General features: G+C 56.0%; 41 protein-coding genes, 3 pseudogenes and 1 riboswitch (1 of these 45 running past the window's edge). Of the genes and pseudogenes, 21 read left to right on the forward strand and 23 right to left on the reverse strand.

Features of this window, described 5'->3' with window-relative positions:
• The 6 genes and pseudogenes from H6F59_RS03545 to H6F59_RS03570 all read right to left on the reverse strand — a co-directional run.
• A pseudogene (locus tag H6F59_RS03545) lies at window positions 1-317 on the reverse strand (photosystem II q(b) protein); the annotation flags it as partial.
• Between the two features lie 206 nt (window positions 318-523).
• Window positions 524-871 (reverse strand): histidine triad nucleotide-binding protein, encoded by a 348-nt coding sequence (locus H6F59_RS03550; protein ID WP_190521546.1) that lies wholly within the window; start codon window positions 869-871, stop codon window positions 524-526.
• 93 nt (window positions 872-964) lie between these two features.
• Window positions 965-2,479: an FAD-dependent oxidoreductase gene (locus H6F59_RS03555; protein ID WP_190695224.1), complete on the reverse strand. Its 1,515-nt coding sequence runs from the start codon at window positions 2,477-2,479 to the stop codon at window positions 965-967.
• A 149-nt stretch (window positions 2,480-2,628) separates the two neighbouring features.
• Complete coding sequence (locus tag H6F59_RS03560) at window positions 2,629-3,075, reverse strand: MarR family winged helix-turn-helix transcriptional regulator (RefSeq protein ID WP_190695226.1); 447 nt, start codon at window positions 3,073-3,075, stop codon at window positions 2,629-2,631.
• A gap of 35 nt (window positions 3,076-3,110) precedes the next feature.
• On the reverse strand, window positions 3,111-4,601 hold the full coding sequence (locus H6F59_RS03565; RefSeq protein WP_190695228.1) for a carotenoid oxygenase family protein: 1,491 nt from the start codon (window positions 4,599-4,601) through the stop codon (window positions 3,111-3,113).
• 105 nt (window positions 4,602-4,706) lie between these two features.
• Entirely contained in the window at window positions 4,707-6,134 is a 1,428-nt protein-coding gene (locus H6F59_RS03570; RefSeq protein ID WP_190695231.1) for a folate/biopterin family MFS transporter, read from the reverse strand.
• 576 nt (window positions 6,135-6,710) lie between these two features.
• Here H6F59_RS03570 and H6F59_RS27535 point away from each other — a divergent pair.
• Together H6F59_RS27535 and H6F59_RS27540 are read left to right on the forward strand one after the other, a co-directional pair.
• A pseudogene (locus tag H6F59_RS27535) lies at window positions 6,711-7,517 on the forward strand (substrate-binding domain-containing protein); the annotation flags it as partial.
• 840 nt (window positions 7,518-8,357) lie between these two features.
• Window positions 8,358-9,521 (forward strand): annotated as a pseudogene (locus H6F59_RS27540) (DUF4912 domain-containing protein); the annotation flags it as partial.
• An 86-nt stretch (window positions 9,522-9,607) separates the two neighbouring features.
• Here H6F59_RS27540 and hydA read toward each other — a convergent pair.
• Both hydA and H6F59_RS03585 read right to left on the reverse strand, forming a co-directional pair.
• Window positions 9,608-11,023 carry a dihydropyrimidinase gene (gene hydA, locus H6F59_RS03580; protein WP_190695234.1) on the reverse strand — a complete coding sequence of 472 codons (1,416 nt, stop codon included), beginning with the start codon at window positions 11,021-11,023 and terminating at the stop codon, window positions 9,608-9,610.
• 216 nt (window positions 11,024-11,239) lie between these two features.
• A complete protein-coding gene (locus tag H6F59_RS03585; RefSeq protein ID WP_190695237.1) occupies window positions 11,240-11,485 on the reverse strand; it encodes a hypothetical protein in 246 nt (81 codons plus the stop codon).
• 282 nt (window positions 11,486-11,767) lie between these two features.
• A riboswitch (Glutamine riboswitch) is annotated at window positions 11,768-11,861 on the forward strand.
• Between the two features lie 31 nt (window positions 11,862-11,892).
• On the opposite strand from H6F59_RS03585, the gene H6F59_RS03590 reads away from it, so the two are divergent.
• Window positions 11,893-12,378: a DUF4278 domain-containing protein gene (locus H6F59_RS03590; protein WP_190695238.1), complete on the forward strand. Its 486-nt coding sequence runs from the start codon at window positions 11,893-11,895 to the stop codon at window positions 12,376-12,378.
• Here H6F59_RS03590 and H6F59_RS03595 read toward each other — a convergent pair.
• The 4 genes from H6F59_RS03595 to H6F59_RS03610 form a co-directional block, all read right to left on the reverse strand.
• The gene (locus H6F59_RS03595; protein WP_190697112.1) at window positions 12,375-13,136 is read right to left on the reverse strand and encodes a lipoate--protein ligase family protein; all 762 of its coding nucleotides are present in this window, start codon (window positions 13,134-13,136) and stop codon (window positions 12,375-12,377) included. The two genes, H6F59_RS03590 and H6F59_RS03595, sit on opposite strands and share 4 nt — an antisense overlap.
• Before the next feature lie 29 nt (window positions 13,137-13,165).
• The gene (gene lipA / locus H6F59_RS03600) at window positions 13,166-14,074 is read right to left on the reverse strand and encodes a lipoyl synthase (RefSeq protein ID WP_190695240.1); all 909 of its coding nucleotides are present in this window, start codon (window positions 14,072-14,074) and stop codon (window positions 13,166-13,168) included.
• Window positions 14,075-14,126: 52 nt separating this feature from the next.
• Entirely contained in the window at window positions 14,127-14,492 is a 366-nt protein-coding gene (folB, locus tag H6F59_RS03605; RefSeq protein WP_190695242.1) for a dihydroneopterin aldolase, read from the reverse strand.
• A 190-nt stretch (window positions 14,493-14,682) separates the two neighbouring features.
• Complete coding sequence (locus tag H6F59_RS03610) at window positions 14,683-15,858, reverse strand: RNA polymerase sigma factor, RpoD/SigA family (protein WP_190695244.1); 1,176 nt, start codon at window positions 15,856-15,858, stop codon at window positions 14,683-14,685.
• Between the two features lie 752 nt (window positions 15,859-16,610).
• On the opposite strand from H6F59_RS03610, the gene priA reads away from it, so the two are divergent.
• Window positions 16,611-19,241, forward strand: coding sequence for a primosomal protein N' (priA, locus tag H6F59_RS03615; RefSeq protein ID WP_190695246.1), 2,631 nt, complete (start codon window positions 16,611-16,613; stop codon window positions 19,239-19,241).
• 579 nt (window positions 19,242-19,820) lie between these two features.
• A complete protein-coding gene (locus H6F59_RS03620; RefSeq protein WP_190695248.1) occupies window positions 19,821-20,681 on the forward strand; it encodes a pantothenate kinase in 861 nt (286 codons plus the stop codon).
• On the opposite strand, the gene H6F59_RS03625 is transcribed toward H6F59_RS03620, so the two are convergent.
• Entirely contained in the window at window positions 20,676-21,569 is an 894-nt protein-coding gene (locus tag H6F59_RS03625) for a M48 family metallopeptidase (RefSeq protein WP_190695250.1), read from the reverse strand. The genes H6F59_RS03620 and H6F59_RS03625 overlap by 6 nt on opposite strands.
• 199 nt (window positions 21,570-21,768) lie before the next feature.
• On the opposite strand from H6F59_RS03625, the gene H6F59_RS03630 reads away from it, so the two are divergent.
• Complete coding sequence (locus tag H6F59_RS03630) at window positions 21,769-22,305, forward strand: DUF4330 domain-containing protein (RefSeq protein WP_190695253.1); 537 nt, start codon at window positions 21,769-21,771, stop codon at window positions 22,303-22,305.
• A 214-nt stretch (window positions 22,306-22,519) separates the two neighbouring features.
• Window positions 22,520-23,566, forward strand: coding sequence for a biotin synthase BioB (bioB, locus tag H6F59_RS03635; RefSeq protein WP_190695256.1), 1,047 nt, complete (start codon window positions 22,520-22,522; stop codon window positions 23,564-23,566).
• 292 nt (window positions 23,567-23,858) lie between these two features.
• On the opposite strand, the gene H6F59_RS03640 is transcribed toward bioB, so the two are convergent.
• A complete protein-coding gene (locus tag H6F59_RS03640) occupies window positions 23,859-24,461 on the reverse strand; it encodes a TetR/AcrR family transcriptional regulator (RefSeq protein WP_313887105.1) in 603 nt (200 codons plus the stop codon).
• Between the two features lie 219 nt (window positions 24,462-24,680).
• On the opposite strand from H6F59_RS03640, the gene H6F59_RS03645 reads away from it, so the two are divergent.
• The 3 genes from H6F59_RS03645 to H6F59_RS03655 all read left to right on the forward strand — a co-directional run bounded on the left by H6F59_RS03645 (window position 24,681) and on the right by H6F59_RS03655 (window position 28,023).
• Window positions 24,681-25,166 carry an ester cyclase gene (locus tag H6F59_RS03645; protein WP_242021255.1) on the forward strand — a complete coding sequence of 162 codons (486 nt, stop codon included), beginning with the start codon at window positions 24,681-24,683 and terminating at the stop codon, window positions 25,164-25,166.
• A gap of 127 nt (window positions 25,167-25,293) precedes the next feature.
• Window positions 25,294-25,455, forward strand: a complete 162-nt coding sequence (locus tag H6F59_RS03650) for a hypothetical protein (RefSeq protein ID WP_190695261.1) — start codon at window positions 25,294-25,296, stop codon at window positions 25,453-25,455.
• Between the two features lie 102 nt (window positions 25,456-25,557).
• Window positions 25,558-28,023 carry a serine/threonine-protein kinase gene (locus H6F59_RS03655; RefSeq protein WP_190695265.1) on the forward strand — a complete coding sequence of 822 codons (2,466 nt, stop codon included), beginning with the start codon at window positions 25,558-25,560 and terminating at the stop codon, window positions 28,021-28,023.
• Between the two features lie 10 nt (window positions 28,024-28,033).
• On the opposite strand, the gene H6F59_RS03660 is transcribed toward H6F59_RS03655, so the two are convergent.
• Both H6F59_RS03660 and H6F59_RS03665 read right to left on the reverse strand, forming a co-directional pair.
• On the reverse strand, window positions 28,034-29,533 hold the full coding sequence (locus H6F59_RS03660; RefSeq protein ID WP_242021256.1) for a pitrilysin family protein: 1,500 nt from the start codon (window positions 29,531-29,533) through the stop codon (window positions 28,034-28,036).
• Window positions 29,534-29,637: 104 nt separating this feature from the next.
• Entirely contained in the window at window positions 29,638-31,227 is a 1,590-nt protein-coding gene (locus H6F59_RS03665) for a pitrilysin family protein (protein ID WP_190695268.1), read from the reverse strand.
• A gap of 322 nt (window positions 31,228-31,549) precedes the next feature.
• On the opposite strand from H6F59_RS03665, the gene H6F59_RS03670 reads away from it, so the two are divergent.
• From H6F59_RS03670 to H6F59_RS03680, 3 genes are all read left to right on the forward strand, one after another.
• Window positions 31,550-32,347 (forward strand): MlaE family lipid ABC transporter permease subunit, encoded by a 798-nt coding sequence (locus tag H6F59_RS03670; RefSeq protein WP_190521585.1) that lies wholly within the window; start codon window positions 31,550-31,552, stop codon window positions 32,345-32,347.
• Window positions 32,348-32,429: 82 nt separating this feature from the next.
• Complete coding sequence (locus H6F59_RS03675) at window positions 32,430-32,816, forward strand: DUF3119 family protein (protein ID WP_190695271.1); 387 nt, start codon at window positions 32,430-32,432, stop codon at window positions 32,814-32,816.
• A 53-nt stretch (window positions 32,817-32,869) separates the two neighbouring features.
• On the forward strand, window positions 32,870-34,039 hold the full coding sequence (locus H6F59_RS03680; RefSeq protein ID WP_242021257.1) for a DUF3086 domain-containing protein: 1,170 nt from the start codon (window positions 32,870-32,872) through the stop codon (window positions 34,037-34,039).
• 68 nt (window positions 34,040-34,107) lie between these two features.
• Here H6F59_RS03680 and murF read toward each other — a convergent pair whose 3' ends face one another.
• Window positions 34,108-35,457 carry a UDP-N-acetylmuramoyl-tripeptide--D-alanyl-D-alanine ligase gene (murF, locus tag H6F59_RS03685; protein ID WP_190695274.1) on the reverse strand — a complete coding sequence of 450 codons (1,350 nt, stop codon included), beginning with the start codon at window positions 35,455-35,457 and terminating at the stop codon, window positions 34,108-34,110.
• A 559-nt stretch (window positions 35,458-36,016) separates the two neighbouring features.
• Here murF and H6F59_RS03690 point away from each other — a divergent pair.
• Together H6F59_RS03690 and H6F59_RS03695 are read left to right on the forward strand one after the other, a co-directional pair.
• Window positions 36,017-37,312 (forward strand): hypothetical protein, encoded by a 1,296-nt coding sequence (locus H6F59_RS03690; RefSeq protein ID WP_190695277.1) that lies wholly within the window; start codon window positions 36,017-36,019, stop codon window positions 37,310-37,312.
• A gap of 117 nt (window positions 37,313-37,429) precedes the next feature.
• The gene (locus tag H6F59_RS03695; RefSeq protein WP_190695280.1) at window positions 37,430-38,527 is read left to right on the forward strand and encodes a hypothetical protein; all 1,098 of its coding nucleotides are present in this window, start codon (window positions 37,430-37,432) and stop codon (window positions 38,525-38,527) included.
• An 81-nt stretch (window positions 38,528-38,608) separates the two neighbouring features.
• Here H6F59_RS03695 and H6F59_RS03700 read toward each other — a convergent pair whose 3' ends face one another.
• Window positions 38,609-39,067: a hypothetical protein gene (locus H6F59_RS03700; RefSeq protein ID WP_190695284.1), complete on the reverse strand. Its 459-nt coding sequence runs from the start codon at window positions 39,065-39,067 to the stop codon at window positions 38,609-38,611.
• Window positions 39,068-39,611: 544 nt separating this feature from the next.
• On the opposite strand from H6F59_RS03700, the gene H6F59_RS03705 reads away from it, so the two are divergent.
• A complete protein-coding gene (locus H6F59_RS03705; protein ID WP_190695288.1) occupies window positions 39,612-40,166 on the forward strand; it encodes a DoxX family protein in 555 nt (184 codons plus the stop codon).
• Window positions 40,167-40,500: 334 nt separating this feature from the next.
• Here H6F59_RS03705 and purB read toward each other — a convergent pair whose 3' ends face one another.
• From purB to H6F59_RS03720, 3 genes are all read right to left on the reverse strand, one after another.
• Window positions 40,501-41,796: an adenylosuccinate lyase gene (purB, locus tag H6F59_RS03710; protein WP_190521600.1), complete on the reverse strand. Its 1,296-nt coding sequence runs from the start codon at window positions 41,794-41,796 to the stop codon at window positions 40,501-40,503.
• 259 nt (window positions 41,797-42,055) lie between these two features.
• A complete protein-coding gene (locus tag H6F59_RS03715) occupies window positions 42,056-45,928 on the reverse strand; it encodes a hypothetical protein (protein WP_190695290.1) in 3,873 nt (1,290 codons plus the stop codon).
• A gap of 129 nt (window positions 45,929-46,057) precedes the next feature.
• Window positions 46,058-48,838 (reverse strand): UPF0182 family protein, encoded by a 2,781-nt coding sequence (locus H6F59_RS03720; RefSeq protein WP_190695293.1) that lies wholly within the window; start codon window positions 48,836-48,838, stop codon window positions 46,058-46,060.
• A gap of 348 nt (window positions 48,839-49,186) precedes the next feature.
• On the opposite strand from H6F59_RS03720, the gene H6F59_RS03725 reads away from it, so the two are divergent.
• From H6F59_RS03725 to rpsU, 5 genes are all read left to right on the forward strand, one after another.
• Window positions 49,187-52,546 (forward strand): tubulin-like doman-containing protein, encoded by a 3,360-nt coding sequence (locus H6F59_RS03725; protein ID WP_242021258.1) that lies wholly within the window; start codon window positions 49,187-49,189, stop codon window positions 52,544-52,546.
• Window positions 52,547-52,737: 191 nt separating this feature from the next.
• Window positions 52,738-54,300 carry an ABC transporter substrate-binding protein gene (locus H6F59_RS03730; RefSeq protein WP_190695296.1) on the forward strand — a complete coding sequence of 521 codons (1,563 nt, stop codon included), beginning with the start codon at window positions 52,738-52,740 and terminating at the stop codon, window positions 54,298-54,300.
• A gap of 477 nt (window positions 54,301-54,777) precedes the next feature.
• Complete coding sequence (locus tag H6F59_RS03735; RefSeq protein ID WP_190695298.1) at window positions 54,778-54,981, forward strand: hypothetical protein; 204 nt, start codon at window positions 54,778-54,780, stop codon at window positions 54,979-54,981.
• 170 nt (window positions 54,982-55,151) lie between these two features.
• Complete coding sequence (locus H6F59_RS03740) at window positions 55,152-55,454, forward strand: RNA-binding protein (protein ID WP_190521610.1); 303 nt, start codon at window positions 55,152-55,154, stop codon at window positions 55,452-55,454.
• Between the two features lie 146 nt (window positions 55,455-55,600).
• The gene (rpsU, locus tag H6F59_RS03745; protein ID WP_073608157.1) at window positions 55,601-55,789 is read left to right on the forward strand and encodes a 30S ribosomal protein S21; all 189 of its coding nucleotides are present in this window, start codon (window positions 55,601-55,603) and stop codon (window positions 55,787-55,789) included.
• Between the two features lie 4 nt (window positions 55,790-55,793).
• Here the strand turns inward: rpsU and bioF are convergent, their stop codons facing one another.
• Both bioF and H6F59_RS03755 read right to left on the reverse strand, forming a co-directional pair.
• Window positions 55,794-56,987 carry an 8-amino-7-oxononanoate synthase gene (bioF, locus tag H6F59_RS03750; RefSeq protein ID WP_190695301.1) on the reverse strand — a complete coding sequence of 398 codons (1,194 nt, stop codon included), beginning with the start codon at window positions 56,985-56,987 and terminating at the stop codon, window positions 55,794-55,796.
• 10 nt (window positions 56,988-56,997) lie between these two features.
• A protein-coding gene (locus H6F59_RS03755; protein WP_190695304.1) for a glutathione S-transferase family protein crosses the window boundary here: on the reverse strand, window positions 56,998-57,671 show its 3' portion. The gene runs 34 nt beyond the window's last position; only the last 674 of its 708 coding nucleotides appear in the window; the start codon falls outside the window, past its right edge; it ends in the stop codon at window positions 56,998-57,000.

Below are 57,671 nucleotides of genomic sequence, written 5' to 3' on the forward strand. Positions count from 1 at the left end.
AGCCACTCATCGAGGGAAGCGGCTTCCCAGATGGGGTAGAAGTGCAGGCCGATGGCGTTTGACGAGGGCACAACGGCACCGGAGATGATGTTGTTGCCGTACATCAGAGAACCGGCAACAGGCTCACGGATGCCGTCAATATCGACCGCAGGAGCGGCGATAAAGGCGATCACAAAGCAGATGGTGGCGGTGAGCAGTGTAGGGATCATCAACACGCCGAACCAGCCTACATACAGGCGATTCTCGGTGCTGGTAATCCACTGACAAAACTGCTCCCAAGCTCCCGCATTATCGCGGGCGCGAAGAGAAGTAGTCATAGTAAGAGTCCAGTGAATAACAACGAAAAATGGATGATGAATGCGCCACTAGAGATCCAAGCCCAGAAGTAAAAAATATCTGTGGGAAGCTAAGGCCCCACACTAGACCTGGCATAGTGACTCACTTCTATGCAGTGTAAAGTTTCTCTTTTCTACAGAAAACGCTGAGAAAAGAAAGTTTATTTCGTTGCACAAAAGTAAATGGCTTAGCCCGGTGGCCAATCTAAGCTACGTCCGCCAAGCAGGTGCAAGTGCAAATGGAAAACAGTTTGTCCGCCGTCGTCGCCGGTGTTGATCACCACCCGATAGCCGTTCTCAGTCAAACCTGCTTGGTCGGCCACCTGCTTAATGGTTAGCAATAAATGTCCCAACAGTTCTTTATCCTCAGAGGTTGCATCCGACAACTTGGGGATGGGCTTTTTGGGGATGACCAAAATGTGGGTAGGAGCTTGGGGCGTGATGTCAGTAAAGGCTAGGCAGAGATCATCCTCATAGACAATATTGGCCGGAATCTCTTTGCGGATGATTTTGCCAAAGATAGTGTCGCCACTCATGGGAAAAGCTGGGCTAAAAGACGCCGCTATTGTCGCACGGGCCTGGGAGTGGTGGGGCGTCGTCTCAGCAGGGTTGCAGGGGCGTCGCGCCGATTAATTACAAACTTTCTGCGCTAGCGGTTTGACAGTGGGGCTGTGGAGAATCTTACCGTCGTAGCTAAAGCGGGAGCCGTGGCAGGGGCAATCCCAGCTTTTCTCGGCCTGATTCCATGCGACGATGCAGCCCAGGTGGGGGCACACAGCAGAAACGGTGTGCAGCTGATCGTTGTCATCTCGGTAGGCGGCGACTTTGGCTCCTTTGTGGGTGACAAGTTTGCCTTCTCCATGGTTGACGCTATCAGTGGAATCAAACAGGCCTTTGAAGCGATCGCCCATCCAGTGCGACCCGACATCCAAATTTTGCTGAACTGAGGTCTTGGTGACCAAGGGCGTCGGGCGAGTAGCGTCGTATAGGTCTGCCCAGGGGTGTCTATGGCCCAAAATGCTGTCCGCTAGCACTATACCTGCGAGCACTGACTTGGTCATGCCCCAGAGGCTAAACCCGGTGGCGACGTAGGTATGCTGGTGGGCCAAGGTGAGCTTGCCGATGTAGGGCAGCTTGTCGAAGGATTTATAGTCTTGGCTCGACCAGCGATAGGCGGGTTCGACCCCAAAGTGGTTGCGCAGAAAGTCTTCTAAACGCTGGTAACGTTCGTCGGTGGCGTCGTCTTGACCGACTTTATGGCCCTCACCGCCGACCAGCAGCAGTAGCCCGCCATCGTCGGTAGGGGTAGTGCGAATAGAGCGGTAGCCTTCGCCGACACCAATGTACATGCCCTGGGGAGCGCGGCTGGCGTCGATGTGCCCCCCAACCAGATAAGACCGCTGGGGATAGCTCTTGGCAAAGAAAAGCCCAATATCCAGAATGGACGGGTTGGTGGCAACCACCACGTCTTGAGCGATGACCGTAGGCCCATTTTGGGTGCTCACTCGGCCAGGGCCATCGTCTTTAACGGTGTCTACTCGGGTTTGCTCAAAGACGTGGCTGCCGTTACCGGGTAGGGTAGCTGCGATCGCCAACATAAACTTGCGCGGATGAAACTGCGCCTGATCGGGCAGCATGATCGCTCCTGTGACCGACAGAGGCAGGTCTACGCTCTCGATAAAGGTAGCGGAGAGACCCACGCTCTGGGCCGCTTCTAATTCATCTTTGATCTGTTCGAGCCCAGCCTGATCGGTAGCGAAGGTGTAGTTGGCTTTGCGTTCAAAGTCGCAGTCAATGTTTTCGGCGGCGATTAACTCGGATAGGTGGGCGATCGCAGCCTGGTTCGACTCTGCGTAGAGCCGTGCTTTCTCGCTGCCGTGCTGGTCAATTAAATCTGCATAGATCAGCTGTTGTAGGGCAGATACTTTAGCGGTGGTGTGGCCCGAGGTGCCTTGTCCAATGCGATCGGCCTCAATCAATGCCACGGTCTTTCCGGCTTGCTTAAGCAGCTTGGCAGTCATCACCCCCGCTAGCCCAGCACCCACTATCGCCACATCTACCGTCACATCCTGACTCAGGGCTGGGTAGGTAGAAGGCAATGTCGAATCAATCCAGTAAGAAACATGCCTGCCGGTGCGAGTCATAGCAGAAAACCAGGATTGGGGAGATCACTAATCTTCCTAAACTTCGCTGTTGCCCCCCTCACTCCTAAGGCAAGGATCGGACTGCGCCTTTCAATAGACGATTCTCTCCTTTGGCCAAAGTGACCAAGAGCGTATGACGGTTCCCACCGCTAAAACGCTTGCCGCAGCTGCCCTAGTAGCACCCGCAACTGCTCCAGATTGGCCGCATCTAGATGGTCAAAGCGCTCTTTGAGGTGAGCAATATGGGCTGGAAACACGTCCTCAAAGACCTGGTTTCCCTCAGGCGTCAGCTGCACAATGACGCTGCGTCGATTATCTGCGGGAGTCGATCGCTGCACTAGCTGCTTCTGCACTAAGCGATCGACTACCCCGGTCAGAGTGCCCTTGGTGATCAGCGTTTTTTCACCAATGTCACCCATGGTCATGCCCTGGGTGTTACCTAGGGTGGCGATGACATCAAACTGGGCGGGGGTCAGATCAAACTGCCGCACATGGGCGTCAGAGTAGGCCGAAAAGGCCTGGTAGGCCCGTGCCAGCTCCCGTATCACTGCAATAAATGGCTCTTGTGCAGCTTTAGCAGGTGAAGCAGAGGCCATCGGCAGCAACTCGTACAGTTCTAGTTAGATTAATTCTAACCTTGAGCTTCCTCTAAGCTGCGGTCTGGGCCAAAGTATTGAGGCACAAAGTTGCCATGCAGGCCGTAGGGCACATGATGGGGCAGCTTGAGCCGGGCCACAGGGTCAGCGGTAATGTCGCGCCCATCTAAAATCACCAGGTCAGAGCAGCCGCGATCGGCGTTATACATCAGCACCAGCACCCAGCCATCATCCTCCTCTTGACTCTGCGGACGGGGCACAAACAGCGGCTCGCCCATAAACCCGCGTGGGGCAGCGCTCCATAGCTGAGTTTCACCCGTGTGGGTGTCGAGCTTGAGCAGGGCTTGCAGCGGCGCGTTGCCCTCAGACCCATGGGCTGTCCCTATAAATAGATGTCGGTAGGGTCGACCCAGAACGTCGGGGTGCAGGGTGGGAAATTCCACACAGCGAGAAACCAGCGTATCGACCTGGGTGGTACCTGCCGCTATATCCACCGTAAAGCGCCAGAGCTGCCCAGCCGGAACATGGTCAAAGTCAACCTCAAGGTAGTCGCTGCCGTCTAGGGACGGGAAATTTTCGTAGCAAACGGAGTCGATAATCACCTGGCCGTCTTGTTCAAAGGCGTTGGCGTGGTGAAACACGAAGCAGGGGTCAGTCTCAATCACCTGCATGGGGTCGCCATTGCGGGGCACCAGCAGAATCTTGGTGGGCTGCTTGGGGTTGAAGCTAATGCATTCTGCCGCCCCTTTGAACCCGAGCAAGAAGGGCACTGGCCCAAAGCTCACCGGGTTTTGGAAGAAGATGGCATAGTTGGGGGTAATGGCAAAATCGTGGATGAAGGCGAAGCCAGGAATGCTGTGGCTGTACTGACTAAGGGCATTGCCCTCAGTATCGAGTTCGTAAAGAGTAATGGTGCTGGAGAGGCCAGTTTTAACCGAGAAACCCACCAGCCGCTGGTCACCGTGGTGGCCAGGGTCAACTTTAGGATGGGCCGTGAAGGAACCACCGGGGGCAATCAGGCCATTTAGATAGTCCAACCCCAGGGTGTCGAGGGTGGAGGGATCTAATCTATAGGGTTCGGCGGCTTCCCACAGGGCCAGCAGCTTGTCGGCCCAGTAGACAATGTTGGTGTTGGCGATGTTTTTGAGCTTCAGGTCAAAGGCATTGGCCAAGGGACCGCCGGGCTTCTGGGTGCCAAAGACGCCTCTGTAAAGCGGTTTCTGGGCCTGCTGCTCGGCTACATAGCCTTCTGTACGTACAAAGCGGTTGCGAAAGTAGGCCCGTCCATTCTGCATGGCAATGCTGCTGATCATGCCGTCGCCGTCGAAGGGGTGCTTGACGCGGTGGCCGTTGACCTCGAGCAGGCCAGGGCCGTTGCGAAACAGAGTGCCCTCTAGATCGGCAGGGATGGTGCCCTCAATATCGTCAATCCAGTAGCTGTATTCATGGGGTTGGGAGCGATAACCACCGCCCCAGTCTTCGAGGGAGAAGGTGGCGGCGGTGGGACGGGGTTGGGTCGCAGTCATAGTGGGGTAGTTGAGGAGTAAGGGAGATGGGGAAGACAAGGAGGTAAGGGAGATAGAGCGAAAACCGTGGGGTGCATCCGCGAAGCGATGCGAAACCTCGATCGGTCACTCTCGATCGCCCACGGTTACTGGGTGTTCAGTTACATGGGTTGAGAATAAACTTGTTGAACCCATGGGCGTATCTGCCGGGGGGAGACTTTCGGCATGTTCTTCACTGCGATCGCTCACTCCCTGAGAAGAGGTGTTGGGCAGCAAAAACAGCAGGGGCAGGGGCAGCAACGTGGTGAGATTGGTGATCAGCACCAGTTCCCACAGGTTGTCGAAGTTGGTCTCGGTGACGCTAAGCCAGTGGGTCAGCACCGCGCCCAGCTCGTGGGAGAGTAGCCCAGCTAGGTTGACCACCGACATCAGCAGCGCAAACAGGGTGGCCTCTACGCCGGGGGGGCAGAGCCGCGCCGAGAGCACTAACACCGGCATGAAGGCAATTTCGCCCATCACGGTGAGCACTAAACTGTCGCCGAGGCTAAACCACTCATCGCCAATGCCCAGGTTGCGGTTGGCGTGGGTGACCAGCAGCAGCATGCTCATGCCGAGCAGGCTAGAGAGCACTGTAGACCAGGCAAAAATGGTGCGAAAGGGCACTGTGCGCAAAAACCGCTGAAAGACCCAGATGCCAAGGAGGGCGGCCAGACTGGTAACCAACCGCACCCGGCCCAAAAACTCGGGCTGAAAGCCTAAATCGTTAGTCGTGAAGAAAAAGAAGGCGGCGTCGGCAGTGGGGGTGGCCTGCCACAGGAATAAGAACAGTGCGGGCATCCAGATCGCCCGCTGGCGAACGGCCTGCCAGAGCTGTTTGACCTGGTTGCCCACCACCGCCCAGCTGGGAGAATCTACCGGATCCTCAATGATGAGCACCGCCACCAATGACACAATCAGCGGAAAGGTGGCGGTGATGCCAAAGACGGCGCGGGTGCTGATGTGCTGAAGCAGCGCGCCGCCCAGGTAAGCGGTGAGAACTCCCCCTACCGCCGAGGTGCCCCAGGCAAGGGATTGCAGCGTGCCGGCGTTGCCGAGGGATTCGCCCCGGGCCCGTTCTACCACAAGGGAATCCACAATTACGTCGCTAACGGCAACGGAGAGGGAGCTGAGGGTGATGGCTGCGATCGCAGCCCATCCCGTCTGCACCACCGTCGCCAGCGCTAGCCAAGCTCCCGCACCCAACAGCCCAGAAAGGATGAGGTAGGGCCGCCGTCGGTAACCAAAAATCGGTAGTCCATCCGACAGCAGGCCAAACACGGGCTTGATCGTCCAAGGCAAGGTGGCGATACCGCTGAGGGCAGCTACCTCGGCAGGGGTGAGGCCTAGGTCATCTTTGAGAAAAAAGCTCACCGCTAGCCGCGCTAGGCCCAAGATGCCCTGTACGAAGTACACCAGCAAAATGGCGGCCAGTTCTGAGGTTAGGGGCTGGCCAAGCAGAAGGCGCTGCTCCACAAAACCTTTGATGCCGCTAGAAGTGGGGGAAGAAGCCGTCATGAATAAATCAGTCTTGCTAAATAATCGTGCTGAAATTTGTTAAGAAATGTCAATGGTTTTCCCATGATAACCCGCTGGCTGAGGGTGGGTAGGTCGGTGACCGTGCCAGAGTACCCTGGTGCTGGGGGCAGAATCTCTATGTAGAGGCCTGTGCAGAGGCCGATGTGCCTGACTCAGCGTTCGCCATGAACTTCTTCGTTGAGAAATGTAGACGGCACGGGCGAGGCTGTAGAAAAATTTTCGTAGGGTTGGTTTGGCGGCAATCGCTAGGGATGAGGCTTGACCTGCCTCCGCTATCGAGGAGAGTGTGACGTTGCTGCTTCGTCCCCATTTTCAGTCTGATGAGATGGCGCATTTTTCTCAATATTCAGGGATTTAGAGCCGATATTTGCCCTCAACTGCCCTTAGCCTTTGACCATTGACTCCCCTAGCGAATGCTGCAATAGTTGAGCGTAATTCTCGGGTACGCACCAAATCTGGGGTAGTCAACGGGTTTGCGAGATAGCATACGTCCGTTGTACCTATGGACTTGGTATATTTGCCTAGCCTCCCGTTCTTTGCCTCCCCCGTCAAACGATGCAGTATTCAGTCAAGCTTCTCGTTGCCGCACTGTTTGCCCTGAGCCCAGCCGCTCACCTAGAGCTGAGGAATTTTGCCCTGGCCCAGGTGGCCCAGAGCCCGGCCTTTTCGCTGCCTGGAACTGTGCCCTCGGGCACTACCCTCTCGATTCAGAGTTCCCCCAATTTGGGCTTTGCTGCCGATGCCCTCAAGCAGGAGTTTGAGGCGGCCTACGACGGTAGTGAAGTGGGCGTGGAAGTGACCAACAGCGATGGGGCGATCGCGGCGTTGATTGACGGTGATACTGACCTAGCAGCGATCGGGCGTCCCCTGACGGAGGAAGAGCAGGCGCAAGACTTAAATACGGTCGCCCTAGATCGAGCCAAAATTGCCATTATTATTGGTGCCGACAACCCCTTCGACGGCAACCTGACCTTTGAGCAGTTTGCTGGCATGTTTCGCGGCGACATTACCGACTGGGCTGAAGTCGGTGGAGAGCCTGGTCCAATTCGCTTTGTCGATCGCCCCGAAGACAGCGATACGCGACGTTCGCTCAGCCAGTACGACGTCTTTAGCGGCGCTTCGTTTGAGGCTGGCCCTACTACCGACACTGTGGCTGAAGATGACACGGCAGCAGTGATTCAGGCGTTGAACGATGACGGCATTAGCTATGCGATCGCCCCCCACGTCACCGATCAGCCGGCGGTCAAAATCGTGCCCATGCACCAGACCCTGCCCGATGACCCCCGCTATCCCTATTCGCAACCCCGCTACTTTGTCTATAAAGGTGAACCTAGCCCAGCAGTAGCTGCCTTTTTGGGCTACGCCACCTCCTCCACCGGGCAATCGGCCCTAGCTGCGGCTCAGGTTGCTGAGGTGGGAGAGGTGGCGGCAGGGGTAACTGCCCCAGGCTCCCCCGCTGCCGAAGAAACCCCAGCGGCGGCTCCTGCCGCTGGTGAGACAGACACCGCTGCCGAGGCCCCAGCCGAAGCGGCCCCGGTAGCCGACAACAACGCTGGATTTCCCTGGTGGTGGCTGCTGCTGCCTTTAGCGGCTCTGGGTGGGTTAGCCTGGGCGATCGGTCGCAGTAGACGCGGGTTAACACCAGGCCCTGGCATCCCTGTGGATGCTCCTCCTACTGCCGAACATCCCCTTCCCACCCCAATCGATCCTGCCGTTGCTGCTTCCCCGGTTGACCCGGTTGTAGTGCCGCCTGTCGTAGTAGATGAGCCTGTAGCCGCTGCTATGCCAGAGGGGCCCGCGCCGGTTGTCGATCTTCCTGAACCTGCTCCGATCGTGCCACCTGTACCTGAGCCTGAAATTGTCGTTGTAGATGAAGTGCCCGCTGCTCCCGAACCGGCAGTAATCCCCCCGGAGCCTGAACCGGCTATGCCCGCTGCTGTCCCCGTGACGCTGGGGCTCGCAGCCTTGGCTGCTGGGGCCGCTGCGTCAGAAGCGCCCGCGCCGGTTGTTGATCTTCCCGAACCTGCTCCGGTCGAGCCGCCTGTACCTGAGCCTGAAATTGTCGTTGTAGATGAAGTGCCCGCTGCCCCCGGACCGGCAGTAGCCCCCCCAGAGCCTGAACCGGTCGTACCTGCTGCTGTCCCCGTGACGCTGGGGCTCGCAGGTTTGGCTGCCGGGGCCGCAGCATCTTTGGCCAGTACTGAAGATCAGTCTGCCGTTGAGGCCAGCAAATATAACGTGATCGGTCGACCCGCTGAAGGCGATATAGATCTGTCTACTATTGATGACGGTCTGCCACCCTTGCCCGACGGCTATGGCGAAAGCCGCATTGTGCTAATGCCCCGTGATCCGCAGTGGGCCTACGCCTACTGGGATACACCCAATTCTCGTAAAGAAGAGCTGCGCCGTCAGGGGGGCGAACATTTGGCCCTGCGGTTGTATGATGTCACCGGCATCAATTTGGATAGCCAGGCTCCCCACAGTCTGCAACAGGTGGGCTGCGACGAACTGGCCCGCGAGTGGTACATGCAGATTCCGGTGAGCGATCGCGACTACCAAGTCGAGATTGGCTACCTGACGGGCGATGGCCACTGGCTGGTGCTGGCCCGATCTAACACCATTCGCGTGCCCCCCGTTTATCCCTCCGACTGGACGGAAGAACATTTCCTCACCGTCATCTGGGACGAAAATCTGCGCGGCAAGACCATCATGACGCTGGTCGATCCTCGCGTTGAGAGGGCTGATGCCGGTGCGCTGCATGCCCAGCTCTATTCTTTGGCCCAGGGTGGGGAAGCTCTGCGTGTGGATGGCTCTTTGTTTGGCTCGATGCAGCATGTGGCTGGGTCTATGGCACCGCCCATTAGCTCTTACATCTTCCCGTCCGGGGCGGGGTTGGGCGCGGCGGCAATGGGGCCTGGTCCGACGATGTCTGGGATGTCAGGCTTCACCCTCTCTGGCTTCCCGGGGCAAATGGCAGAATTTCCTGGCCTGACAATGTCGGGCATTGGTAGTCTCACCATGTCAGGGATTGCGGGTCTGACCATGTCTGGGGTGGGCTTCTCGGCCTCGGCGCCACCCATCCGGCCCCGCAAGTTTTGGCTAGTGGCCGATGCTGAACTGATTGTCTACGGTGCCACGGAACCCGATGCCACCGTAACCGTGGCAGGCAACCCCATTCAGCTCAGCGAAGAAGGCACCTTCCGGTTCCAAATCTCCTTCCAGGATGGCACCGTTGAATACCCGATTATGGCAGTGGCGGCCGATAGCGAGCAGAGCCGCAACATTCACATGACCTTTGAGCGCCAGACCCCTGAGCGACGCACCAATACTAAGGACGAAGCCCAGGAAGAGTGGCCGAATTTATAGTTTTGGGGTGAATAGAGGGCTGACGTGGGGAGGGGCCTAGGGTCTAGGGCTGCCCCTTAGACCCTGGACCCTGAACCTTGCACCCCTTAAAGCACTCTCCCTGATGCGCTGCGGGGAAGGTATTGACCCATGCCCGATCGCCCCAGCCACTCATTCCCATCGACAATGCACTGGCCGCGCAGAAAGACCTTTTTGACTTTGCCCGTCACTTCGCGTCCCTCAAACAGCGAGTAATCTACCAGGGAGTGGTGGGTGCTGGCGCTGAGGGTGTGGGTTTCGTTGGGGTCAAACAGCACCAAGTCGGCGTCGCTGCCGACGGCGATCGTGCCCTTCTGGGGAAATAGGCCAAACATTTTGGCCGGGGCGGTGGCGGTGAGCTGCACAAAGCGGTTGAGGTTGATGCGTCCGGCTCTGACTCCACCGTCGTAGAGTAGTGTCAGGCGCAGTTCTACCCCAGGGGCACCGTTGGGGATGCGGTTGAAATTATCCCGACCGAACTGCTTTGACTTGAGAATCCCGAGGGGGTTCTCGTTCATGCAGAAAGGGCAGTGGTCGGTGGCCACCAGCTGAAGGTCATCGAATTGGAGCCCCCGCCACAGGGCATGTTGGCAGTCGTGATTCCTTAAGGGTGGAGTCATCACGTATTTTGCCGCCTCAAAGCCGGGAGCGTCGTACTCCGACTCATCGAGAAAGAGGTAGTGAGGACAGGTTTCGGCAAAGGCATGAATGCCGCGATCGCGCGCTTCCACTACTGCCTCCAAGGCTTCCTTTGCCGACAGGTGCACAATATACACCGGCACCTCCGCCAGCTCTGCAATGCGAATCACCCGGTGGGCGGCTTCCCCTTCCATTAGGCTGGGGCGGGTGAGCTGATGGTATTTGGGCGAAGTGTTGCCCTGCTCTAGCGCCTCTTCAATCAGCGCTTGAATCACCACCCCATTCTCAGCATGGAGGTTGACCATGCCGCCGTGATCGCCCGTGCGGCGCATGGTTCTAAAGATATCGGCGTCGTCAACCATCAGCACGCCGGGGTAGGCCATGTAGAGCTTGAAGCTAGACACCCCATCCTGGTTGATCAGGTCGGGGAGCTCTGCTAAAGAGCCAGGGTTGATGTCGGTGAGAATAACGTGAAAGGCGTAGTCAACGCAGCACTGGGGTTCGGCTGCCGCCAAGCGTCTATCTAAAGCCGCCTTGGGGCTGTCGTTATGGAACTGCTGAGCGAAGTCGATGATGGTGGTGGTGCCACCAAAGGCAGCCGATCGCGTCCCCGTTTCAAAGGTGTCGCAGGTGTAGACATCGTTACCCATGGGGGTTTCCATGTGCACATGGGCGTCAATGCCGCCGGGTAGGACTAGCAAACCGGCGGCATTGTGACATTCAGCATTCTCTACTGAGAGCTGGCGGCCAATGGCCTCAATGCGGCCATCTTGAATGAGGATGTCACCCTGGTAGTCGTCTACCGCTGTGACAATGCGACCACCCTGAATCAATACCGATGTCATAGCAAGCCTTTGCAGCGAAACGGCTGGCCAAGTGGCCCAATTGCCCATTCCCTCAGGGGAAGCGCAATGTTGCTATGACTATAGTGAGTGACCTAATGTTTGCCCATTAAATAAATGTGCAGTTGTAGGGGGAGGAAGGTTCCAGGTTTAGGGTTTAGGTATGACGAGCCACCGTGAACCTTATATCTTGCACCTTGCACCATAAACCCCAGATCCCTAGTTGCGATAGTGCAACTCTTCGAGCCAGGTGCGCAGCTCGTCGGCAGAAGCGTGGTCGATCGCCATCTGGGTAATGGGGTCGTAAGCATTCCATAGGATTTGGCCAGAGGTATCGCTGGCTTTCCACACGCGGGGTTCAGTGGTGGCTTCGAGGTGAGCCAGCAGGTTTTGCCAGAGGATACCGAGTTGGGCAACCAGGCCAGTGGTGTTGCCATTGTGAATCGGCCAATAGCTGCTATTCATAGGTAGATCTCCTTTAGTGTTGCGTCGAGGGTTTTTCACCCACAACCTGAGAATAGATTTCTGTATCTAAAATTACAAAAGCTTTCTGTCATGGTAGGTATGAATAACTTTCATGGGCGATTCGCGGAGCGTAAAGCCTGTGGCATCAAGAAACGGGAACCGACTCGGAACGAGTATCTGTTCCGGAATCGCTTGCCAGAGCGATGCATATGCTCTCCATGTAGAATTGTCAAAAGCTGATATTTTCAAAAAACAGTAGCGTATTATACAAATATCAAGATAATCGTTCATCTCCCCTTGACGTTTACTGGGTGCATTCCCCCTCAGGCACCCCAGATGGGAGACGGAAGTAGGGACACTCCCGAAGGAACGCGCCTCACTACGCATCGCTTCTAGGAGGCGACATTATGAAACTCACCTATCGCGGCCACAGCTACGACGCTCCATCTCAGCCCGCGCCCAAAGTGGGCGAAACCATCGACACCGGCAACTATCGAGGTGCTCCAGTGGCATTTGAGGCTTTGGCCGAACTGCCTGCTCAGCCCGCTGCCGATTTGACCTGGCGTGGTGTATCCCATCGCACGGGTATTGCTGCTCCGGTGGCAGCGATTGCCCCGGTGGTCATAGCCGCAGAGCTGCCAGCGGTTGCCGCTAGCCTCGTTGCCCCTGCGGTGGAATCTGAAGCCACGCCTGTTAATATCTCTGATCTAGCCCGTAACCTGTTTATTCGCCGTCACCAGCGCAGCCGTCGCCGCGAACAGGGGATGATGGTGCGCCTAGCGGCCGAGGTCGGCATCTCTGTAGAAGACGCGGCTCACTACGAAAGCCACATTCAAGGCAAAATGCCCCACGATTTCTCCGGTTACGATCGCGGCTCAGCCGCCATGAGCTAGCTTCGAAACGATACGGCAGATGGCCCGGTGCTCTGGCACTCCGGGCCATTTTTTTGTGCCAGGGCGTAGATCTCTACCCACTCTTGTTGGGTTAGAGGTTGGGCAATGAGCTGGCAATTAAAGCAATCCTCGGCCGCCTGGGTGAGCGATTCAATAATTTTGGAGATGGTCAACCCCTGTCGCACGGCGAGCTCGGCCTGATTCGCTGGCCGTGCTGGCGTTTGAAACACCTGCTGCCACAGCTCGGCATCGGTCATCAGTCCCATCGAGCCATGCTGAAGTAGGCAGGAACCGCGCCGCAGCTGGGCGCTGCCGATCACCTTGATGCCTTGAGCATCGACCAAATCGGCACTAGTGGCCAAGGCAAAGCAGTTGTGTGAACGACTGTACTCTCTACTGGGCTGCCCAAACTTGAGGGATACCCCCAGCTTTGCCCAGCCCGCGATTAAGAACTGGCAGAGAAATCTATAGGCTTGGTCGCGGCTTCCAGCAATGTGAGAAGTCACTAAGCCATAGGTCAAATCGCCTTGGTGCAGCACTCCGCGTCCGCCGGTCGGGCGCTGCACCAGCGCTACCGGCTGCCCTTGCCAGACAAGACTTTGCCAATGGTCAGGCATTTGTCGCCTCTGGCTCGCTCCTAGGGAAATCGCTGCCGGATTCCAGGTGTAGAACCGCAGAGTGGGCGGATGCCCCTGGTGCTGATGCTGATCGAGCAGCCAGGCATCGATCGCCATCTGCACTGCGCCAGGAGCATCCATCAGTGGAATCAGCCGCCAAGTCACCTGACTCAAGGCGCTTCCCCAGCGTGATAAGAGCTGCGCACCAACGGTCCAGAGCGCACGTGCTCGAATCCGAGTTCTTGGGCAATTTCTCCTAACTGGGTGAACTCTTCAGGAGTCCAGTAGCGATCGACCGGGCGATGATCGAGGGAGGGGCGCATGTATTGGCCGATAGTGATGCGATCGCACCCCACCTCGCGCAAATCTTGCATCGCCTCAATCAGTTCTGCCTCGGTTTCGCCGTGGCCCACCATCAGTCCCGACTTAGTCGGCATGCTGGGGTCGAACGCTTTAACTAGGGATAGAACGCGGAGGGAGCGATCGTACTTAGCCCCGCGCCGCACTGGGTCTTGCAGTCGCCGCACAGTTTCGAGATTGTGATTGTAGCAGGCGGGCTTGGCAGCCACTACGGTCTGAACGCGATCGGTCTGCCCCGCATCCCGTGAGGTGCCGCCCCAAAAGTCTGGCGTCAACACTTCGATTTCAGTCCCCGGATTCTCCTGGCGAATGGTGTGCATCACGGTGGCGAACCAGCTAGCCCCGTGGTCGGGTAAATCATCCCGCGCTACCGCAGTCAGCACCACATAGCGCAGGCCCAGCAGGCGCACGGATTCCGCCACTTTCTCAGGTTCGTGGGGGTCGAGGGTCATGGGCGCGTGGCCCTTTTCCACCTGGCAAAACGAGCAGGCGCGGGTGCACACCGACCCCATCAGCAAAAAGGTGGCGGTGCGATTGGCGTAGCACTCGCCTCGGTTGGGGCAGCGGCCCTCCTCGCAAATGGTGTGAATTTGCCGCTCTTTGACAATGCGCTGCACTGCCGAAATATCGCTGGCGTTGCCGATAGGGCGACGCAGCCAGTCGGGCATGCGCTCTAGCTCAGCCCTAAGCTGCTGCCGTGAATTGGTTATAGAAGTCATGAGCCACCGTAGGGTGGGCACTGCCCACCAGGTTTACGTTAGAAATTACCGCTTACTGGATTCTATCGCGGGTGATTTCTACCGCCACCTGACCGGTGTAGTCAGGGATGGGCGGCGTGAGCTTGGTAACTTTGACCATGACCCGTTGCAGACGCGCATCAGAGTCGAGCGCTAGGGTAGCGATCGCCCCCGCCAGCCGCTCAATTAGCGCAAACTTTGCTTCGCGAATGATTTGCTGGGTGCCGTTGATCACGGTGCGGTAGTCGTGGGTGTCGGCGAGGCGATCGCTCTGGGTAGCCTCAGCCAAATTCAAATACAGGGTGAGGTCGGCCTGAAACCACTGGCCCAGCACGTTCTCTTCGGGCAGCGCCCCCGTGTAGCCGTAGGCGCGAATATTGCTTAAGTGAATGGCATCCATAAAGTACGAGATTTTTGATTGAGAGATGAACGTTGCCTTTGCTCCACTCAGATATTTGGTGCAACATGCCAACTAAAACCCCCCTTATTTAGGAAGGGCAGAGGAGATCTCTAAAGAGACCGTTGACCACTGCCCTCCTAAATAAGGGGGGCGGGAGATTTGGAGATGTGTCTTACCGAACGGCGTTGAGCTACTTGAGCCAACCTTTGAGGCGGGCAGCCACTTGGGGCCGCCGCAGCTTGCGCATAGCTTTGGTTTGAATCTGGCGCACCCGCTCTCGAGAGAGGTTGAAGATGCCGCCCACCTCTTCAAGGGTGTGGGTTTCGCCAGTAGCCAGTCCATAGCGCAGCGTAATGATATCTTTTTCGCGTTCGGTCAGCACCTCGCCCAGCACGCTGGTAATTTCCTGGCGCATCATATTTTCGCTAATTTTAGACTCCGGTGTTTGGGTGCTGCTGTCTTCGAGCAGCTCCATCAATTCGGTGTCTTCGCCTTTGCCAACGCGGTGGTTTAAGGAGAGCGATCGCCGCCGCACCTGCTGCAAACTTCTCAGTTGATCGACCGTTACGTCGAGGGCATCAGCCAGTTCTTGCTCGCTGGGGTTACGCTGCAAATCGCGCCGCAGATCGCGGTGAGCTTTCTTCAGCTTGTTCAACTTTTCCACAATATGGATCGGCAGGCGAATCGTGCGGGCATCGTTAGCGATGGTGCGAGTAATGCCCTGGCGAATCCACCAGTAGGCGTAGGTCGAAAATTTGTAGCCCTTGTCGGGATCAAATTTTTCGGTGGCGCGGTTTAATCCCAGCGCTCCTTCTTGAATTAGATCGAGAAAAGGCACTCCTCGGTTTAAATAGCGCTTGGCGATCGACACCACCAACCGCAGGTTAGAGCGAATCATTCTCCGCTTGGCAGTTCTACCTTCGTGGAGCTTTTGGGTGAACTCCGCTTCGCTGATCTTTAGTTTCTCAACTAGTTCTTGTCGGTTGGGTTTACGACCCAACTCTTTTTGCAGTTTTTCACTGGCGGCTTCGACCTTAGATAAGAAGCGTACCTGCCGGGCAAGCTCAATTTCTTCGCTCGGCTTTAGCAGTGGGTAGCGCGCCATTTCCTTAAAGAAAGCCCCAACGGCATCGTCGGTAATGGTTTTGCTGTAGCCCGACAGCCCCATCTCTGACATGGCCTCTGACTGAGAGAACTTTGCCAGAACCTCCCGATCTTCGTCCCAGGCCGTAAGGTCTGGGGTGATTTGGCTATCAGCGGCAGACACCTTTTCTGCCACCCGATTTAAGTCGGTGTCGAACCCATCCATGGGTTCATCGGCCCAAGCAATAGAACTGTCTCTGTCGGAGTTATATGTAGTGGCCATGGGGTAAATAAAACTGTATACCTACGGGTCGAAGCATGCAGATTGAAGGCATGTATATTCGGGTTGCCCTGCCAATGACAACCTCTGACAAAACGCTTGATCCCGGAACTGGATCTTTAGACTTATTTTGTGAGTCCACAATACGGATTATTTTGTGAATTCCCAGGCAATGTAACATTTCTTTGGCAACTTGCGTAGTGTAACAGCCAATCCAAAAAATGGACCGAAAATTTAAGGGTAACCTCAAAGATTTTTTGCTATCCTCGGACACTTTGCCTTGCTATTGATTGCCGTCTAAGGATAGAGGCAGGTATCCAGGGTTGAGGCAGATTGCTGTTGCTCTCGATTTAGAGATCTATATTTTTTCTTCTATATGGTTCGGCTCCGTTTTCAACAGATTGTGGAAAGTTTTCAACAGATTGTGGAAAACTTTCCACAGATTGCATTCTGTTGAAAACTAACGGGCTTGAGTGTTTAAACCTGATTCGAGTCTGGCTGAGGATTGTGATCTGTAGGAACTCTAATCGATGCCAACTTGAATTGGGGATAGACAGCGCTCAGCGCTGAGGCTACTCACGCTATTGATAATCTTGAGTGGTGGATTGCGTCTGCCAGTACTGTTGCCTCAAGCGGTGCGGTCACACCCCAAAATGAGATGTTGTTGGTCGGTGGAAAGGTTGTCAATCAGTCTTCAGTCAGCTGGTCAAACAACCTCTTACACTGGCAGAGGTAACGTAGGTGGTGTAAAACACGTGGGCCTTGGTGAGAGTGGACCCCAGCCTCAGTGGGTCAACGTTTTGGTGGACTATGGCGGCCAGCCCGCAGAATATACTTACGCAGTGCCTGCTTCATTAGAGGTGCAGGTGGGTGACATCTTAACGGTGCCCTTTCGTCATCAAAGCATTGGCGCGATCGCCCTTTCCCTTTCCCTAACTCCTCCAGCCAACTTGGTGGCCCACCAGATTAGATCTGTAGAGGGCGTGGTTGAACAGCGGTTTTTCGCCCCGCCCTACTGGGTGTTGTTGCAGCGAGTGGCTCACTACTACCAAGTGCCGCTGATGCAGGTGCTCAAGACAGCGCTGCCGCCAGGGTTGCTAGCGAAATCTCAGCGACGGCTGCGGTTGCAGCGCGATCGCCTGCCCCAGCTTCCCTTAGCGCCAGGGCTGAAGGAGCTAGTGGAAGATCTCCAGCGATCGCCCACGGGAGACTACACCTGGCCCTATCTACAAAAACGCGGTCATAGCTATCGAACCCTGCAACAGCTTATCCAGTCGGGCTGGGCTGAGTCTTACCTAGCACCGCCCCAGCCGCCCCAAGCCAAGCGCCGCCAGGCAATTACCCTGGTCTGCGGCGACATCCTACCCCCCAATTTGACAGCCCGTCAGCAAGAGATCATTGCTACCCTGCGCCGCCAGGGCGGCGATCTGTGGCTCAGCGATGCCCTGCAATTGTGCCAAACCACCAGCCCTACCCTGAAGCGATTGGCTCAGATAGGCTGTTTAGTCATCGAGCCGCGCGAGCAGCTGCGGGCCGAAACCGGGCCAGTGCTGCTGCCCGACCAGCCCAAGCCCCTCACTCACTACCAGGCTCAGGTGCTCGCTCCTCTTAATAAGAGTCAGCAGGGAAGTCAGTTTCTGCTGCACGGAGTAACGGGGTCAGGAAAGACCGAGGTTTATTTGCAAGCGATCGCCCCTCGCCTTGCTGCTGGACAGTCGGCTCTGGTGCTGGTGCCCGAGATTGGCCTCACCCCCCAGCTCACCGATCGCTTTCGCCGTCGCTTTGGCGATCAGGTATGGGTCTACCACAGCAACCTGGCTGATGGCGAGCGCTACGACACCTGGCGGCAGAGTCTCAGGCCGTCTAAACCTCTGGTGATTGTGGGCACCCGTTCTGCCATCTTTATGCCCCTGCCCAACCTGGGCCTGATCATTCTCGACGAAGAACATGACAGCAGCTATAAGCAAGACGTGCCCCCCTGCTACCACGCCCGTACCGTCGCCCGCTGGCGAGCTGAGTTAGAAAACTGCCCCCTAGTACTCGGTTCCGCTACGCCCTCTCTCGATACCTGGGTGCAGTGTCAGGGGTTGGGCGAGGAGATGTTTGACGCAGCGATACTAATAGATCGGGAAATGGCCGTATCTCAAACGAAGACGCTAGATGACCGCCAAATTCCAACCTTGGCAGGTGTTGAGACTTCGATTGCCTCCAGCTTTGGCGGGCTTGGAGAGCGCCCTGCCTTAGCATCCAGTCAGACTATGCGTGCCGCCAACTCTCAACCAAAAGAATCCCTGCCCTGGACGTATCTTTCGCTGCCAGAGCGGGTGCAGGCCCAGCCGCTGCCCACTGTAAACGTTGTGGATATGCGCGACGAGCTGCAAGACGGCAACCGCAGCATTCTCAGCCGATCGCTACAAACCGCTTTGGCCACCATGAAAGCCGAGGGCAACCAGGGATTGTTGTTCATCCATCGGCGAGGGCACAGCAGTTTTGTGTCGTGCCGCAGCTGTGGCTATGTGATGATGTGCCCCCACTGCGATGTGTCGCTGTCGTACCACCAGCCAGGGGCAAACAGCGCCATGACCCTGCGCTGCCACTACTGCAACTATAGCCAGAACCATCCTAAACATTGCCCGGCCTGTAGCTCACCCTACCTCAAGCACTTTGGCAGCGGCACCCAACGGGTAGTTAATGCTCTGGCCGAAACCTTTCCAGAGCTCAGCTGCATTCGCTTCGACAGCGACACTACCCGCACCAAAGGGGCTCATCGTGCGCTGCTTACTCGCTTTGCCGAAGGCGGAGCCGACCTGCTGGTGGGCACCCAAATGCTGACTAAGGGCATCGATCTGCCCCAGGTCACCTTGGTTGGCATCATCGCCGCTGACGGACTCCTATATATGAATGATTATTGGGCCAGCGAGCGAGCGCTGCAAATGCTAATTCAGGTGGCGGGGCGGGCGGGGCGCGGCACCCAACCAGGGCAGGTCTTTTTACAGACCTACACCCCCGATCATCCGGTGGTAGAAGCGGTTACTCGCCACGCTTATGAGGGATTTATCGTTGCTGAGTGGGCGCAACGACAGTTGTTGCAGTACCCGCCTGCCGGGCAGATGGTGCTACTGCGGCTCAGTAGTACCGACCCTGACGCGGTGCAACAGACAGCTGATATTTTGGCTCAGCAGGTGACTCAGATGCTGGCCGGGTCGTCTTATCAACTGCTGGGGCCAGCGCCAGCACCAATTCCACGCGTGGCTCGCCGCTACCGTTGGCATCTGGTCGTTAAAGGTCCTCTGAATGAGCCTTTACCTAACCTACAAGACCTGAAACGCCATTGCCCCAGTCAGGTGAGCCTCACTATTGATGTTGATCCGCTAAACTTGGCCTAAATTTTGACCTTAAGGATCCTAAAAGATATTTTCTGCCGAGAACTTTGTTACCATTGCTAACCCCTGTAACGACGGGTAACGATACGTCAAACGCCTTTGCAGGGCCCTTAGGCTGTGATAATTTAGATATATCGAAAACAACTGAATACCCCGCAAGCCTAACTCGGTTAACAGCCTTTACCAGCTGGTGCTTTAGTTAGTAACAAACTAAAACTCGCTTCAAAACAATCCTTCTAGAGGTGGTCATTCTTGACCTTAACCTATCCTAACTGCCGGTCAGGCAACGGATTGTGAAAAGCAACTGTAATTTAGCGAGATTGCCCATTCTGTTGATTCTTTGTCCATTCTTGAGGTGTTTAACTCAGTTAAGCAGCTTGTTCCAGCCACGGCAGCCCTTAAGCTTGTCTGGCAAACCCAATGAAAAAGACTTAACGGAGAGTGGCCAAGATGGTCACTCTTCAGTTTTTTAAAGGGTGTTACTGCGATCGCCCTCCCTCTAAAATACTGACGCATTCAAAAGAACTAAAAAGTGCGGTTCTTTTCCTAAAATTTTCCTGTCTCGCCGTTATCGATGCGTTTATGGGTACAGGTCATCAATCTTTTTGGCTAGCTTTGATCATTGGCAACAGCCGCTGGCATTGGGCTGCCTTTGCAGATGATGGTCACGATTCGGGGGTAGGCGATCGCTGGCTAGGGTCGTGGCACACTGCTCATCTATCAGCAGCCCAGATGGATGAACTTCATCGGAGTCATTTTGCACTCTCGGCCTGGCAGCAGGTAGGAATTGAAACCACCCTTCCTCCCAGCGCAAACGACGGAAGTAGGTGGCTGGGGAAGCATCCCGAAATTTGGCTAGCTTCCGTTGTCGATGCCCCTCTAACCTGGCTGGCAGACTATCCCAACGTTCGCCCGATCAAAACTGAACAGGTACCGCTGAAAAACACCTACGCTACCTTGGGGGTAGATCGCGCCCTAGCGCTAGTGGGGGCTGGGGATGTCTGGGGCTGGCCGGTGCTGGTAATTGACTGCGGCACGGCTTTAACCTTTACTGCTGGAGTCGATCAACGTCTGATCGGGGGCGCAATTTTGCCGGGGTTGCGATCGCAATTTCGCGCCCTCCATACTCATACCGATCGGCTGCCAGCACTAGAGTTTAACCCTGAGATCTGGCCCCAGCGCTGGGCGACCAATACGGCTGAGGCGATCGCCAGCGGCGTTTTGCACACCCAGCTAGCGGGAATTCGCGATTTTATTCAGGCTTGGCAGATTGACTGGCCCCAGGGCGCGATCGTGCTAACGGGGGGAGATAGCGCAGCTGTCTATCACGCCATGCAAAAGCAGACCCCACCCCTAACCCATCAAGTCAGAGTAGACCCAGACCTAGGATTTTGGGGGCTGAGGGTCTGCCGTCAGCAGCTCCAGCATTTGGAGACGCTATAGCCCGCGAATGCGATTGCGGTAAGCATTGGCATCGGTGCCCACACCATTATTGGGATAGGTGCCAGCGCTGTTCATACTTTGTAGGTTGCTTACCCGGTTGCCGGGATTGGGGTGGGAACTCAAAAACTCAGCTGAAGACCCACCCTCTAGCTTCTGCATGAAGGTGATAAAACCCCTAGTGTCATAGCCCGCCCGACCCAGGTTGTTAAACCCACGGCGATCGGCGTCGTACTCAGCCTCGCGGCTGTTGGGCAGCTGTAGGGCAAGCTGTACCCCGATGTTCACTAGGGCATCTTGACGCACCTCTAGGGCACCGGCCACACCACTGGCTAGCGCCTGCTGTCGCATCTGGCCAATGGCGTGGCGTCCAGTGATGTGGCCAATTTCGTGGGCCATTACACCAGCTAGCTCAGCTTCGTTAGCTGCCGCCTTAATTAGTCCAGTTTGAATGTAGACAAAGCCGCCGGCGGTGGCGAAGGCGTTGACGCCGTCGTCGTCTACCACCTGAAATGTGTAGGGTATGTTGGGGCGATCGCTATTTGTCGCCAGGCGTTGACCAATTTCATTTATATAAGCACTAACGCCCGAGTTGCGGTTGTAAACCCGTACCCCAGCCTGGGCCTTGAGTTGGCGGTCAATTTGGCCGCCTAGGTTGACTTCATCCTGGTCAGACAGGTTGCCCAGCTGCACATAGCGAATGCCCTGAAAAATTAGGTCAAAAATGCCGGCCTGGGACGCAGTGGGGGTCGCTAGGCCAATAGTGATCGCCATAACGGCGGCCAGTAAGCCGTACAGCCCGCGGCGCAAAAAAGAATTTTTTGTCAGTTGCGTGAGAGGAGTAAGCATAGGAATGCCCCAAGTACCGCTGAGGTACAGAACTATATCCATCTTGCCCCGCTACGCGTCTGGCGACCACAGCTAGTGGTCAGTAATAAATTTGGCCTCGCTATCCTATGGGCACTAGGTACAGGTGCGATCGCGCAAGGGCAAGCTCACGCCTCAAACGAGCCACCCTGTGGTTCAATGGGATCGACATTCTCCTCTATTAAAACCACTCACCTTTTCCCTCTGCGAGGGCACCCCAGCCATGACCCTACTCGACGCTAAAGGCCGCCTGTTCGGCAAAGTCAGCATTTTAGATGTTGCGGCGGCGCTCATTATATTGATGGTGCTGTTTGGTATTTTTCTATATCCGGGCACCTCAGGGTCAGTGGCGCAGGTCGGGGCAACCACCAAGCCAGTGGAAGTAGACGTCATGGTGCGTGGTCTCTCCTCCTCTGACCCCAAACGGCTATTTGAAGCCATTAAGAATTCTGAAACCACTAACATCATCATTCGCAACCAGCCCTACGGCCAGGTCAAGATTAAAAACGCGGTGCTGCTGCCTCGCAGTACTACTGTGCCCCAACCCGATGGCACGGTTAAAGCCCTGCCCGACCCTCGCCCCGAGCTGAACTACACACTTGACATGCTCATCACCCTCGAAGACGATGCCCAAATTACTGATACTGGGCCAGTGTTTGGCAACAGTAAGGTCAAAGTGGGTACTCCGATTGAGCTGGATGGCGATCTCTACAATTTCAACGCCAGCACCGTAGATGTGCGGGTTTTAGAAAATAGCTAGGCCGGCCGCTGTCTTACATTCTTGATTCCCCCTCAGTTGCTTAAACAAGACCAGTCAAGGGGGCCAAGCGGAGATGCGTCTCTGCCCAGGTCTTACTGAGATTCTGCGCCTCCTGAGTTTGGGGAGAAATGGTCGCCCTTATACCCGGAAAGCTATGGGGATCTAATCTGAGACAATAGAAACCTTATTCTCCCAAACTACTTACCTCACCGCTATGACTGCCACTTCTACTGTGACTTCCCGTGTCAACTGGCAAACTCTGGCAGACCAGGCTTTAGCTGGTGAGGTGCTGAGTCGAGAGCAGGCTGACGCTGTCCTTACTGCCCCTGACACAGAGCTGCTCGATCAACTGGCGGCAGCCTATCGAGTGCGGCGATATTACTGGGGCAACCGGGTAAGGCTGCACTTTTTGCTCAATGCCCAAAGCGGCTTGTGCCCCGAAGACTGTCACTACTGCTCGCAGTCGAAAATCTCTGCTGCCGAAATCGAAAAATATCCCTTTATGGCCCAGGAGAAAATCCTGGCGGCGGCTGAGCGGGCCAATACGCTAAAGGCCGGTACGTTTTGCATGGTGATTTCAGGGCGATCGCCCTCCGATCGCGTCTTTGGTGAAGTGCTCGACGTGGTGCGCCAGGTTAAAGAACGCTACCCCATGAAAATCTGCGCCTGCCTCGGCCTGCTCGACGAAACTCAAACCCAGCAGCTGGCGGCGGCGGGGGTAGATCGGGTAAACCACAATCTCAACACCAGCGAAGCTAACTACGGCGAGATCTGCACCACCCACACCTTTGATGACCGGGTGAATACTATTCAAGCGGTGCAGTCGGCGGGCATGACCACCTGCTCTGGGGGCATCTTTGGCCTGGGCGAATCGAACGACGACATTATCGATATGGCCCTAGCCCTACGGCGACTGGAAGTGACCAGTGTGCCGCTGAATTTTCTGATTCCCATCGAGGGCACACCTTTTGAGGGGCGCCACGAGCTGAACCCGCGTCAGTGTCTGCGGATTTTGTGCCTCTACCGACTGCTGCTGCCCTCCCAAGAAATTCGCATTGCCGGTGGCAGGGAAGTGCAGCTGCGGCAGCTTCAGCCCCTGGGGCTCTATGCCGCCAACTCAATTTTTGTGGGCGATTACTTGACGACCCCTGGGCAAGCCGCTCAGGCTGACTACGCCATGATTCGCGATGCTGGGTTTGTGCTCGAAGGCCCTGACGGCGAGGCCATGGAGCTGCCAGAAGCAGTCTCTGCAGTTCCGTAGAGCGGGCACCGCCCACCAACTCTCGCGTAGACCGATGGCATCCTACTCAACCGAGCACAGGCTGGGGACAGGGCTGTTTCATGTTTGTAGAGAGGAAAACTACGTCACAGCTTCGCCCCCCACCCCCAATTTTAGGAGGAGCTGAGGCCCCCAGAGTTGGAGGCTTGGGGGCCAAAGCTCATATACAGGCAATATTACTTTTCAACAAGGAAACAACCGTGCCTGCTGAGGGTGAGTAGATAGCGCGGCACCCAATCTCGATGGCTTCGGTGGGCGGTGAGTTTAAGAAACCTTAGGCAGCCTGCGATCGCGTCACCAGGTTTACCAAACTATCCACCAAACGCTTGGGCTCCATGGGCATGATGTGCTCGCCGTGCATCACACTCTGGGTCATGATAAAAAACACCGTCGCGCCCAGCACCACCCGCGCTGTCGCCTCTGGGTCGGGCAAATCTAGTTCTGGGCAGCCCTTGAGATAGTCGGTGAGCTGGTCGGCGGCGGGTTTGGTGAGGTATTCCACAAAAGCCTGGGCTAGCTGTGGAAAACGCCCCGACTCACCCGCCACTAGACGCACAAAATTTTGATAGTCGAGGTCGTGGAGCTCGCTCTCAATGGCGTTGGTAATCAAGCGCCGAATCACCACTTCAGGACGGCCCTCTAGGTTGCCGTCGCCCATCACCTGCTCACACCGAGCCTGGGCCACATACTGAATCAGCGCCCGAAACAGCCCCTCTTTGTCTTTGAAATAGTTGTAGACCGTTGGTTTAGAGACTCCAGCGGTGGCGGCTACTTTATCCATGCTGGTGCCAGCGTAGCCATTTTGCAGAAACTCTTGCATTGCTCCCTGCAAAATTTGCACGGCTTTGTCATTTAGCACTGCCGGACTCTGAACCACGCGTTGCCACCTCTCTAACCCAATTGATTCATGTATAGCACCCGATCGACGGGAGACATAGCAACTCAGCCCTGCGATCGCATTGAGCCAAGTCGCTGCTCACCCCAGAGCATCCCCTAGGAACCAAAGCAACAGAGTATCGCTCTATACACTCATTCTAACGAGGCATTGACTAATTTTACCAAACCGTTTAGTTTAGTTTTGTTGCCTCTAATAACTTTGGCGAATCAATCTATGCAGGCGACAGAGCCTAATCAGGACTTGGTGCTTCGTTTCTACAAAGCCTTCGACGATCGCACCATTGATCGTGCCCTAGATTTGCTCGCGCCTAACTTTGTCGCTCACCAAGCAGGAATGCCTGAGCCCCTAGACAAAGAAGGCTTTAACCAGTTTGGTCTGTCGTTTTATACGGCCTTTAGCCAGGGTCACCACAGGTTTGATGAAATTGTTGCGGCGGGCGATCGCGTCGTCACCTGCGGCACGTTTACAGCTACCCATCTTGGCTCCTTTCAAGGTTTACCGCCCACCGGTAAGCAAATCAGCCTAGCGGTTATGCACATTGACCGAGTGGAGAACGGCAAGATTGTTGAACACTGGGGCCATGGCGATGCCCTAGGGCTGATGCAGCAGCTTGGCGTTGTCTTTTTACCTGGGCCCAAGCTGCTTCCCCATCTGCTGCGCAGTGCTGTGACTCGATGGTTTTAGTCGGTGCGCTAGCTCTGGACTAAGTCTGAGAACTATCGCCATCGGGTCAGGATTTTGACCGAGTGAACCTGTAGCTAATTGAGCTTTTCTCTAGGCCTTTCTTTGGCCCTATATCTAGGTATGACCTGTGCAAACTTCCATCTATCGCGATTTTAAGTGGAACCGTATAGCGTTTGCTCTGCTGGCAACGTTGATTATTGCTGACACTGCCCCCCATCCACAGCTGTCACCAGGGCTGCTGCAAACCTTCGCAGTGCAAGTGCAGTCTTCTCTACAAAATGAGCAATAGCCGGTTGGGACGCTTGCCCGATGTAGCTAAGATTCCATAAACTCGTCCCCCGGTGGGGCAGCTGGGTGATTAAGCTAGGGGTTGCCCCCGCTGCGCCCGCCCATGACCTCGTCTTCTAAAACTAAGACTGCTGCCCTCGCCACTAGCTCTAAGATTACGGGCTGGGTGCAGCGACAGATCAAGCGAGATTGGGTAAAAATTTCGCTGGCTGGGCTGTGGCTGAGTTTTGTAGCGGCCCACGTGGCTACCGACTCGGTGCCGGTACAACTGCTCGAACGACGGCTGCAAACGGTCTTTTTTGACATTCGTGGCCCTTTAACGCCCCCTGATGACATTGTCATTTTGGCGATGGATGATGAATCCTTTGGGCAAGCCGAATACTACCGCGCCGACCCTGAGCAGTACAGCTATTTCGCTCCGATTTCGGGCAGTCCATGGCAGCGCACGGCCCATGCGATCGTGATCGAGCGTCTGCTGGAGGCGGGGGCCGAGGCGGTAGCGGTGGATATTTTGATGTTCTCTGACAGCAGCTACGGCCCTGCTGATGACCAGGCCCTGGCTGATGTGCTGGCTCGCTATGGCGATCGCGTGGTACTGGCTACTACCGTGGATGATGCCAACATGAGCGAGGGCGAGTATGTCAATCCGACTCGGCCCCTCACTAAACTGCTCAATACCCCCGTTTATATCGGTAACGTCAACTTTCCCCGCGAGCTCGATGGCCGTATTCACCGCCATGGGCGCGCCTACTTAAATGACCTGATCGCGAGAGAGGCTGATCTCGACCGTGACACGATCGAAAGTGAGGTCGAGAACACCCAGTCATTTGCTGAGGCCACCCTCGATGCTGCTGGGGTTAGTCATCCCCTCTATAAGGGCGACTTTATGGACTTTTATGGGCCTACTCGCAGTTTTACCCACATCCCCTTTTGGCATGTCCTTGACCCTGACCCTTGGGCCAATTACCTCGATAACGGGCGCTATTTTGAAGACAAGATCGTGCTGATTGGCGGCACTGCTAAGTTCCTCCAAGACTTTCACCAAGCCCCTTTTTCAGAAACCTTGCTGCACCCCGAGACCATGGCCGGGGTCGAAATTTTGGCCACCGATATTGCTAACCTGCGCGATGGCCAAGCCCTGCGCGTAGGAATTCCTAACCCCTGGCTGCGGGGGCTGCTGGTGTTGGGTAGCGGGGCCGGGTTTGTGCTGCTGCTGCGGCGGTTTAATCGCCCCATTGCCCGCCTAGGCTGGACGGCGGCCAGCCTAGGCGGCTGGTTTTGGGTGAGCTACGGGGCCTTTGTGGGGGCAGGTTTGTTGCTGCCTACAGGCGCTCCTATCGTGGGATTGATGGTGCTGGGCAGCACCTATATCGTGGCCGATATTGTGACCGAGCAGCTGCGCAAACAGCGCCTGCGTCAAACCCTAGAGCAGTACGTCACTTCCCCAATCGTTCAGGAAATCATCAGTCAGCAAGACGACCTGCAAGACCTGCTCAAGCTGCGGGAGGCGGAGGTGATCGGCCTGCTGCTGGCTAACCGCTACCGCATTGTGCGGCTGCTGGGGTCAGGGGGCTTTGGCGAAACCTACGTGGCTGAAGACACCCAGCGCCCTGGTTCGCCCATTTGCGTCGTGAAGCAGCTGCGGATTATCAGCGATGATCCGAGGGCACACCGCTTGGGCAGGCGCTTTTTTCAGGGTGAAGCCGAAACTTTGGAGAAGCTGGGTCACCATCCGCAAATTCCGCGACTTCTGGCCTATTTTGAGGCACAAAACTCTTTTTACTTAGTTGAAGAAATGATCGAGGGTTGCCTGCTCAAGGATGAGCTAGCTTCTCGCCGACCTATGCCCCAGGCCTACGTGCTGGATTTGCTGCTAGGGCTCTTGCCGGTGGTGGCCTTTGTGCATGACCAAGGGGTGATTCACCGCGACATCAAGCCGTCTAACATCATTCGTCGCGAGGCGGATGGGCAGCTGGTGCTGATCGATTTTGGCGCTGTCAAGCTAATTTCCAACAAGCTGGCGGATACAGGGGTGAATCTCACCTCAACCTCTACTATTGGGGTGGGCACCCAGGGCTATATGCCCAGTGAGCAGTCGGCGGGGTTGCCCAAATTTGGCAGTGACCTCTACGCCTTAGGCATTACTGCTATCGAGGCCCTAACTGGCATTCCAGCCTACGCCCTGCGCCGCGATGTGAATGGGGAACTGCTCTGGCGGCACGAGGCTCCTAACCTCGATCCTAGATTTGGCGACATCGTTACTCGACTGGTGCTTTACGACTTTACCGATCGCTACCAGCGGGCTGAGGAAGTGCTGGCTGACCTCAGCAGTGTCGAAGTGGTCGTGCGATCGCAGCCCCAGCCTGAGGGCTTGCCCGCCTCAGGAGGAGATACCGTTGTCGGTATGCCCCCCTACGGCGTGCGCATCGAGAGCGTGGCTACCGACAACATGGATGACCCCGAGGCTGCTGAGGACGACACCCGCATGCTGCCCGGTGATTGGTTTGCCACCGCTGAAGAAGCTTCCTCCAGCGATACTGACACCGGCACTGCCGAAGCCAACTCCTGAGCTGGTGTCCCTAAGCCTGGGGTTGGGGAATGGTGATATCGATCGGAGTGACCGTAATATTTGGGGCCAAGGCATCGAGACCCGGCTGAATTTCTGCCGGATTGCCAACCACTAAGATCACCAGCTGGTCTGGGTTTAGCCTGGCCTGGGCGGCTGCCTGTACCTGGGCAGCTGTTGCTTCGCGCACCTGGTCTTGAAACTGAAACACAAAGTCTTGGGGGTAGCCATAGTACTCGTAGCGAATCAGCCGAGCTAGGGTTTGGCCAGGGCTTTGGAAGTTAAACACAAAGCTGTTGAGCACGGCATCTTTTGCTTGCGCCAGCTCTACATCGGTAATGGTTGTAGTACGAATGCGGTTGATTTCGGCCAGCGTCGATTGAATAAAAGGTACCGTAGCCTCTGAGCGGGTTTGACCCCCGCCAATAAACAGTCCAGGGTGGTCATAGCGAGGCGCCCAGTAGGCATAGACCGAGTAAGCTAGGCCTTGGCGCGATCGCACCTCGTTAAACAACCTGCCGCTAAAGCCGTTCAGTACCTCGTTCATCACCGCTAGAGCGGCATGGTCAGGGTAGTTAAGCTGCCCACCCAGGTGACCCAGCTCAACATAGCTCTGAGTCAGCTGGGGTTGCGACACCACAAACACGCCAGCCTTCGCCTGCTCCACCGACGGCAACGTATCCTCCAACGCCTCTCCAACACCCTGCCATTCGCCAAAATAATCAGCAATCCACTGCTTCATCTGGGCGCTGTCAAAGTCACCCACAACTCCCAAAATGGTGTGCTCGGGGCGAATAGAAGCCTGATAAAACTGCTCAATATCCTCCTGGCCAATCGCTGCCAGCGTTGCGTACTCAATGGTGCGAGCATAGGGGCTGTCGGCCCCATACACCAGCTTGCGAAACTCGCGGCTAGTAATACCGTCTGGGTCATCGTTGCGGCGGGCAATGCCGCCACCATACTGGCGCTTGAGCAAATCGATCTTGTCGACGGCAAAAGCGGGCCGCTGCACCACATCGGCAAACAGTTCAAATACCGCTGCGGTGTCTTCACTGAGGGCACTAAAGCTGGCGCTGCCTTCACTCAGGTCAATGCCGGTTTCAATCGACGCGGCCCGCTGCTCCAGCTGCTGGTTGAGAGAGTCAGCATCCAAACGAGTAGTGCCCCCCAGTCGCATGGCTTCGCCAGTCAAATTGGCCAGCCCGACTTTGTCCGCAGGCTCGAACCTCGCTCCGGTACGAAAGGTAGCACTGCCGCTCACCAGCGGCAACTCATGGTCTTCAAGCAGATACACCACCAAGCCATTGGGCAACTCGTAGCGCTCGTAGGCCGGAATCTCAATATCCCGCAGGGCCGGAAACTCTAGCTCGTCGTAGTAGCGAGGGGTTTGGGCAATAGCCGAGGGCTGCCAGGTCAGCAGCAGCACCCCCAACAGCCCAGCCAGGGCCAGCAGCGGTATCATGCTCCGCCGTAGGATGCGACGGGTACCCATAAACCAGCTGTTCGCGTTCATCACTGTGCGTCCCAATACCGTAGGTCTTAAATATGAATGTCTTGAAAGCGGCCTAGGGCCACTCATGCGTTCTGGTGGCTGACTCAAATCGATCGGCTCCTAAACTACTCGGCAGACGGAGCCTGCACTAGCTTGCCTACGGTGCGGCTTTCAGGCCGAAATAGAGTCTGCGCGACCCGCTGAATATCGGCCGCCGACACCGCCTCAATGGCTTTGAGGTTATTAAAGATATTGCGCCAATCGCCGGTTTTAGCCTGGTACTCAGCTAGCAGCGAAGCCATACCGCCATTAGAAGCCAAACTTTGCAGCAGACCCGCCCGAGCCTGGGTTTTTACTCGATCTAGCTCTTCAGGGCTAACAGGCTCCTGCTTAATCCGATCAATCTCCTGGGCAAACAGGGTGCCAATCTCCTCGGGGGTGTGGCCGGGAGCCGTGAGGCCATAGATCAAAAAGATATTGTCGTAGCGATCGCCCGGAAATCCATTCAAACTGCCAATATCCAAGGCAATACGAGCCTCGTCTACCACAGTTTTGTAGATTCTAGACGTCCGTCCGCCCATCAGCAGACTCTCGATCATGCCGTAAATCACGTGGTCAGGGTGGCGCAGGCTAGGCCGGTGATACCCCTCTAAATACCAGGGCTCCGAGGGCAGTGCCAGCGAAAATTCCTTGGGCGCAGTCTGGGGCAGTTCATCAATGGCAGGCTCGGGTGGCACCGCCCGAGGGGTATAGCGACTAAAGTAAACCTCAGCTAGGCGCTTTACCTCGGCGGGGTCAACATCGCCTACTACCGCAGCGGTCAGGTTGGCAGGACCATAGTAGGTATCATAAAAGGTTTGCACATCCTCACGGGTGGCCACAAAGAGGTCATCCTGGTAGCCAATCACAGGGCGACGATAGGGGTGGCTGACAAACGCCTCCTCCAAAAACCGCTCAATCATTGTGCCAATTGGGGAGTTATCTACCCGCATGCGGCGCTCTTCAAGAATGACATCCTTCTCTTCGTAAAACTCGCGAAACACCGGGTCAAGAAACCGCTCCGACTCCAGCGACATCCACAGCTCCAGCTTGTTGGCGGGCAGGCTGTAGAAATAACGTGTCTCATCGGCAGACGTAGTAGCGTTGAGGCCGACCCCTCCTGCCTGCTGAATGATTTGGCCGTACTGATTTTGCTCCACAAAGCTGGCCGCTTGCTTCTGCAACGCCGCCAACTCCTCCTGTAGCTCAGCAGCTTTGGCCGTATCACCGGCCGTTTGAGCCGCCAGCAGATCGTTAAATACTGCATCGAGCTGGGTCATTAACTGCTGCTCAGCGGCAAAATCTTTGGTGCCGATACGGCTAGTACCCTTAAATGCCAGGTGCTCTAAATAGTGAGCCACACCGGTTTTGCCGTCGGTTTCATCCACCGCGCCTACGTTGGCGTGAATCATAAATGACACCACCGGAGCCTGGTGCCGCTCTAGCACAATAAACTTCATCCCGTTCTCGAGCGTAAACTCGGTAACGGCATCCGCTACCCGATCCAGGTAGGGTTGAATAGCCTGAGCAGCCTGCAAGGGCTCCCTCGCCGCCGCTGGAGCAATGGGCCACCATAGCCAGAGGCCAACTAGCGCTACCAGACCCACTAAAGCTGGGCGGAGGCGATGTCGTGACCTTGCCCAAAATCCTGGGGCGATCGCCGGTGTTCCATTCATAAGCAGCACTCAAACAGGATGGGCTAGACTCCGTTCTCCAGGATAGTGGAGTCTCCCAGGCAATGACCACACTCGGCCCTCTATCTATAGTTCCTCCAGCTAGACTCTGAGGCAGTTGTCAAAGCCCCAAATCCTGAGTAAAGTTCCCATAGACCTACGGTAGAGTGGGCCTAAAACCACTTAGGGCTTACTTGAACCTTTGTTCCAAACCAGCCCGCTTTTCGATGGGCGCATGCGACCCAAGGCTTTCTAGGCACAGGCTTCCAAGCTCTCGGCGAACTCGACTTTCCAATTACTTACGTTTCAACAAAGGGGTCAGGCCTTGACACAGGTGGCAGATAGCACAAACCTGAAGCTGTGGACCCAACGAGCTCTAGCCGCGACCTTTTTAGCAGGTCAGGTTGTCATTCACTTGATTTCTCGTCCGGTGCATCGGCGCAATACCTTAGATCAAATGGCTGCAGTAGGGCCTGCGTCATTGCTGATTGCTCTCATTACAGCAGCCTTCGTAGGCATGGTGTTTACCATTCAGGTGACGCGAGAATTTTTAAACTTTGGGGCTGGAGCGGCGGTGGGTGGCGTACTGGCCCTCACCCTGGCCCGAGAGCTTGGCCCGGTGCTGACGGCGGTGATTATTGCTGGGCGGGTGGGGTCAGCTTTTGCGGCCGAAATTGGCACCATGCGCGTTACTGAGCAAATCGACGCCCTGCAAATTCTCAAAACTGACCCCATCGACTACCTAGTGATTCCTCGGGTCATTGCCTGCGCCCTGATGCTGCCTCTGCTGAACGTGCTGTCATTCATCACCGGCATGACCGGTGGGCTGTTGATTGCCACCAGTCAGTACGGCATTCCCTCTTCAGTCTTTTTAGATTCCGCCCAAAACTTTCTGTCGATTTGGGATTTGGTGAGCTCGCTAATCAAGGCGTTTTTCTTTGGCATTCTGATTGCCATCATTGGTACTAGTTGGGGCCTAACCACTACCGGTGGCGCTAAAGGCGTTGGGCAATCTACCACCACTGCAGTAGTAACGGCGCTGCTGGCTATTTTCATCAGCAACTTTTTCCTCTCGTGGCTCATGTTCCAAGGCACCGGCAGCGCTGTGATGAATAACTTTTAATGGCGGCTGATTCAGCGATCGCCTCTTCAGCACTAGACGGTAGATTCTCCTATACTTCAGATAGCCCCAACCTTTGTAAACTGTGACGTCTACCCCTACAGCAACCCATACCAACCTACCTCCCAGCTACCGCATCCCACTAACCGTGATCGGCCTCGGAATATTGCTGGCGTTTGGGAAAATCTGGTTAGGAGCATTGGTAGGTATCTTTGGCGTGTTTTTGCTAGTGCAGGCCGTGACGCTTACGTTACGGTTTACCGATAGTGCGCTAGATATTTACCGGCGCGATACGCTGATTCGTCACTTTCCCTATGCGGAGTGGCAGCACTGGGAAATCTTCTGGGGACCAGTGCCTGTGCTGTTCTACTTTCGTGAGATCAACAGCATCCACTTTTTACCGATCATATTTAGCCCCAGCGAATTGCGTACCTGCCTCGAAACCCACTGCGCGGCTGCCAAAGAAGAGTAACGGGCATCCAGGGGCGAACCAAGCCCTCATCTGATAGGCTGACAACAGGGTCTATGGGAACCGTTATGACCGCAGAGGAGCTATCACAATCGAGTCTGGGACCGGATGGTACCAGTAGCTATGGCAGCCCCGAGGCTAGCTCTGCTTTGGGTTCGGATTCAACGGGTCTCAAATCAGACTGGAGCAATCGCATTGACGCTCTACGCCAGCAGGAGACTGACCTCAAGCGCAGCATCGCTGACCTGCAAGCAACCTACAACCGCTTGACCCAAGACCAGTTTCAAAAAATTCAGGCTGACATTGGTCGGATGGTGCAGCAGGGCACGGCAGACCTAGAGCAGCGCAAGCGCAATCTGCAAAAAGAAATTGAAACGCTAGAGCGTCGCCAGGAGCGCATTCAGGCTGAAATGCGCACTACCTTTGCTGGTGCATCTCAAGATTTAGCGGTGCGGGTGCAGGGCTTTAAAGACTATCTGGTAGGTAGCCTGCAAGATCTGGCGGTGGCGGCAGAACAGCTCGATATCACTCCAGCAGCTCGCTCTACCCCGGCGTCCAGGATAGACGCTAGGGATGGCTCTGCAACAGATGCTCGTTTCGAGTCGAGTGCCGAACGCTCCGCCCCTCGCCCGTCTCCCCGCCGAGCTGCTGCCGAGCCAGCTTCAGCTCAGCCAGCCTTTGCCTCTAATGCCTTTCAAGACCAAACGGAGCGGATTCGCAGCCTGCTTGACCAGTACCGTATGCGTCCCGATTACTATGGCCCTCTTTGGCAGCTGCGCCGCACCTTTGAACCCATCCACGCCGAGCGGGTTTCTAACTGGTTCTTTGCCCAAGGCGGACGGGGAGCGGTTAAGAGCATGGGCAGCCGTCTGCAAAACGTGCTGGTGGCTTCGTCGGCGCTGTCGATTTTGCATGCCCTCTACGGCAATCGCCTGCGCACCTTGGTGCTCTCTAACAGCCCCGAGCGTTTGGGAGAATGGCGGCGGGGGCTGCAAGACTGTCTAGGTATTTCCCGCGCCGATTTTGGGACGGGTCAGGGGGTCATGCTGTTTGATGCACCAGAGCCTTTAGCTCAGCGGGCCGATCGCATCTCCGCTGACAACGGTCTACCCTTTATTGTGGTAGACGAAGCTGAGTCAGTGATTAGTTTGGCACTGCTGCAATTTCCGCTGTGGCTGGCCTTTGCTCCCGACCCCATGAACCCAGTAGCTGAGTACGACTACTAGAAGCTCTCCTCACGTTGGAGAAGTGCAGAGCGTAGGGGTTGACTGTTCCAGGCTTAGAAGTTCTATGGTCAGTCGCTGAAGGCCCTCGTTAAGGTTTCGACTACCCGATCGAGGGCCACCGATCGCGAGGCCTTGAGCAAGACGCGATCGCCCGGTTGCATCATCCTTTGCAGATGCTGGGCTAGAGACTGATGATCGGCGAAGCTCATGGTCTTAACGCCCGCTGCCCCCTCCTCCAAAGCCAAGGATTCGTCAGGGTCGGCTAGAGTGAGCAGGGCATCCAATCCCAGATTGCTCACGACCTGCCCGACTTGGCGGTGCAAATCGACCGATCGCTCTCCTAGCTCTTTCATCGTGCCCAGCACGGCAATCCGGCGTTGGCCAGGGGTCTCGGCTAGCAAATGAAGGGCCGCCGTCATTGACTCCACCCCCGCGTTGTAGGTTTCATCGAGCAGCACAATGTCGTCTGGCAAAAGAATTTGTCGCGCCCGACCGCTGGGCAACTCTACTGAAATGCCTTGGCTGAGCACCCGCCAGTCGAGGTTGAGAGCCTGCATAACGGCGATCGCCGCTAATAGGTTTAGGGCGTTGTGGCGACCCGGCAGCGGCAGTGGTAAACGTACTCCCTGCACCTCCAAGGTTTCAGGATCAACTAGCTGACCCTGAACGTCGCCGCCCTCTAAGCCAAAGGTGATGGTGCGCCCTGCCCACACGGTGCGGGCCGTGGCTAGCAGCCTGGCGTTGTCATGGTTGAGTACGGCAATGCTTTGGGGCGACTCGGCTAGCAGCTCGCACTTGGCGTCAGCAATGGCCTGCTCTGATCCCAAACGGCCAATGTGGGCTGTACCCACGTTGGTAATGACCGCCACATCGGGTACAGCGATGCGGGCTAACCGGGCAATCTCCCCCGGCCCCCGCATGCCCATTTCGATCACTCCAAAAGCGTGGTCGGGTCGAAGTTGAAGCAGCGTTTTAGCAACCCCAATGTCGTTGTTGTAGTTGGCCTGGGTTTTGTGTACTAGTCCCTGGGTGCCCAAGGCCGCCGCCAGCAGTTCCTTGGTAGTGGTTTTGCCCACCGACCCAGTAATTGCTACGATACTAGCTTGCTGTTGGGTACGCCACCAGTGCCCCAGAGCCTGGTATGCCACCAGGGTATCGGCCACTGGCAAGCAAGGCAGATGGGGTATGAGCTTACCCTGCTCAACCACTGCGGCTATGGCACCCTGGGCGATCGCCGCTTCAACAAAGCTATGCCCATCAAAACGATCGCCCGTCAGAGCGACAAAGAGAGCATTTTCGCGGATGTCGCGGCTATCAGTAGTAATATTTGCTACACAATCTTCTCGGTGAGCAGGTGGCACATAATCTAGAGGTGCCTGTATAGCTGCGGCCAGAGTAGCTAGTGATGAAAAGCCCATAGAGTCAACGGTGGTAATCTGTAGCAACGTCTACGGTACGCCAGGTTTTTGCCCGATCTCGTCGTAAAGTGCTCTGATTGTAAAGGAATTTGGCCCCTAGCTGTCAGGCATCTCTTCCAGTGTAGAAAGCTGACCTTGCCTGTCGCTCAGTAAGTTGTCAGGAGTTCAGGGCTAGTCTACAAACAGGGCTTGAGCTGATGTTTTGCGGTGAATAGCTTTGGGGTATGGGTATCCTAACCCTAACAGGGTTTACTACTACCTCATGGTTAGGTAAAGAACTTTACCAGAGCTTCGTTAACGCTCCCGACATAATCGCGGAAACTAGAAAATTCACGCAGTAATCTTGAGATACGCAAACGATAGCCTAGTGTAAAAACTGACGCGAACAGGGTTGTCTATCGTCTTTAATGAGCCTAAGGACTGTTGCTACCATCAAAACCGTGCATCTTTAGAGTTCGTACTTTAGCCAGTGAGCTTAGCATCAAAATTCTTCTCATCGCAGTCCGTATGGGCTTAGTTTACTAAGCCCATCTGTTGGTGGGGCAAGGGCGGTAAAGCCGTGAAGACAAAAGCGACTTATAACAATCGAATTACTACCGCTGATGAGCAGTGTCTCTACAGTCATCTGTTGACCTGCGTTAGCGTTGAGTCTCCTGACGCCATGCTCGACCGGTTTCAGGCGCTCTTCCTTGACGGGTTTGGCTACCCCGATCGCGATGTCGTAGCTGCCCTCGATCGCCTGCTGGCCTGCCAAGAGATCGAAGAGTATTTTCGGTTCATTCTCAACCGTTGCTGCCATATTCTTATCAACCGCTGGCAAACCAATCCTCAGCTGCAGCCGGCTATTCCAGTCTTGATTAAGCTGCTAGAGTCTGTGCCCGCTGATCGGGTGTCAGAGCTGTCGCGATCGCGGCCCATTCGACGCCTGCGCCAGGTTACCCAAGACTTTAGAGACACGGAGCAGTATCTCGCCCTCAAGCGACTGGCGTGTGTCATTGAGGCTCGCCACTCTGCCCTACCCCGCAATCGGCAGGCCGAGGCCGTGCCCCTGGGCTCGCTGATCAACCGCTACCCCTATCTTTATGAGCACTGTCTGGTGACTGAAGATAGCGACCTTCAGCATCAGCAGTACGTGCGTCACATGCAGGTTGAGGCTCAGCATAAATTTGAGGTTGACCTCAGCCACTACGTCACTTACCGAGTTCGTCGGGGACGACTGCATCGCCAGGGACAGACAGACTTTGCCGAGCGGTTGCGGATGGTGCCCAATCCCACGTTATTAAATGATAAAGAGCTAGTCTCGTCGCTCAAGCACTTCGCCCGTCGCCGCGATCATGGCCAAAGCTATCGCGACGGAGCTCAGCGTTTTCTGCTTAATCACGATCATGGCATGTCGTTTCGGCAGTTTAAAGAAGACCTGTTTGACTACATCATTGCCGATGTCGATGCCGATTATGGTCAGCGACAGTTCAAAGCCATGCTGCAAGACCACCTACTGTCTTCCTTTACCGACAGCGATAGCAATCCAATGGATGACTTTCTCAAGGTGCGTACTTGTAGCAACCTATTCAATTTTTTGGTGGTTGACCCCAGCGCTGGTCGGCAACACTACGTATTCCTCGATTTAATCAACAACCTGGGGCCAGTGCACACCACAGGACTGCTGCTCAGAATTTTGCTGATTTGCCAGAAGGTCAGGCCTTTCTTAGATCGACGGTTTTCGCTGTTGTTTAACCACTACGAAACTGCCTCCAGCGAAACGGTGGCTTGGTTGATCAATATGTTTGAAAACATCAACATTGCCCTTAGCCTTAACTTCGGCAGCGTCGATCTGTCCCATGCTGGAGCTCGATAGAGGGCTGCTATGACCTAGATGAGCAGCTGCGGACGCCGTTTAGCCTGCAGCAAACCCGAGTCTAGCCCGAGCGCAAATGCTAGAGTCGTACCACGTGCAGAATCTCTATTGCCCATTATGTACGACCTTGTTTCTGCCGCCCTTGGGGCCCAGCAGTTAACTCAAGCAGCCCAGCTAATTAAGCAGTGGCAGCAAAAAACGCCCCAAGATCCTTGGCTTAAGCTGGCTATGGGGCAATATTGGGAAGCAAAGACCGAGTTGGAGAAGGCCCAGATTACCTATACCCAGCTGCTGCAAAGCACCGCCAACACTAAGGTGCTGAGCCAAGCGCGGGAAGGCGTACAAAGGGTGCGAGACCGGATGGCCAAGCGTCGAGAGCACGATCTGAGCGCTGCCAAGCAGCAGCCGGGAGCGGCGGCTACGGCTATGCTGGTGCTAGAGCCAGTAACGGGCGATCGCCGAGAACCGGCGGCCCAGGGCCTAGCCCGAGTTATGCAGATTGATGCTTACACTGCTAAAACCCGGCTACCCAGCAAACACTGGCGACTGCTGCGGGTCGGCTCAGCGGGAGAGACTCAATATTTTTGCGAACAGCTTCAGGCCGAGGGCACTCCTGCCCGCTGGGCTACGGTGGATCAGGTCAAGGAGGTGGACACCTTCCGAGTGCAGGCGATTCGCGCAGTGGAGCCAGAATTGATGGTGATTTGCTTGAATAGTGCAGGCCAGCAGGGCACCATTCAACTCACTTGGGGTGACATCACTCAATGGGTAGTGGGGCAACTGCCCATTTATGAATCAGTGGTGGATTTAGATATGCGCGGCAAGCTCAAGCGCAAAGATGCCACCCAAGACTATGGTGAAGTGATTGATTTGCACCTGCACGGGCGCGGCTGCGTGCTGCGCCTGTGCGATCGCACCTACAAGTTCCGTGAGGCAATTCCCCTGCCTCCAGCGGAATCATTTCCGTCACCCTTGATTGCCGCTACTGCCTGGAAAGCTATGAAAAGCTACTTTGCAGCCCGGATTGCTTCAGCCCCGCTCATCGATTTCAATGGCTTTGGGGAAAGCGCCCTAGATTTGATCGAACTGCTGCCGTCCTTTGAGAACCAGGTGGAGATGGGGCGATCGCTGCCTTCGCCTTGGGATGCAGCCTTTCACCTGTACAGCGGCCTACGGTTTGTGGTGAAAAGAGAAGCTAAGGGCTCAAAAAATTAAAGTTCAGGGTTGAGGGCTAGTTGTTTAACCCTCAACCCTGAACTTCTGGATTATCCCTAACGTATATGTAGAGTGGCTAGCTTAGCGGGTCTTGACCTGCTTAGCCATATTCAAAAAAGGAGATAGGCTAGGACCGGGACGGCGACGACGGGGTAGGGACGTACCTACGGTAGTGAGGTAGGTAGAGGCGAAGGCAGTAGGAGCTGGCTCAGCAGGGGCCATTGCTACTGGGGCGGGAGCGGGGGCAGCTTTAGCTGGGGTTTTGGCCGCTGCTTTTGCTAAAGCCTTTGCTGGAGCTTTAGTCGTTGCCTTTTCTGAAACCTTTGCTAGGGCGCTAGTCGCTGCCTTTGCTGGAGCAGCCACAGACTCAGCCTTAGCAGGGGCTGTGAGAGCAGGCGCCGGTTGGGCGCTGCTGTCAGATTCATCGAGTTCCATGAAAAACTCAGACTTTTTGCCTAGACCTACCAGGCCGCCAACGGTTTTGAAGATGCCGCCAAGCAGCCCAAAGATCGCCCCAAAAATAGACTTGATTAAACCCATGGGTATGTCCTTGATTTATCTGCGTTTCTAAATTAATTATCAAGTTCCGTTACGCCCTCTCACAAGGTGGAGCGACAACTAGATAAAAAAGTTAACACTAGCCTCAGAATTCTCTACAGATATAGCTCTGCCTTTAGGATCCTTTAGGTCTGACCCAGGTTAGGGAGAAATCTCGGCTGTGTCAGCTTGATAGACCAACACAAGTCACAAGACCATAACTTGCGCCGAGAGGGACGCAGCCTCAAACAGGTAACCAACCGTGTTTGGCGATACCGGATGTTGCAGTGCCCCACAGATATTAGCCCCTCAAGGTTCGAGGCTAGCGATCGCCTTTGACCAGGCTGCAAGGGTTTGGAGGCTTAAATGGTTGGATTTTGGTGCGATCGCTCCTGGAATGGTTAGTCAACGCGATCGGGTTAGTTTCTGCCGCTGAGCTAGAACTAGATTTTTTAGTGGAAAAAGCAAATTGAGGTAAACGGACCCTTTACTTCTCTTAAAACTTCGTTAGGATAATTAACAACGATATTAAGTTTTCTAAACTCCTATGATTGCTCAGCAACGCCTTCTAGCCTTGGGCGGCCTTGCGCTTCAGCCCAATCAGTCCACCAACACCGCTTTTCAGATTTCTTGGACAATTCTGAGAGTGATTGCCGGTATTGTTATGGTTCATAACGGCCTTGACAAACTAGCTAACATCGAGAGCTTTGCTAACGCCTACGTGGCCTATCTAGGTCTGCCCTTCCCCATCACTCTGAGCTACATGGCGGCCTTCACTGAGCTAATTGGTGCTCCTTTGGTAGCCCTAGGGCTATTTACCCGTCCTGCCGCCATGGGGCTTGTATTCACAATGCTGGTGGCGATGTATCACCACGTCAAGGTAGCGGGTTTCAGTATTCCTTACCTGGAGCTGTCTGCCCTCTACGCCGCCACCTTTCTGTTCTTTGTAATCAATGGTGGCGGTCGATTTTCCCTAGATGCGGTGCTGGCTAATGTGCTCAACAGGCTGCGCACTAACCAAACCGACGGCAAGCGCGCTTCCCTGGAGGATGTGTTTCGACGGTCGGATGAGGTTAAGTCTGGTACCAAGTCGGCTTTGTAACTGCCTTGTTGATTTCCTCAAGCCCCTTGTCAGAATACAAGGGGCTTTGTTTTGGGGGTTGGTATAGGGTTACCCAAACAGCACGAGAGAACAGGTGGCCACATCAATGTCCCCAGCAGCAGCATGAGAGCCACGATGGGGCCATCGGGCAAAAAGTTAGAAACCCTGCTGCGCTATCTCCGGTTGTCAATGCAGCTATGGGTTCTCCTAAAGTGAAAAAGGTTCCTAAAACAGGCTGGCCTCTCCTAAGCAGGTGAGGCCAAAGCGAGGCGCACTAACTGTCGCAAAAAGTCTTAGTTTGTCTGATCCGTCAGCTACAGGCTAGCAATTTGGCTCAGATTCCTAAACGCTGGTAGACCTGATCGAGGTTGCGCAGGTGACGCTCAGGACTAAAGCAGAGGTCAATTTCTGCCTTGGATAGGTGCGCTGTCACCCGCTCATCGGCCTCGATCAGCCCACGAAAATTGCCGTCGTCGGTGTTCCATGCCTGGTGGGCGCACGACTGCACGATCGCATAGGCCTCTTCCCGCACCAGCCCCTTGTCGACTAAAGCCAGCAGCACTCCCTGACTAAACACGACGCCGCCGTAAACATTCATATTGCGGGCCATATTCTCGGGGTAGACCAGCAGATTCTTGATCAACTCGGTGGTTTCTACCAGCATGAAGTGAGTCAGGATGCAGCTGTCAGGAAAGGCCACCCGCTCCACGGAACTGTGAGAAATATCGCGCTCGTGCCACAGTGCTACGTTTTCTAACGCCGCCATAGCATTGCCCCGCAAGAGCCGCGCCATGCCAGTCAAACGTTCTGAGCGAATCGGGTTGCGCTTGTGGGGCATGGCTGATGAGCCCTTCTGCTTCTTAGAGAAAAATTCCTCTACTTCTAGCACGTCGGTGCGCTGCAGGTTGCGAATTTCTACTGCAAACCGCTCGATGGAGGCTCCCAGCAGAGCCAGAGCGTTCATAAAGTCGGCGTGGATATCGCGGGATATGACCTGGGTGGAGGCAGTGTCGGGGCGCAGGCCCAGGTTTTGGCAGGCCAGCGCCTCAATCTTGGGGTCGATGTTGGCGTAGGTGCCCACTGCACCAGAGATTTTGCCAACGGCGATCGCATCCTGTAGGTGGGTCAGCCGCTCCCGGTGGCGCAGCATCTCGGCCAGCCAGCCAGCCAGCTTAAAACCAAAGGTAATTGGCTCAGCGTGAATGCCGTGGGAGCGACCAATCATCACCGTGTCGCGGTGCTCTTGGGCCCGATAGCGAATCGCCTGAATCAGGCTCTCCACATGAATCATGATCACCTGAAGGCTGTCTACAAGCTGGAGCGACAGCGCCGTATCGAGCATGTCAGAGCTGGTCATGCCCAGGTGAATGTAACGCCCGGCGTCGCCCACATACTCGTTGACGTTGGTGAGAAAGGCGATCACATCGTGACGCACTTCAGCCTCAATTTCAAGAATGCGCTTGGGGTCAAACTTGGCTTTAGCCTTGATTTCCTCGACCGCTTCCCGAGGGATGTAGCCCAGCTCGGCCTGGGCTTCGCACACCGCGATTTCGACCCGCAGCCAGGTCTTAAATTTATAGTCGTCGGTCCAAAGATCGCCCATTTCGGGCAGGGTGTAGCGTTCAATCAAGGCTTTGGTCAGAATACAACCGTCCCATTCTACCCGGCGACCCTAGGCTGTGGAAAATTGAAGCACTATACTTCACGCCTGTGGCATCAGGTAGTGCTTGTTCAGCGTCAAGTAGCGTAAGCGCACAGCGCTGGTTAGCTAGCCGACTGGAATTGCTCCAACAACTGCTGCAAAACGCAATAACCGCTGTGGCGGCTATGCAGGTTGAACGGCTGCATCTACAACCGCTCACTTTGCTTTTCGGAGGTGTTTACTGCGACTACTGAGCGTTTTGCCGGGCGTAGTCAAGGTTGGGTTGATAGTCAACCGCCTTTTGCTGGGCAGTAGCATAGTTGGGGTCAGAGGCCGGAACTCGCTGCATGAGAGCGATGGCTTGGGCCCAAGCGTCGGCTACCGCTTGCCACTGGGCTGGGGTACTGGCGGTTTGGGCCTGGTTGGCAGCGGTTTGGGCTGCATTAACTGCTTGCCTAAACAGCTCATCTTCGGGCACAGCAGCCGGGTCAACCGGAGGTGTAGCAGGCTCGGTGACTGCGGGGTCTCCCCCTGGAGTAGGCTGCCGCAAGCGACCGAGCACTCCGTAGAGCAGCAGGCCACCTAGAACCAGAGCCCCTACCAAGCCTAAAATCAAGCGTGTGGGCAAGCCTGACCTTCCGCCTGACCGGCGGACACTGCCGTCGTCATTAAACTGGTCTGGGGTGAGCGCTACGTGGGTAGAGGGGTCGGAACCAAACTCCTGAATGAAGTCGTCGGTGGCGTCGGGTTCGTCATCTGTTAAGACCACCCCATTGCGGTCTTGGATGAAGCCGTTGCTATCTAGGGAACTGTCGCTGAAGGCTCCATCATCAAAACCTTCATCATCAAAACCTGTGTTCCCGAAGCCCTCATCGGCAAAGCCCTCGGTGCCGAAATCGGTCTCAAAGCCTTCATCGCTTATCCCTGCGGACTCGAAGCCGGGTGCCTCAAACTCGTCGTTGCCAAACTCAACGGGCTCAAAGGCTGGATCGTCCGTGATGTCATCGTTAAGCAGACCAGCAGCCGGTACAGCTCCAGCAGAATAATCCTCCGGCTGCTCCAGAAAGGCAGCGTCGACGTCGCCAAGTTCGTTGGTCATAGCGAGGTCAGGCATAAAGTCGCCCTCGACGGTTTGGTCTAACTCCATGGTCGAGAAGGGCATATCGGCGTCGGCTTCAAAGCCCACCTCGTAGGGCTCAGCTGCAAAGGGATTTGAAGTGGTGTAGGGATCCTCAGCTTGAGCATCGAAGGTCAGTTCAGGATCAAAGCCGCTCTCCGGTTCAGCCCCAAAGTCGGCGGGAGAATCTAGGACAAGGTTAGGGTCGAAGCTGCCGTCTTCCACTGCCCAGGGTGGAGCATCGGCTGCGGAGAAACCTGAGTCGCCCTCTTCGGGTACAAAGGCATCTACGCCGAGGGGCTCTAGAACCAGATCGTCGGGACCGGCTTCTAGATCAAAATCGCTTGAGAAGGGAGTGTCTATCGCTTGATCACTCAGCTCGCCCTCGGCTAAGTCAAGGTCAATGGCGGCAAAGTCAGCGGTGCCCAAATCGTCGTAACTGCCTAGATCGTCATAGGTGCCCAGATCGGTATCAGGGTCGAGGGGTAGCTCGCCCTCGGCGCCAGCGGTGCCTAGATCATTGTAAGTACCTAAATCGTCGTAGGTGCCTAGAGCAGTATCAGGGTCGAGGGCCAGCTCGTCCTCGGTCAAGCCAGCAGTGCCTAGATCGTCGTAAGTACCTAGATCGTCGTAGGTGCCCAGATCAGTATCAGAGTCGAGGGTAAGATCAGGCTCGTCTGCACTCCAATCGCCGCCTGCAAAGGCAGCGGGTTCTGTGAGGTCTAGATCGGTAGCAGCGCCTAAATCCTCAAACGCTAACTCTTCTGGGGTCAACAGTTCGGGAGGTAGAGGCTCTAAACCCGCTTCTAGGTTTGAAGTGGTGCTGTCGGTGCCTAGATCGAGGTCAGGAAAGGCATCGACATCAAGTGTGTTGTCCTCAACTATTGGTGTTTCTGAATCAAATCCTTCATCCAACCCTAGATCCAAGTCGGTGTCGAACTCGGTAGCCGCTAAAGGATCTAACTCAGGAAAATCCAGGTCGTTGGGACTGTTCTCTCCTAGATCCAATCCGGTGTCGAACTCAGTGGCCGCTAGAGGGTCTGGTTCTGCCTCAAGAAAATCTAGGTCGCTGGGACTGTCTTCTAAATTGGTGAAATCGTCGGAGAGGACGGCGTCGCTACTCAAATCTTCGTCAAAGTTGATTGGGTCATCCATGCCAGACAAGTCGTCGGCCCAAGGGGTGGCAGAACTGTCTACTAGGCCTGCGGCGGGAGCGGTGCCCAGGTCTGGGCTGGCGTCGCTACTGCTCCAAAGGTCATCTAGATCAATGTCGATGTCAGGGGCTGTGGGGGGAGCCGCAGGGGTGTTGAGATCGAAGTCGAAGTCGTCGGCTGCGATCGCAGCCTGGTCCCCAACCGTCTCACTCAGTTCTGGGCCGCTCTCAAAGTCGAGACCAAAGTCTGCAATCTCCTCAGTGCCACTGTCGGCGGCCCATTGCTGGGCTTCTAAGTCTAAAGCGGCCTGATCGGCAGCGGCAAAATCTAGGTCCAGGTCGCTGGTGCTGGTGCTTGGGTCAAAGTCGAGCTCATCGCCCTCCCCGGTGGGCGCATCATTAAGACCAAGATCCAAATCCAACTCATCAGTAGTAATGGGTTCTTCGCCGCCTAGATCAAAATCTAGACCGGTGTCAGCCCCGACAGTGGGTGATGGGTCTGGGCCTAGATCCAGGTCTAAATCATCTTCATTGAAGCCAAGATCCAAATCCAATGCATCAGCAGTAGCGGGTTCTTCGCTACCTAGATCAAAATCTAGACCGGTGTTAGCCCCGGCAGTGGGTGATGGGTCTGGGCCTAGATCCAGGTCTAAATCATCTTCATTGAAGCCAAGATCCAGATCTAAAGCATCTGTAATAATGGTTTCTTCGCTGCCCAGATCAAAATCTAGATCAGTGTCAGCCCCGACAGTGGGTGATGGGTCTGGGCCTAGATCTAGGTCTAATTCGTCAACAGACGCTCCAGTGACTTCGTCGCCCATGCCTAAATCGAGGTCAAAATCGCTTGCTGAAGCATCTCCCTCAGGCGCATCAATGAAGTCTAGGTCAAGGCCTAGGTTATCTGGGGCGGTGGCGGGTGCCTCCTCAAGGCCTAGGTCAAAGTTCAGCTCAGTATCGGGTGCGGTGCTCGCTGAGTCTTCGGTAAAGCTCAGGTCAGCGGCGGGGGCATCAGCCAGGGCTAGGTCGAGATCAAAATCAGCAGCGGACTCGGCAGCGGCAGGCTCTGAGAACTCTAGGTCAAAATCTAGATCGGTAGCTCCAGCATCGCTCGGCTCTTCACCAAGACCTAAATCGAAATCAAGGTCGCTGGCATTGCTAGATGTGTCAGTAAACTCTAGATCGAGATCGCTGGCATTGGTAGAGGTGTCGGTGAACTCTAGGCCAAAATCATCGGTGGCCCCCAGATCGGCACCGGCTTCGGAGAGGCTGGTGTCGGTCAGATCGAGATCAAAGTCGCTGGCGCTATCGTCGGTAAAGCTCAGGTCAAAATCGGCCGGGGCATCGAGGTCGAGATTGCTAGGGCCATCGGTAAACTCTAAATCGAGGTCGGTACCGCCAAAGTCATCGCCCAAGGACGCGTCAAAATCGCCTAGCTGATCGAGGTCAAGGTCGGCACCATTGGTGCTGTCGAGGTCGAACCCGAGGTCGAGGTCATCACTGGTCGGAGTGGGCGCTAGACCTAGGTCAAAGTCCAGATCGCTAACCGGGGCGTCTTGCAGCACCAGGTTTTCGCTCCAGGCGCTGGTGTCAGCCCCCAGTTGTTTGCCGCTGACGGTCAGCTGTTGAATGGTAGCTAGCTCCAGCCCGGTAATGCCCTTTTTGACATAGGCAACCAGATCAGCCTGGTTGGGAATTTGGGCAGACTCTAGGTTCACCTGGAGGGTGCTGTCGTGTTGCACCACGTGGGCAGTGATACCTTGGGCCTCCAGGTGGCGATTCATCAGAGCCGCGATCGCCTCTGGGTCACCCTGACGGGCCAGTTGCAGAACAGTGGGGGGCGTATTAGACATAGGGGTCTATTGAATTCGATGAATTCAGCGCACAGGCCGGAGAATTCCCTATAGTATGCCCGCGGTGGCTGATATTGACACAATCATTGGCTCACAGGGCGTAAACCTGAGGTAATGTCGTCCCAAATGTTACGGATTTTGTTGATTTAGCTCCTGTAAAGCGCGCTCTAACTGCTGCTGGGCTTCGCCATAGCGCTGCCAATCGCCCTGCTGAAGAGCCTGCTGGCCGCTTTGGTACGATTCCAGCGCCGACTGCACCAGATCGGACACAGTGCTAGGCGGTGCCGGTTCGGTGCCGGGATCGACGGGAGCGGGCGGTGGGGCAACTGCATCGCCAAAGATGGTGTCTAGGCTTTGGTCGAGGGTTTCTCGCATCACCACGCGATCGTTGTAAGCGACAATCACTCGCCGCAGCTCGGGCAGTTCGCCCTGGTCGGCCCGCAAGTAAATGGGCTGCACGTAGAGCAGCGATTGCTCGACGGGGATTACCAGCAGGGTGCCGCGAATTACCCCTGAGCCCTGCTGGCTCCAGAGGGTGAGCTGCTCAGAAATTTCCGGGGTCTGGCTAATGCGGGCCTCGACCTGGGTGGGGCCAAACACCAGCTCCTGCTTCGGAAATTCGTAGAGCAGCAGCCGACCGTAGTTGTCGCCGTCGGAGCCGCCTGCCATCCAGGCGATCATGTTGTCGCGGTTGGCCGGGGTAAAGGGGAGAATTTGCATAAATTCCTCTCCCTCTAGCTGGGGCAGCTTCATGATCACGTAGTAGGGCTCCATGGGTTCCACGGCGTCCTCTTCTCCGTGTTCTGGAAACCGCCAGAGGTCTTCGCGGTTGTAGAAGACCTCTGGGTTTTCCATGTGGTAGGCCCGATACATCTGGGCCTGCACGGTGAAAATGTCCAGGGGATAGCGCAGGTGCTCGCGGTAGTTGGCGGGCAGCTCTTCGATGGGTTTGAAGAGATTTGGGAAAATCCGGCTGTAGGTAGCCAGCAGCGGGTCCTCGCGATCGCGAGCGTAGAACTCTAGAGTGCCGTCGTAGGCGTCGATAAAGACCTTGACGGCATCGCGAATGTAGTTGACGCCGTTGCGCATCAGGGGATTGGTGTTCTCCACCAGCGAAACCATGTCGGTGCGGCGGTTGAGGGGCTCGGAATAGGGGTAGCGATCGCTGCTGGTGTAGCCATCCAAAACCCACTTGATCCGCCCGTCGATCACCGCTGGGTAGGGGTCGCTGTCGTAGGTGAGAAAGGGAGCGACATGGCGCACCCGATCAGTAATCAGCCGATGGTAGTGAATCCGGGTTTCAGGGCTGAAATAGTTGGAGATCAGCACCCGCACGTTGCCCAGATCGAAGGCGTAGGCCAGCCGCCGCAGCCACGAATTGAGCGGCACGCCGCCCGCCCCGGTGTAGCGGTAAGACGCGTTGGTGTCGCCTTGGGGATAGTCAAACTCGTCGGTGTTGGCCCCGGTAAAGATGTAATTGCGGGTGCTTTCGCCGTAGTAAAGGCGGGGCTGGTCGAGGGGCAAATCGACGGTGCTGCTGGGGGGCACATTGCGAATAAAGAAATCAGGCAGCCCGTTGGGGGTCACCTGGTTGACCGGGCTCATCACAATCCCAAAGCCGTGGGTAAATTTGAGCTGGCGGTTGATCCAGTTTTGGGCCTCGGGGGGTAATTGCTCGACCGGCAGCTCGCGGGCCGAAATGGTGACCTGGCGGTAGTCGCCGTTGAGGGTGTAGCGGTCAACATCCACATCCTCAAAGTTGTAGTAGAGGCGAATTTCTTGCAGCTGCTTGTAGGTGCTGAGCAGCGGAGCGTAGTCCCACAGGCGGATGTTGCCGATGGTGGGCTCGTTGGCGTCGAGCACAGCGCGATCGAGACTGTTGTTGGCGGGGAAGGGCTCTGACACCACGCTGGTAAGGTTGTAGGCCGCGCGGGTAAAGGCAATGTTGTGCTCGATGTAGGGGCGCTCCATGGTGAGCTCGTTGGGCTCAACCACAAAGTTTTGCTGAAACCAGGGATACATGCCGTTGACCAGCACCAGCACGCCCAGGTAGATCACAATGCCAAAAATCGGCAGCGAAAAGCCGCTGCGCCCCAGGGCAATTAGAAACAGCGCCGCCACCGCCAGGGTGACAAACCCCATCAGCCAAAAAGACTGGAGCCGAGCATGGACATCGGTGTAGCCCGCGCCGAAAATAACGCCGCTGTCGGAGTAGAGTAGCGAAAAGCGATCGAGCCAAAAGCCCACCGCCAGCAGGGCCGCGATCGCCGCCAGCAGCAGACACAGGTGAGCCTTGGCTTCCCCCGTGAGAAAGTACTTCCAACCGCGCTCGGGGCGCACCTCACCCTTGAGGGCATACACGGCACTAGCCAGCAGCAGCGACCACACCAGCAGGCCCAGTAGATTGTCTTGCAGCCCCTGCCACAGAGGCAGCTTAAACATATAAAAGCTGATATCGCGCTGAAAGATGGGGTCAGGGGTGCCAAACTCGGTAGGGTTGAGAAATTGCAGCACGGTCTGCCAAGCCGAAGCCGCTCGCAATGCCACCCCTAGCGAGAGCAGGAAAACCAGCCCTGCCACCCCCAAATGGGTGAAGCGTTCGATCTGCTGGCGCTGAACTGGGTTGCTGTAGCGGCTTAAAAATCGGTAGACGCGATCGCGGGTTAGCTGCCGCGCGATCTGGTAGTTGGCCCACAGCACTCCGCCGTAAACGACAAACGACCCCACTCCCAGGGCCAGCTGCCACTTAATGCGTACCCAAAACACCGATGCGTAACCCACCGACTCAAACCACCATGACTCGGTGAGCAGATGCACTAGGCTGCTCGAAAAGACCAGCAGCAGAGTGATTGCTACCAGCCAGGGCAGCAGTCGACGGGCCTTAAAGGATTTAGCAGGGGAATAGGTCACAGGTATGGCAGGTAGGGGCAGAGTGCAGTCGGGCAAAACCTCTAAACATAGCGCCTGAAGTGCCGTTGCTTCTAAAGTCTAGCGATCTGACTGCTGAGACAAGTCGCCTATGTCCCCAGGCTTAACCTTTTTTTAGGACGGCGATCGCGTTGATGGCCTCTGCGTTGGCTAAACCAACCCTGCCTACCGATAGATTGTCCTACCGTCATGCTTGGGTTGACCTGCGATCGCAATAATATCTCCCCAGCCAATTGTCAACTTTTAATAAGCCCGTGCGGAATGCCCGTAATTTCACGGAAGTTACCTGGGAAACCTAACAGGCAATAGCCCTCCCACGGTGCCCCATCTATGAGCGAATACACAGGCATGACCCCCACAGTCATCATTGGCGTGGGGGGCACTGGCAAAGAGATTCTGATCAAAATTCGCCGCATGATCGTGGAGCAGTATGGCTCCCTCGACGCCCTGCCGATCGTCTCGTTTTTGCACATTGACACCGAGCAAAATGCCAAGGTTTCCGAAGCCCAAACGGTCTTAAAACAAGATATTTCCCTGCGACCCATCGAGCAGGTGTGGGCCAAGGTCGAAGATGCCAAGGCCATTCTCAACAAGCTGTCGGCCTACCAATATTTAGACGAGTGGTTCCCCAGCGAGCTCAAGGGCACCGACTCAATTTTGTCTGGAGCGGGGCAAATTCGCGCCCTAGGGCGGTTTGCCTTTAGCCTCAACTACCCCCTGATCAAGGACTATTTCACTAAGGCCAAGGGGCGCATCGTCGGCCACGAGAAATTCATGCTCGATCGCTGGAAGGTGCAGCTCGACAAGGGCATCAACATCTTCGTGGTCTGCTCGCTCTCCGGCGGCACCGGCTCCGGCATGGTGATGGACCTGGCCTACAACCTGCGCGACTGGGTGCCAGTGTCAGAGCTGCCCCAGACCAGTGCATTCCTGGTGCTGCCAGGGGCCTTTTCGGGATTGGGCGATCGCGTCATTGCCAATGCCTACGCTGCCCTGATGGAGCTGAACCACTACAGCCGCGGCGACACCCGATTTGATGCTCAGTACAGCGACAGCCAGAGCGATCGCATCACCAGCCAGAGTGGCCTCGATGTGCCCTTCAACTTCACCTACCTAGTGGGCAACAGCAACGACAAAGTCACCTTTCCTACCCTGGGCGACGTGCTCGAAATGGTGGCCCAGAACGTGTTTCTCGACTTTAGCTCCGGCTTTAGTCAGTACAAAAAGCTGGTGCGCGACAACGTCCGCAAGCACTGGGCCAGCCCTGACGCCTTGGGCTATCCGCAAAATTTCATGAGCTTTGGCCTCTCCAGCATTCAGTTTCCGGTGGAACGGGTGCTGAACGCCTGCTCGGCCCGCCTGGCCGCCAAACTAGTGGACTGGTGGAGCAACCCCACGCCCGCTCCTGCGGCGATGTCCGACCTGATTCGCACCGAAATTCTCCCCGGTCTGTTTCTAGCCGAATCAGAGCATGACCACCAGGTGATCGACAGCATCAGCATGGGCGACAACAAAAAGCCCTACGCCAAGGAAGTCGCCGACTGGGTGGCGGGGGTGCGCAAGCGCCGCAACGACCTGAATATTCCCTTTGAGAATTTGCAGCGGTTTATTTCCAACGAGCAGGAAAAATATTCTCCCCACTTCAACGACACCGGCACCGACCCCAAGCGCTGGAGCGACTACTTCCAGAAAATGTGGGACAACCTCAGCTGGCTAATCCCCGAAAAGCGCAAGGAGCTGCGCGCCGCGGTCTACCTGATGGTGGAAGATCGCTTCCGGGGGCCAAAGTTCACCCGCCAGTTTCTGGAAGTCTTGATTGAGGTGTTTGCCGACTTTCGCAGCAAATTTGACCAAGACCGACAGAAATACTGGCTACCCCGCGAGCGATCGGCCCAAAACGCCCTGCAAACCCTGCTGAAGCAGATCGACGACCACGCCAAGCAGATGATGATGCTCAACCGCAAGAAAGTCATCGAAGACGACTTTCAGGGCATTATGCAGGCCCTAGAGCAGATTTACGTCTCTAAGGTCGAGGTCAAAGCCCGCACTTTGGGGGTGATGCTGCTCGACGGCCTGCGCGAAGAAATTGACCAGCTCCTGGTCGACCTCACCGCCTTTGAGACAGTGCTGAGCAACGTCCAGGTCGAGCTGAAGGATAAGGAGCGCGTCTACACCCGGGAGACCGGCGGCCTGACGGTCAACGGCATTTTGCTTTACGACGAGAAGGAAATCGACGCCGCTTACCGCAAAACCGTCGCCGACCAGGAAGAAACCCTCTGCCAAACCCTCTCCCAGCAGGTGCTCGAAGAACTGCGGGTGCGCCTGTTTGACCTCTACCCCTACGACGCCCTCAAGACCAAGGACCTCTACGAGCGGTTGCTGGGTCAGGCGATGGATGTGTTTCGCCGCCGCAGCCAGCTCGACATCTCCACTGCCCGCAAATTTCTGGAGCAGTACCCTACTGTTGAGATGCAGGAGGCCCAGATCAAAACCACCTTCGAGAAGTCGGAAGCCTTTTTGCGCCTCAGCCAGGAGCAAAAGAAGCTGGGCTGGGACGACAAGCTAGAGAAGTACCAAAAGCTGGTTGGCATCCAGGGCGGCAGCAAGCCTACGGATCCAGCGGTCTCAGCCCTACTGCCGATGATTCGCAAAACTAGCACCGTCACTGACAAAGAAATTCGTCCCCTCAACGACCCCTACCACATCTACTTTGTGCAAGAGACAGGGGCCTTCCCCCTGCGGCTGATCGAGGGCATGGAGCGGATGCGATCGCTCTACCGCGCCGTCAGCCAAGCCGACCATAACCCCCTGCACACCCACCAAGACTATCGCCAGTTTGGCGACGTCATGCCCGAAACCAGCAACGAGCGCCAGGCTCGCTACAACCTGATGCTGGCCAACGCCCTGGGTCTGGTGCGCCGCGAAGACAACCGCGTCACCGGCTTTGCCGAGGTCAAATTTACCTACCGCGACAAGCTCACCGGCTTTGACAAAACCGAGGTCATGGGCGCCACTTGGGAAGAAGCGGAAGACTTTTTGCTCACCGACCAAAACCGCCGCTTGACCGAGACCCTAGACAACGCCATTCGCGCGATCGGCGAACAGGCCGCCACCAAACCCCAAAAGCAAGCCCTCTACACCCAGGTAATGACCTACCTGCAACAACAGGAGCAAACGATTCCGGGCGGCTCCGACAGCGACGACTACAAGCGCATCCAGGCCGCCATTTCCAACTTCGTCACCACCCACCGCCTCTTCATCCCCTCGGATGCCCCCGCTACCCCCTCACCCACTACTCCACCACCCGTCACGACATCACCGTCTCCCGCGCCGCCGCCTCCCGCCCTTGATTCCGAGAACTTAGTCAAATACGCCAAGCTAGTCGAGACCTGCTACCGGCGAGGCAATCCCTCGCCCACGGAGCTAGAACTGCTGGAAAAATTTCGGGTGAAGTACGGGGTCTCGGTGGCCGATGCCAATGCGATCGCCGCCCAATACCAACCCCAAAACACCATCGAGCAAGCCGCCGCTGAATATGGGTTGATGTTCCGCGCCTTCCTCGACAACGACGGCGAAGTTGACCTAGAAGAGCAGGCCCAACTGCTCGACCTCCAGGAAGAACTCGGCCTCACCAACGAACAGGTTGCCACCATCGAAGACAACGTGCGCGCCGAAATGAACAGACCGTAGGCAGAAAGTTTTGAATGTTGAGTTTTGAGTTCTTGGCATGTCCTAACTGGACAGCGCGCTAGCAGAATCCGACGAAACTCTCTTTGGTGTTGGGTTTCACTCCGTTGTACCCAACCTACTCGACTGCTTAAACTCAAAACTTAAAACTCCTCCCACAACCCATCCACTCCCTACCCATTCACCCATTCGCCATGACCGACAGCTTCAACCACGTCACCTGCCCCAAATGCGGCTACGAAGAAAACACCACCACGGCCCAGAAGTGTGAAATCTGCGGCCAACCCTTGAAAAAGAGTAAGTCCATAGCTCCCATCATCGCGGGGATTGGGGCGGCTATCTTTCTAGCAGCACTGGGCTTTACGGGCTACAACGCCTTTGTACGCAAAGATGCGCCGCAGGCTCCGGTTGCGGTGCCGACTACCCCCGCCGATCCCGCCGCCGCTGACTCTGGCACAACCTCTACTGCCGCTACACCGACGACCACCCTAGGCCAGCCTGCTGATGTGGCTAATGCTCTGAGCTGGGGCGATCGCGTCCTCTTTACCGATACCTCTAATGCCGACATGCAAGCCGGGGCTGCCGCCTACGCTTCGGGTGACTATGCCGCAGCCGCTGCTCGCTTTGAGGCTGCCCGTCAGGCCGTTCGCAACGACCCCGAAGCGCTGATCTACCTCAACAACGCTCGGATTGGGGCTAATCCTGCCTTGGGCCTCGCTGCGGTGGTACCCATTGGCGACAGTCCCAACACCGCCCGCGAGCTTCTACGGGGGGTAGCCCAGGCCCAGGATGAGGCGATCAAGGCTGGCACCCCCGTGAAGGTGCTGATTGCTAACGACCAGAACAATGCCGGTCAGGCTGCCGCGATCGCCAATGCTCTAGTCCAAGACCCCGATGTTGTTGGCGTCATCGGCCACGGCACCAGCACTACTACCTTGGCGGCCGCGCCCGTTTACCAGCAGGGGCAGCTACCAATGATCTCCCCTACCAGCACCACCACAGAGCTGACCACAGTGCCCAGGGAGGGTGGCAATTTTGTGTTTCGGGTGATTCCCAGTGATCAGTTTACGGGCACCACCCTGGCCCGCCACATGCTCACCCTGGGCAAGAGCAAACCCATCGTTTACTACAACTCCCAAAGCTCCTACAGTAAGTCGCTGCAAGATGCGTTCTCCACCACCTTGGGCCTAGAAGGGGGACAGGTGGTTAAACTGGTTGATCTCTCCCAGGGCAATCCAACGACGGAGCTGCAGGGCAGCGGGGCTGATGCCGTAGTGCTGCTGCCCGACTCGGCCACCTTTGATGCGGCGATCGCAGTCGCCCAGCTCAACAATGGCCAGCTGCCGGTGCTAGCTGGCGATGCTTTCTATCGCATTGATGCTCTAGAAAAGGGCGGGGCCAGCCTCACCGGCACCGTAGTCACCGTCCCCTGGCATCCGCTCAAATCGGCCCCACCTTTTGCCCAGACTGCCTCTGGCCTCTGGGGTGGTGATGTCAACTGGCGCACGGCCCTCAGCTACGACGCGTTTCAGGTGTTGAGTTCAGCCCGCACCGTAGGAAACGTAGCTCCCGACAGTGGTACCTCAGGGCGAACTGCGCTCGGTCAGGCTTTGGCCACGCAAGGGTTTTCCGCCAATGGATCAACAGGAGCAATTAACTTTTTGCCGTCGGGCGATCGCAATACCACCGTCCTGCTAGTCGAGGTTAAACCCGGTACCCGCTCAGGCACCGGCTTCGACTTCGTGCCTCTGCCGTAGAGGGGTAGGGAGTAAGGAGTAAGGGGTTTAAATAAACTTGAGAAACATTGACCCCTTACCCAACCCATCTACCCCTTACCCATCTACCCCCCCAAGGCTGCCGCGTCGCGCCCGCATGCGCAAAAATTCTCTAGGTAGCCCGCCGTCTCTAGCTTTCAGCTCTAAATCGGCTGCCCTGTTCCTAAAACTGGCTGGTTGAGCAGATCTGGATCTCTCCAATACAGGCAAGCAATTCCCAAGAGCAGGAGTAGCGTTGCTCCCAAAAGCCATAGGGGCCAGCGGAGCTGAGCGTTGGGAGGCAGGCCCATAACAACCTCATATCGCGTTTTGCTAACTCTACCCTGGTCTAGAGCAGCCCTGAGGAAGTTCTCTACACAAGGGCTCAACAACGGCGCGGGCGCAGGTTGTTACAATTTTTAAGGGCTTTTGAAAATGAATTTTGCCCTAACGCTGACGTTATGAGGCTCAAGCAAGATAATGGCGATTAATTGCGCAGTAGACTGTAAAGACGGCTGTGTGCTGGGGAACGACTGCCCCAACCTGAAATACACCGCCGAAGCGACAAAATTTATTTCGGACACCTCCCTTGATGAGATGCTTGAAATGGCCGACGAGGCCGTGCGACGCAGAATGATGGAGCGTGCCTCTCAGCCGCCTAAATGGGTACTGCCGGAGGATTAGACGACTCTGACAGGCTAGTTTGCGATCGCCCCATACTGGTCACAAGGTAGCCCTGTGCTATCGTGTGACAAGCAAGTTGTTAGTTGCATTACCGGCTTGGCTTAGTCCTTAGTTGAGTACATCTCCTTGATAACTTTCTACTTTTTCTCTCTCTATTTGGAGATGTATCCATGTCGATTTATGTAGGGAATTTGGCCTTCAGCGCCACCCAAGACCAGATCACCGAGGTCTTTGCTGAATACGGTGCTGTCAGCCGGGTTAGCCTGCCCACCGATCGTGAGACCGGTCGTCCTCGTGGTTTTGCCTTCGTCGAAATGGAAAGCGAAGCCGATGAAGACAAAGCCATCGAGGCCCTCGATGGTGCTGAGTGGATGGGGCGCGACCTCAAGGTCAACAAAGCTCGCCCCAGAGAGTCGCGTGGCGGTGGTGGTGGCGGTGGCGGCGGTGGCTGGAATAATAGCCGCGGTCGCTAGATAACTGGGTATGGCCAAAGCTCTTGGCCATACCTTAGCCTACGGGCTTTCGAAGTGGGGTATCGCGCTCAGCGATATTCAGTGGTTTTAGGCTGACGCTACTAGAGCGCTGCTTTACCCGCGTTAGCAAATTTTTAGGAGAACTAATGGCCCAGGTTGTATTGGGAGAAGACGAAAACATTGAATCGGCCCTACGACGCTTTAAGCGAAAGGTTGCCCGGGCCGGCATTTTTTCGGATATGCGAAAAAATCGCCACTTTGAAACCCCGATCGAAAAGAAAAAGCGCAAGACCATCGCTCGCCAGAAGCAGCGACGTTGGGGTTCAAAGCGCTAAGCGCTCAACCCTGATTCAGAGTCTGTAGTCCAGTGACCAGCTGATGCAGGTGATGGGGCTTATGGGTAGCCATAACCGTAATTCGTAGTCGGCTTGTGGGCACTGTGGGCGGGCGTACTGCTGCCACCCATAGCCCAGCTGACTGTAGGTGTTGGCTAGCCGTCAAAATTGCCTCTGCTGATGCACCCTCTAGGCAAATAATGGGCGAAGCCGAAGGCAATCGCCGCAGCCCAAAGGGAACTACTGCTGGCTCTGTCAAGATTTGATCAATTTGTTGAATCAAGTGATTCACCTGGTGCCAGAGCATTTCGCGGCGCCAGGTTTCTTGCTGAATAATTTTTACCGCCGCTAGGGCCGCCGCTGTATCTGCTGGCGATAGACCCGTAGTGTAAATCCAGCTGGGGGAGCGGTTGCGGAGGAAGTCAATGAGTACAGTCGACCCGGCTACGTAGCCCCCTAGGCTGCCCACAGCCTTACTGAGAGTACCGACTGTGACTAAGGGGCGTCCGGTACATCCTAGGTGCTCTACGGCCCCCGAGCCGCGCGCGCCAAATACTCCTGTGCCGTGGGCCTCATCCACCAACACCATCGCGTGGTAGTTCTCCGCTAGGTCAAGAATGGCCGCTAGCGGGCACAGGTCGCCATCCATACTAAATACACTGTCGGTGGTAATCAGACAGCGGCGATGGCGATCGCGATACAGTTTCAGCAATTCCTCTAAGTGGGCAACGTCACCATGGCGATAGTCTAGGGCGTTAGCACCGCTAACTTTGCCCCCGGACTTGAGGCTGGAGTGGTTGTATTCGTCGCCCAAAATTAGGTCTGGGCTGCCGACTAGGGCCGCGATCGCCCCCATGTTGGCCAGATAGCCCGAGCTAAAGACGATCGCATCTTCAGTGCCCTTGAGAGCGGCGAGCGCCTGCTCTAGTTCCCCATGCAGCTCTCGATGGCCGCTGAGCAGCCGCGAACCGGTGCTGCCGGTGCCGTAGGTCTGAATGGCGGCGATCGCCGCCTCCGCCAGCCGAGGATCGCTGGCTAGTCCCAGATAGTCGTTGCTGGCAAAGTTGATTAGAGTTTGCCCCTGCCGCTGCACCACGGTCCCGGTCATGCCATAGACAGCCGCTACGGTTCGATAGCGGTGGGCGCGGTGCAGGGCTGCCAAAGATTTATCTAGCCAAACGTAGGGGTCGGTACCCATAGACGAGCGATTACATCGTTAGACTTTGCTGCGATAGTGCGGTCATGCGCTGATGGCGACGGCGCTGCCAAATTTTAGGAATGACGCGCATACGGCGTTTGAAGGTGTTCCACTCCTCCGCACTCAGCGCAATCTGCTGCCAGGCTGGTCGAGCGAGCAGCTGTTTAGACCAGTGACTCAATCGAGGATAATCGGCCAGCGCCACTCCCAGATCCGGTACCCTGTGAACTACAGTTCCAGCGACGATTTCTGCCAGCGTAAATTGCTCGCCCGCGAAATAGCAGCCGTCACCCAGCAAATTCTCCAGAAAACTCAGCGTATTCCTGACCCGTAGCTGAGCATATTCTATCTCAGCCGATTTTCGGTCCGAGCGCTCGTTGTCAATCAGCAGCTTAAAGACCCCCGGCAGCAGTTCGTTGAGCGTCAGCATCTGCACCATACGAACCCTAGCTAAAGCCGTTGCATCCCTGGGCAACAGCGCTATGTCGGAATAGCGAGCTTCTAAATAATCCAAAATCGCCATCGACTCAATGACGCGAAGATCGCCATCTTCCAAGACCGGCACATGGCCAAAAGGGTTGACAGCCAAAAACTCAGGCTCAAACTGCTTGCCGCTCAAGTCAACTGGTGCCAACTCAAAGGACAACTGCTTTTCAATCAAGGCGAGCCACACCGGACGGGCAT

Origin of the sequence: Nodosilinea sp. FACHB-141 (assembly GCF_014696135.1) — a bacterium.
In the GTDB taxonomy this organism is placed as follows: domain Bacteria; phylum Cyanobacteriota; class Cyanobacteriia; order Phormidesmidales; family Phormidesmidaceae; genus Nodosilinea.

Bases quoted from the DNA above. Each gene is read 5' to 3' on its own strand.
- H6F59_RS03700 (WP_190695284.1), bottom strand. From the start codon at position 39,067: ATGGGTTTAATCAAGTCTATTTTTGGGGCGATCTTTGGGCTGCTTGGC.
- H6F59_RS03660 (WP_242021256.1), bottom strand. From the start codon at position 29,533: ATGAACGCGAACAGCTGGTTTATGGGTACCCGTCGCATCCTACGGCGG.
- H6F59_RS03595 (WP_190697112.1), bottom strand. From the start codon at position 13,136: ATGGATGCTCCTGGCGCAGTGCAGATGGCGATCGATGCCTGGCTGCTC.
- H6F59_RS03730 (WP_190695296.1), top strand. From the start codon at position 52,738: ATGACCGACAGCTTCAACCACGTCACCTGCCCCAAATGCGGCTACGAA.
- bioB (WP_190695256.1), top strand. From the start codon at position 22,520: ATGACTGCCACTTCTACTGTGACTTCCCGTGTCAACTGGCAAACTCTG.
- H6F59_RS03585 (WP_190695237.1), bottom strand. From the start codon at position 11,485: ATGAATAGCAGCTATTGGCCGATTCACAATGGCAACACCACTGGCCTG.
- folB (WP_190695242.1), bottom strand. From the start codon at position 14,492: ATGGATGCCATTCACTTAAGCAATATTCGCGCCTACGGCTACACGGGG.
- lipA (WP_190695240.1), bottom strand. From the start codon at position 14,074: ATGACTTCTATAACCAATTCACGGCAGCAGCTTAGGGCTGAGCTAGAG.
- H6F59_RS03725 (WP_242021258.1), top strand. From the start codon at position 49,187: ATGAGCGAATACACAGGCATGACCCCCACAGTCATCATTGGCGTGGGG.
- H6F59_RS03695 (WP_190695280.1), top strand. From the start codon at position 37,430: ATGTACGACCTTGTTTCTGCCGCCCTTGGGGCCCAGCAGTTAACTCAA.
- H6F59_RS03680 (WP_242021257.1), top strand. From the start codon at position 32,870: ATGGGAACCGTTATGACCGCAGAGGAGCTATCACAATCGAGTCTGGGA.
- H6F59_RS03625 (WP_190695250.1), bottom strand. From the start codon at position 21,569: ATGGATATAGTTCTGTACCTCAGCGGTACTTGGGGCATTCCTATGCTT.
- rpsU (WP_073608157.1), top strand. From the start codon at position 55,601: ATGGCCCAGGTTGTATTGGGAGAAGACGAAAACATTGAATCGGCCCTA.
- H6F59_RS03735 (WP_190695298.1), top strand. From the start codon at position 54,778: ATGGCGATTAATTGCGCAGTAGACTGTAAAGACGGCTGTGTGCTGGGG.
- H6F59_RS03560 (WP_190695226.1), bottom strand. From the start codon at position 3,075: ATGGCCTCTGCTTCACCTGCTAAAGCTGCACAAGAGCCATTTATTGCA.
- H6F59_RS03630 (WP_190695253.1), top strand. From the start codon at position 21,769: ATGACCCTACTCGACGCTAAAGGCCGCCTGTTCGGCAAAGTCAGCATT.
- H6F59_RS03570 (WP_190695231.1), bottom strand. From the start codon at position 6,134: ATGACGGCTTCTTCCCCCACTTCTAGCGGCATCAAAGGTTTTGTGGAG.
- H6F59_RS03550 (WP_190521546.1), bottom strand. From the start codon at position 871: ATGAGTGGCGACACTATCTTTGGCAAAATCATCCGCAAAGAGATTCCG.
- H6F59_RS03590 (WP_190695238.1), top strand. From the start codon at position 11,893: ATGAAACTCACCTATCGCGGCCACAGCTACGACGCTCCATCTCAGCCC.
- H6F59_RS03715 (WP_190695290.1), bottom strand. From the start codon at position 45,928: ATGTCTAATACGCCCCCCACTGTTCTGCAACTGGCCCGTCAGGGTGAC.
- murF (WP_190695274.1), bottom strand. From the start codon at position 35,457: ATGGGCTTTTCATCACTAGCTACTCTGGCCGCAGCTATACAGGCACCT.
- H6F59_RS03740 (WP_190521610.1), top strand. From the start codon at position 55,152: ATGTCGATTTATGTAGGGAATTTGGCCTTCAGCGCCACCCAAGACCAG.
- hydA (WP_190695234.1), bottom strand. From the start codon at position 11,023: ATGACATCGGTATTGATTCAGGGTGGTCGCATTGTCACAGCGGTAGAC.
- H6F59_RS03610 (WP_190695244.1), bottom strand. From the start codon at position 15,858: ATGGCCACTACATATAACTCCGACAGAGACAGTTCTATTGCTTGGGCC.
- bioF (WP_190695301.1), bottom strand. From the start codon at position 56,987: ATGGGTACCGACCCCTACGTTTGGCTAGATAAATCTTTGGCAGCCCTG.
- H6F59_RS03655 (WP_190695265.1), top strand. From the start codon at position 25,558: ATGACCTCGTCTTCTAAAACTAAGACTGCTGCCCTCGCCACTAGCTCT.
- H6F59_RS03565 (WP_190695228.1), bottom strand. From the start codon at position 4,601: ATGACTGCGACCCAACCCCGTCCCACCGCCGCCACCTTCTCCCTCGAA.
- H6F59_RS03665 (WP_190695268.1), bottom strand. From the start codon at position 31,227: ATGAATGGAACACCGGCGATCGCCCCAGGATTTTGGGCAAGGTCACGA.
- H6F59_RS03620 (WP_190695248.1), top strand. From the start codon at position 19,821: ATGGGTACAGGTCATCAATCTTTTTGGCTAGCTTTGATCATTGGCAAC.
- H6F59_RS03705 (WP_190695288.1), top strand. From the start codon at position 39,612: ATGATTGCTCAGCAACGCCTTCTAGCCTTGGGCGGCCTTGCGCTTCAG.
- H6F59_RS03555 (WP_190695224.1), bottom strand. From the start codon at position 2,479: ATGACTCGCACCGGCAGGCATGTTTCTTACTGGATTGATTCGACATTG.